This window comes from Methylobacterium sp. E-016, from assembly GCF_022829745.1.
In the GTDB taxonomy this organism is placed as follows: domain Bacteria; phylum Pseudomonadota; class Alphaproteobacteria; order Rhizobiales; family Beijerinckiaceae; genus Methylobacterium.
The window spans coordinates 1-57671 of the sequence record NZ_JAKSYF010000118.1 but is presented as its reverse complement, the minus strand read 5'-3'; the positions used below and the strand labels follow the sequence as shown (position 1 = coordinate 57671).

The window sequence follows — 57671 nt, the reverse complement described above, 5'->3', positions numbered from 1 at the left end:
CCGCGGCGATCCAGAATGCCCTCCTGCCCTTTCCGCTGCCGACCGACCCGCGCCTGCGCCTCGACGCCCGGATCAAGCCCGCGCGCCACGTCGGCGGCGACTTCTTCGACGCGCGCCTCGTTGCGCCCGATCGGCTGATCGTCACGATCGGCGACGTGTCGGGCAAGGGTGTCCCGGCCTCGCTGTTCGCGACCGTCTGCCAGATGGTGATGCGCCTCGTTCTCGACGACGGCGCGGACCTCGGAGCGTCCCTGACGCGGGCCAACGTGCTGATCACCTCGGCGAACCGGGAGGGCATGTTCGCGACTTTTCTCGTAGTGCAGCTCCATCTCGGGACCGGCGAGATGCGCTATTGCAATGCCGGCCATGTCTGGCCGACCATCCAGCACGCGGACGGGACCTGTACGGTGCTGAGCGGGAACGAGCTGCCGCTCGCGGTCATCGAGGATGCCGCCTACGTGGAGCGCCGCACGCACCTGGCGGAGGGCGACCGCCTCGTCCTGTGCACGGACGGCGTGATCGAGGCCAACGACGTCGGGGGCGAGGAGTTCGGCCAGGATCGGCTCGTCGAGACCCTCGGCCTGATCCGGGGGCAGGACGGGGATGCCGCCGAGGCGATCGTGGCGGCCGTCGAGGCCTTCGCCGGGGAGGCGGAGCAGTTCGATGACATCGCCTGCATCGTGGTGCGCCGGACCACCCCGGCGGACGCCGTATCGGCAAGCCCGAACGGCACCTGAGGCGCCGCCCTCAGGCGAGGGCGAGCATCGCGACCAGGAAGACGTTGGTGATCTGGTGCAGCAGCTGGTCGAAGCCCATCAGCCACCAGAAGCGCGCGTCGGTGACGGGCAGCTGGAGGTGCTGGCTGGCCAGTGCCTTGGCCCGGTCGATCGACCCGTGGACCACGAAGTCGACGAGCCCGAGCCACCAGAGGGCCGGCGCGACGAGGAGCGCGAGGCCGAGGGTGGCGAGCCCGTGCAGCCCGGCATGGGCGGCGAGCGGCTTATGCCAGCCGCCGATGCAATCCTTGCCCCGTGCCATCCAGTTCGTCTGGAGCACGAAATCGGCGGCGTAGTGCTTCAACTCCATCGCGAGCATCAGCAGCACGAATGTCCCGACCGGGACGGGCGTGAGCAGGGGCGGCATCGGGCCTCACCGGTTCGAGGGATTCGCCGCGATCGCGGCGGCCCCCGGCCTCGCGTCACATACGGTCGATGCGAGCGGGATCACCGGATGGCGCGGGTCAACGGCCACACAAGGCGGCGACGGCGCCCGGCGCCGCCACCGCGCCGCCATCGGCGAGCCGCGTCGGCGTGCACAGGGCCGGGCTCGCTGCGCACAGACCGGAAAAGCCGAGCTGAATCTGCGATCCGCCCGGCGTGGTGCCCGTGGTGATGCCGGACGTGGTCACGATGGCCACCGAGCCGGATTGGTTCAGCACCGCGCATTCCTTCCCGGACCGGGTACAGACGCGAACCTCGCCTTCGAGCAGCGTCACGACGCTGCGCACACCGGTCGTCGAGACGTCGAACGTCGTGCCGCGGACGCCGATCGTCGCGACCGGCGTGTTGATCTGGTAGGACTTCTTCTCAAGGTCGCCCGTGACGAAGCGGTAGGTGCCCTTCAGGAGGTTGAGGGCGACCTTGCCGGCTGGGCGATCCTCCGAATAGACGTACTGGTTGAGCGACACCCGCGCGTTGGGCCCGATCGAGAGATTGGTCTGGTCCAGGAAGACGATCTTGGCGACGCTGTCGGCGCCCGTCTGCACCGCCTCTTCCTTGAAGACGGATTCGCCCGTGGTCAGGGCGCTGCGCTGGTTCCCCTTCAGGCGGGAGACGTCGTTCTGCACGACGATCGTCTTGCCGATGCCCTGCGCGGCCACCGCACCGGGAACGGCGAGCATCGCCGCGGCCGCGAGCCCATGCGTGCAGGCCTGTTTGGCGAATCTCATCGCGGGGCGTTCCACAGTTCGGCCCACGATCTTAAGCGCACGGCCCCGGCGTTCAATGGCGACCCCTGCATTTCGTGCAGGTGTTGCAATTTGGGCGAAGCCGAGAAGACTCCCACCGGCGCCCTGGAAGAGTTGGTCCCGGCGGCGCAAGCCCTGCCCGGGTGATGCGAGCGGGGATCAGCCGCCCCGCGGGAAGAGGTCCCGGACGTCGACTCCGAGCTGCCCACGCAGGCTCTCGACGGCCTCGGGCGGGAGGGCCTCGACCCAGGCCCGGTGGGCGGCGTGGTCGGGCAGCGCCCGAGCGTCGGCGGGGGCACCTCGCCGAGGGCCGCGTAGGCGACGGCGTAGGCGGCGACGGCGTTTACGCTCGCGCACCGGGTCCGGCCGGTGACGAGGCCGCTCGCCCGGGCGCCGAGGAAGAAGAGGCGGTCGCCGACGGGGGCGAGAGCCGTCGGGATCAGGGCCCAGCGCCCGATCAAGCCGAACCCGGCGGGCAGGAAGAGGTAGCAGCTCGCATCGACGAACGCGGCCGGGTCCTCGTCCCGCAGCGGCATCGCCGACAGGTCGGGGCGCCGGAACCGGCGCGCGGCCGAAACGCCGCCGCAGCGGTCGAGCCCGACCGCGAGGGCCGCCGTGAGGCAGCGTTCCACGTGGTCGTCGTCGTACCAGCATTCGGCATCGAGGAAGCCGATCGCGGCGTAGCCCGCCGAGGCCGCCAGCAGCCCGCCGACGGCCCGCGCCGGCCCGGCGCCGCCCGCGCCCCCGGGGCCGAGCGCGAGGTGCCGGACGCCCGCAGGGTCGAGCCAGCCCTGCGGCGGGCCCTCGGGGACCAAGGATGTGATCCGCCGCGATGGTCTGGCGCCCGACGGAGCCGATGCAGCGCCGGAGCGTCTCCCGCGACTGCCCGCGATAGGGCGTCACCACGGCGACCCGGGGGGCGCCCCCCACCAGCCTGTCCAGCCAGGGCGACGCCTGCGCGCCGAGGCGCCGGAGGGCGAAGTCCCGGTTCGCGCTGACCCGCCGGCGCATGTCCGCCTCGAGATCCAGGCGTGCCAGCAGGAGTGCGCAGGCCACGAGGCAGTCGATGTCCCGGCCCGTCCAGTAGGCGTTGACCGCGTAGTCGTCGACGAGCCCAGTCTCGTAGACCCAGGGACGCAAGAACAGCCCCGCCTCCGGCCGGGGCAGGCCGAGGCCGCGCTCCGCCGCCGCGAGGCCGAGTGCGTGCGCGCCGCGCTCACGGCAGACGCGGGCGGCGGCGTGGAGGGCCTCGACGCGCTCCGGCACCGCCGCTGTCGCGCGCTCGAACAGCGCGAGCACCGCCTCCGTCGGTGCCCCCTGCCCCGCCATCAGCAGGCCGGCATTGAGCAGGCACTCGAACACCTCCTGGTCCCAGTGACCGAGGTCCGCGCGCCGGAGATAGGCGTCGATCGCGGGTCCGTCCTGGCCGCAATCCAGATAGCTCTGCGCGAGGTAGAACGTGTAGCGCGCGCAGGCCGGGATCGGCCTCCTCCACCAGCGCGGCCTCCAGCAGGGCTGCGTCGCGCGCGTACGTCTCCGGGTCGCGTGAGCGGGCGCCGTCCCCGCCGTAATGGACGGCGAGGCCCGCCGCGAAGGCGCGTGTCCGGGCCGAGTCGGGAACCGTGAGGTATTCGTGCAGCACCGACCGGTAGCGAAAATCCAGGCGGTTCGCGAAGAGCTGCAGGCGCCGGTAGACGGTCCCGCCGTGCCGGATCTCGACGTCGTCGACGTCCGCCGCCAGGGCCGCCTTGAAGGCGGCCGGGTCGAAGCCCGCATCGCGGACGAGGCGGTCGTCGGCATCGAGCACCAAGGTGTAGTCGATGCCGGGCCGCCGCCGCAGGGCCGCCAGGGCCGACGACCGGTTGTGCGCGAAGTCGCGCCAGGGCTCCGTGATCACGCAGCCCGGTATGCCGTGCCGCGCGAGCCAGGTCCGCACGAGGTCCGGCGTTCCGTCGCGTGATCCGGTGTCGACCACGACGGCGGCGTCGATCAGGTCGCTCGCGCTCTCGAGGCAGCGCAGCACGACGTGGGCCTCGTCCCGGACGATTATGCTCAGCCCGATGGTCGCCATTCGCCCGCCTTCCGGACCCGTCCACCGCGGGGACGGACTCACGGTCGCGAGGACGCCGCCTGCATATCCGAAACGGCGCCCGGACGTCGACGCAAGGCCGGATTCGGTGGTGGGTTCGGCCGTGCGTGCATCCGAATGTGGCGTGCTTCCCACAGCAACCGGCTTTCGGCGGAGATCCACGGGCAAATCCCGGACAGCGCAAGCGAATTCTGCTCTTATTCGGGATCATCGGGCGACCGGTCCGGCCGGGCCGTCCCCGGGGGCGGGGCTCGCCCGCCGATGCGCCCGGGCCGGGCCGTCGGGCTCGCCCGGCCGCTCGCGGCGATCGGGGCCGGGCGTGCAGGGATCGAGCGTGCATGAGTCACCGTAAGCGCAACTCGCTGCTCACGACGGTCTTCGTCTGCAGTGCTGTGCTCGCGTGCCTGGTGACCAACCGGGCAGCGTGGTCGGTCGGCGCGTCCGGCGCGCCGGGCCTGCCGGGCGGCGTCAGCGGCACGGGCGGCGCCGGCGGGACGGGCGGCGCCGGCGGGACGGGCGGGACGGGCGCCACGGGCCGGGACGTCCCGGGCGCGCCGGTCGCCAACAATCAGCCCGTCGCCGGTGAGGCGGGCGGCCTCGGCGGGACCGGCGGGATCGGCGGCGCGGGCATCGACGGCGGCGACGGGGCGTTCTCGTTCCCGGGTGGTCCCGGGGGGAGCGGCGGCGCCGGCGGCCTGGGTGGCACGGGCGGGACGGGCCTGCGGACCGTCGGCGGCGGCAACACCGATGCAATCCAGGGCGGCCTGGGCGGCACCGGCGGCACCGGCGGCCGGGGTGGACCGGGCGGACTGGGCTTCGACTGCACCAACACGGGCCCGGGCGGCACCGGCGGCACGGGCGGGGCCGGGGGCACGGGCGGCGACGGCGGCCTCGGCGGCGTCGGCGCGCAGCTGGACGCGGCGGGGACATTCACCAACACGGGCGCCGTCGCGGGCGGCACAGGCGGCGCCGGCGGTGCGCAGGGCCCCAGCGGGGCCGGCGGTTTGGGTGGGACCGGCGCGAGCGGCTCCACCGGGGGCGCGGCCGGCGCCGACGGCCCCCTCGGCGCGTTCGGCCTCGGCGGCACCGGCGGGACTGGTGCGGTCCTGGGCAGGGCCGGGACCTTCGCGAACAGCGCAGCGGGCAGCGTCGTCGGCGGCCAAGCCAGAGGAGGCAGCGGCCCCGGGGGAATTCGTGGCGGCGACGGCGGGGCCGGCGTCTCCGCGCTGGCGGGCAAGACCCTGACCAATGCCGGGGCGATCGCGGGTGGCGCGGGCCGGGACGGTCCGGCGGGCGACACCGGCACCGGCTATCCGGGCGGGCGGGGCGGAACCGGGGCCGACATCGCCGGCGCCGGCGCCGTCGCCAACAGCGGAACGATCACCGGCGGCCGGGGCGGTGCGGGCGGCACGGGCGGTACGGTAGCCACGAGCGACTTCGGTACCGAAGCGCCACCCGGCGAGCCCGGGGTCGCGGGCGTTGCGGGCGCGACGGGCGCGGACGCCGCCGCGGGCGGCGACGGGCTGCACATCACCGGCGGGACGGCCTTCGGCAACACCGGGACGATCGTGGGCGGCCTCGGTGGCGCGGGCGGCGCCGGCGGCACGGGCGGTTCGCCCCAGGGGAGCGCGAGCGCGGGCGGCACCGGCGGGACGGGCGGCCGGGGGGGCTTGGGCGGCACCGGCGGGATCGGCCTCCAGCTGATCGGCGGGGGCGCCTCCGGCAATGCCGGGACGATCCGGGGCGGGGACGGTGGAAACGGCGGCGCGGGCGGTGTGGGCGGCACGGGCGGCGACGGTCAGATCAGCGGTGGGGACGGCGGCCCCGGCGGAGCCGGCGGCGCGGGCGGCAGCGGTGGCGCGGGCGGGACCGGCCTGCAGCTCACCGGAGCGGGCGTGTTCACCAATGCAGGGATCATCGCGGGCGGCCAGGGCGCCGCTGGTGCGAGCGGCTTTGGCGGGGTGGGCGGCGTGGGCGCGAGCGGCGCCGTCGACAGCGCGGCCGGACCCTTCGGCGCGTCCGGCTTCGGCGGCGTGGGGGGCATCGGCCTCCTCCTGGCCGAACGGGGCAGCGTCACAAACGCCGCCACGGGCAGCATCCTCGGTGGTGCCGGGGGCGCCGGGAATGCGGGCGGCGACGGTGGGGTCGGCGTCTACGCGCCGTCCGGCGGGACACTCTTCAACGCGGGCGCGATCGCCGGTGGTACCGGCGCCTTCGGTGGCCGCGGCGGGACTGCCGTGGTTGGCGCCGACCTCGCCATCGTCACGTCCGGCAGCATCAGCGCGGGCACGGTCGCTCCCCCGCCCGCCCTGCGCGTGGTGGTGCCCGGCGGGACGGGGAATGCGATCACCTTCACCGGCGGCCTCAACAGCCCGACCCTGTACGCGACCTCCGTCATCAGCGGCAACGTCGTGGCCTTCAGCGCCGCCGACCGCCTCGGCCTCGGCGGGACGGCGAACGGCAGTTTCGACGTCTCCGGCATCGGTACCCAGTACCAGGGCTTCGGCGTCTTCCAGAAGACCGACGCGAGCACGTGGCAGCTGACGGGTACCACGGGTGCGGTCACGCCCTGGCAGGTGTTGGGCGGGACGCTCGCGATCGCGGCGGATGCCAGTCTCGGCGCGGCCGCCGGGGGCGTCCTCCTCGATGACGGCACGCTCCGGGCGACCCAGTCGTTCGCCACGGCGCGAACCATCACCCTGGGCGCCGCCGGCGGGTCCGTCCTGACGGATGCCGGCGTGACGGTGGCCGCCAGCGGACCATTGACCGGAAGCGGTGGCTTGACCAAGGCGGGCACGCTGACGCTGTCGGGGTCCGGCAGCTACACGGGTCCGACCCTGGTGCAGGCCGGCACCCTGGCCCTGGCCGGCACGGGCTCGCTGGCGGGGTCCGTCACCACGCTGGCGGGCGCCGCCTTCACGAATGCCGGGACCCTGTCGGGGGGCTCGCCAACGCGGGCACGGCCAGCAACGCCGGCACGATCGCGGGGGCGGTCGCCAACGGCGGCAGCTTCGTGAACACCGGCACGGTGGGCGGCCTCCTGACCAACGGCGCCGGCACGAGCACCAGCACGGGCACCCTGGCCGGGGGCGCGAGCGTCACCGGGGGCAGCCTCGTCCTGGGGGCGGGCAGCGTGGTGACCAGCCCGGTCTCCAACGCGGCGGTGGTGACGGCGCAGGGCCGCATCGACGGGGCGGTCACGAACGCGGCGGGGGCGCGCTTCACGCTGACGGGTCCGCTGGCGGGGGTGACGCAGCTGACCAACGCCGGCACGGTGAGCCTGGCGGGCAACGCGCTGAGCCTGGGCACGCTCGCGGCGGGCGCGGGCGGGGTGATCCAGAACGGCGCGGCCGCGGCGGCGACGCTGACGGTGACGGCGGGCGGCTACGGCGGAACCCTCCAGGACGGTCCGGGCGGGGGCGCGCTCGGCTTGACCAAGGCGGGTGCGGGCACGCTGACGCTGTCGGGGTCCGGCAGCTACACGGGTCCGACCCTGGTGCAGGCCGGCACCCTGGCCCTGGCCGGCACGGGCTCGCTGGCGGGGTCCAGCGGTCTGGCCCTTGCCGCAGGCTCCAGCTTCTCGATCGCCGGCCTAAGCAACGGCGGCGCCGCGATCACGTGCCTCGCCGACGGCGCGCCCGGGCAGGCCGGCAGCGTCCAGCTCGGCGCCAATACCCTCACGCTGACCAACGCGGCGGGCACGTTCGGCGGCACCATCATCGGCACGGGCGGCCTGACGCTGGCCGGCGGCACGCAGGTCCTGACGGGAACGAACGCCTATTCCGGCCCCACCTGGATCCTCGCCGGGACGCTCGTGGATGGAGCGGGCGGCGCCCTCTCGGCCGCCTCCGCCTTCACGCTGGCCAACGGCGCGACCCTCGACCTGGCCGGCTTCGACCATCGGATCGCCTCGCTGGCGGGGGCGGGCACCGTCACGAACAACGGCGCGGCGGCCGTGCGCCTCTCCGTCGGCGGCGAGGGCACGACGACGTTCGCGGGCGCCCTCGCGGACGGGGTCTCGCCCATCGGCTTGACCAAGGTCGGCACGGGCACGCTGACCCTGGCGGGGCTCGGCACCTATACGGGTGACACGCTGATCACCAAGGGCACGCTGGCGATCACCAACCCGAACGCCATCGGCACCGGGGTCCTGCTCATGGACGAGGCGACCCGCCTCGCGTTCATCGGCAGCGGCTACACGCTGGCGAACGCGATCCGCTTCACGGGGCGCGAGGACCCGACGATCGATTCCGGCCCGGGCACGGTCGCCATCAGCGGGCGGATCGCGGGGCCCGGCATTATCGAGAAGGCGGGCTCCGGCACCCTCGTGCTCCTCGCCGACAACAGCTACACAGGCCTCACGCGGATCGCGCAGGGCACGCTGCAGGTGGACGGCTCGATCGCCGCCTCGCCGCTCGTGACCGCCGCGCCGGGCGCGGTGCTGAGCGGGATCGGCCGCGTCGGCGGCATCCTCGCCCAGTCGGGCGCCATCGTGGCGCCGGGCAACCCGGCCGTCCCCTACGGTACCCTGACCGCGGAAGGCGCGGTGACGTTCGCCGCGGGCTCCGCCCTCGCGGTCAACACCTCGCCCACGGCCGCGAGCCACCTGGCGACGACGGCCACCGCGACGATCGCGCCGGGGGGTATCCTACAGATCTCGCCCGGTCCGATGGCCTATACGACGCCCCTGCGCCTGCCGATCCTGACCGCCTCCGGGGGCCTGACCGGGCAGTTCACCACCATCGTCTACACCGCTCCGGTGCAGGGCCAGCAGCCCTCGGTGCTCTATTCCGGGAACACGTCCTTCCTGCAGTTCGGCGACACCCAGATTAACCCGCGGAATCCCTCCCCGGACCTGACCAGCGCGATCGCCTCGGCGCGGGACCTCGCACGGGACCGGATCGGGGCGTTCGTGACCCAGCGGGTCATCGGCAGCGTGCTCACCGGCGCCACGCAGCAGGTGAGCTGCGGCGACTGCTTCAGCGGGTTCGGCATGGCCGGATCGTACAGCATCGGCGCGCAGGGCCGCCGCGCCATCACGGAGGACCTGATCGCCATCGGCGGCTTCTCGCTGACGGGCTACGACAGCGGCCGGGTCCAGGTCCCCGTCGCGCCGATCTTCGCGGGTCTCCTGCGCTACGACCCGGCCAATCTCGGTCCGGCTCGGCCCTTCGTCGACGTCGGCGGCCTCGTCTCGCCGGGGCAGCCGACGACCTACAGCCGGCCCTACACCTTCGGGAACCTGGCCGGGGTGGGCGTCGGCCGGACCTCGACGACGAGCGCCTCCCTCTTCGGGCGCGTGGGCTACGTCGCCCGCCTGTCGCCGCAGGACGAGATCGCGGCCTCGGCCGAGATCGCGCGGGGCTGGCAGTATGTCGGCGCCTACTCCGAGACGGTCTCGGCGCTCAACCCCTACCCGCTCGTCAGCCGCGGCGGGACCGACAGCATCAACATCGCCAAGGTCGGCGGCCAGTGGACCCACCTCTTCGGTGCGAAGATCGAGACCCAGTTCGGCCTCGGCGTCGCGCAGGGCTTCTGCACCGCGAGCGGCCTGAGGGCCGCATTCGGGGACCTGCCGGTCGCCACGCCGGTCGGCAACGCGACCTGGGCCGAGTACAGCGTCCGGGCGAGCTACCGGGTGAACCAGGAACTGGCGCTGGACGCGTTCGTCCTCGGAACCCTTGGGGCCCAGCCCATCGGCAACACCATTCACGGTGGCGTGTCCGCGCGCTACGCGTTCTGATGGCCGCGATGCCACCACGGCGTCTCCGCCCCCCCCGGGCGCCCGGGGGCGGCGGCGTCCTCCGGCGCCTGGGCCGGCGGATCGGCTCCGGGCGTGCCATCGCCACGGGCCTCCTGCTGCTGCTGCTCGCCCTGCGGGTGGCCGATCCGCCGCCCGTGGAGGCCCTGCGCCTGCGGGTGTTCGACGCCTTCCAGGCGCTCGCGCCCCTCCCCCCGCCCGCCGAGCGCCCGGTCGCCATCGTGGATATCGACGAGGCCAGCCTGAAGGCGCTTGGGCAATGGCCGTGGTCGCGCGAGCGGATGGCCGAACTCTGCCGAAGGCTCACCGAGGCCGGGGCGGCCGTGATCGCCTTCGACGTCATGTTCTCCGAGCCCGACCGACTGTCCCCGCCGATGCTCGCCGACACCCTGCCGAAGCTCAGCGACGCCGCCCGCGCGGACCTGCGGGCGCAACCCGGCAGCGACGCCACCTTCGCCGAGGCGATCCGGGCCGGACGCGTGGTGCTCGGGCAGACCGCTTCCGCCGAGCCGGTGGCCTGGGCCGGACAGGGGCCGCCGCCCCAGACCGGGATGGCCGTGGTCGGGAGCGATTTCGACCCCGCCGCCGCGCTGATGAGCTTTCCCGGGCTTATCCGGAACATCCCCGTGATTGAGGAGGCGGCAACGGGGCGGGGCGTCTTCACCATTAGCCCCGAACGCGACGGCGTGGTGCGGCGTGTGCCGATGGTGCTGCGCGCGGGCGGCACCGTGGTGCCCACCCTGAGCCTCGACGTGATGCGTGTGCTGACGCAGGCCGACAGCATCCTGATCCGCACCGACGCGACCGGCGTCGTCTCCCTGCGCCTGCCGGACGTCACCGTGCCCACGGACCCACGCGGTCAGATCTGGGTCCGCTTCGGCCGGCACGACCAAAGCCTGTACATTCCGGCCTACACGATCCTGGACGAGAGCTTCCCGCCCGAGCGGGTGCGCAACCGGGTCGTCCTCGTGGGCACCTCCGCGGTCGGCCTCCTCGACAACCGGACCACGCCCATTGACCCCTCGCTGCCCGGGGTCGAGGTCCATGCGCAACTCCTGGAGAACCTGCTCCAGGGCACCCTGCTCGTGGTCCCGAACGCCGCGATTATCATCGAGATCGCGGTCGCGGCGGTGGTCTCCCTCGGGATTATCGTGTTCGCGCCGATCCTCGGGGCGCTCAACCTGCTCGTGCTCGGGATCCTCGTGGCCGCCGGCCTCGCCTACGCCTCCTGGTTCGCCTTCTCGGCGCAGAGCCTGCTGCTCGACTCGACCTTCCCGCTGGCGACGACCTTCCTCGTCTACCTCACCGTCGTCTTCACCAACTACTTCCGCGAGCAGGCCGGCCGCGCCCAGATCCGGTCGGCCTTCGGGCGCTACCTATCGCCCGCCCTCGTGGAGCAACTCGCCCAGGCCCCGGAGAAGCTGCGCCTCGGCGGCGAAGAGCGGCGCCTCACGATCATGTTCTCGGACGTACGCGGATTCACGACCATCTCGGAATTCTACAAGACCGACCCGGCCGGGCTCACCGCCCTCATGAACCGCTTCCTGACGCCTCTCACGAACGCGATCCTCGACCGACGCGGCACCATCGACAAGTACATGGGCGACGCCATCATGGCGTTCTGGAACGCGCCGCTGACCGACGCGGAGCACGAGCGCAACGCGGCGGCCGCCGCCCTCGACATGCTCGCGCGCATGGACGCGCTGAACGTCCTACGCCGGGCGGAGGCGGAGGCCGGCGACCATCCGGTCCTGCCCATCGAGGTCGGCATCGGCATCAACACCGGCCTCTGCGTCGTGGGCAACATGGGGTCCGACCTGCGCTTCGACTATTCGCTGCTCGGCGACCCCGTGAACATCGCCTCGCGCCTCGAAGGCCAGTCGAAGTTCTACGGCGTCAAGATCGTACTCGGCGCCGCCACCGCGCAGGCCGTGTCCGCCCTCTACCCGGTGCTCGAGATCGACCTGATCCAGGTCAAGGGCAAGACCGAACCCGAGACGATCTCCACGCTGGTAGGGGACGAGGCCTTCCGGCGCTCCGCGCGCTTCGCCGCCCTCGCGGAGCGGCACGCGGGCATGATCGCAGCCTATCGCGACAAGCGCTGGGAGGAGACGCGCGCCGCGGCGGGCGCGTGCCGCGCCCTCGCCGAGGGGCTGCGGATCGACGGCCTCTATCAACTCTACCAAGACCGGGCCGACGCGTTCGCCGAGACGCCCCCTCCGCCGGACTGGGCGGGAGTCTACGCCGCGACGTCGAAGTAGCCGGCGCTCCGTCCGGCGCCGCGTCCGGGCGGGGGCTATCCGGCCCGGTCGTTGCGCTCGGCCGCCGCCCCTTCGGCGAAGCCCGCGAGCACCGTCGCGTAGGCCCCGAGGGCAGGGCGCCGCCCGGCCGCATCCGCCATCCCCGCCGCCACGAGGGGCGCGAGCGCGGCCGGGGCGCGGGCCCGCCAGCCGCGCTGGAAATCCGATCCGGGGCCTTCGCCCGCGCGCCGCCGCCGCAGGACCTCGTCCGCCGTACCGGCGTAGGGCGCCGCCCCGCCCAGGACGAACCCCAAGACGGCGGCGAAGGACCAGGAATCCGCGGACGGCGCCGGCGCCGCCCCGGCGATCTGCTCGGGCGCCATCCAGGCCGGCGAGCCGATCGTTTCTCCCGCGCCGAGCACGTCGCCCGGCACGCCGACGGCCCCGAGGTCGATCAGCACGAAGCGGCCATCCGGAGCGGACAGGACGTTGCCGGGCTTCACGTCCAGGTGGACGAGCCCCCGCGCATGCATGTGGGCGAGCCCCTCCGCGACGGTGGCGAGCCCCGCGAGGATGTCCGCCGGGCCGCCGCCCGCCGGGACGCGGTCCGCCAGCGAGGCGCAAGGCCTTCCGGATCCCCCCCGGAGGTCGTTGAGGAGAATCCACGCCGGCCCGGCCGCCAGGGTCGCGACGAGGCCGGGATGGCGGAGCCCGAGCCCGACCCGGCCCTCGCGCGCGAAGCGTGCCCGCCCGACGGGGTCGGCCATCGTCTCGGGGGTCGCGCACTTGAGCACGGCGGACCGGCCGTCGCGCGTCACGCCGTGGACGCAGGCGTGACGGGAGGCGGCCAGGCGTGCGGTGGGCCGGCAGCCGGCCTCGGCGAAGACCGGGTCCTCCCCGCTCATCGACGGGCCATCATCATCGATGGGACCTTCCGTGGCCCGCGTCCTAGAGCGCGCCGGCGCGGCGCCAGATCGGGACGGTCTTGGCCAGCAACTCGGCGATTTCGGCGTCGAGATCCAGCGTCCGGTCGGATTCCTTGGGACGCAGGATCAGGTTGTTGCGCCGGAGGCACTCCTCCACGCCCGCGACGAGGGCCGGAAGATCCATCGGCGCGTCGGGATCGGGCGAATCCGCGAGGACCTGATAGATCAGCATCGGCAGGAGTTCCAGCCGGATCACGATGCCCACGGTGCCGCCCGCAATCCAGCCAGTGTGCTGCGCGTCGACCAGGAACTGCTCTAGGCGCGCGAGGTTGTAGGATCGCAGCCGGGCCATCGCGGCCGGGTCGGGTCGCGCGCGGGCGACGTAGGCGAGGCGTCCACCCACGAGCATGCCCAGGATCTCCTCCGGAACTGGGGCGGTCCCCGGCTCCGCCGCCTCGGACAGCTCCGCCACGGTGCTGTCGCCCCGGGCCAGGGACTGGAGAGCCGGGGCGTAGAATTCCTCGTTCAGGGTGGCCTTGCCGACCGGCACGTCGATCTCGCGGCCGATCTCGCCGTCCCATCCCGCGAGCGTCAGCCGCTGCTCGCGCAGGCGCGCCCGCCGTGCCGGTTCGGCCAGGCGCCGCGGCCCGCGGATGAAGATGTCGCGCCGGAAGGTCCGTGGGCAGAAATAGTCCTGGACGGTCTGGCGCAGGTCGGGGGAGAGCGCCTCGACGAGATCCTTCTGCTCGGGCTTCATGCAGACCTGCGGGAAGTTCTCCAGCAGGTTGGCGGATGCCACGTAGTCGACCTTCGCCCCCGCCATCGCCGACGTGACCTCCGCAAAGAAGCTCGGGCGCCAGAACTCGTTCAGGTACTCGTGCGACAGGTAGGCGAATTTCTCTTTCTTGATCAGATCCTCGAGAATCTGAACGAGCTTCGGGTCTATGGCTGTTTCGCCGACGCCGGCGACCCGCCGCACCAGCTCCAAGGCTTCGCGGAATCGCTGGTCGCTGCTTCCGCCGGTCCGCCGGGCCCCCTCGTAGAGGAGGTGCTGGAGGGCGAGGGAGCCCGACCAGCCCGGCAGGGCGTTGTAGCTGACGCTGACGAGGCCGCCCGGCTTGAGATACCTGCGCAGGAAGGCGACGATGTGCCCCCGGTTGGCGGGGCTGACCCAGCTCCAGACCCCGTGCAGCGTCACGTAGTCGAAGCGCGGCAGATCGGCGACGGCCCCGTCGGCGAGTTCCTCGAACGCGCGCTCGTCCAGGGTGACGTTGGCGAGCCCGGTCCGCGCGACGACGCTCCGGCCGCGCGCAACGTGGGCGGGGTTGAAATCGAAGCCCCAGACCTGGGCTTGGCTGTTGGCGGCTCCCACCGCCATGGCCGTGTCCCCCAGCCCGCAGCCAAGTTCGCAGTAGGTGAACGGTTCGCCGGCCCGCACCGGCCTGTCGTATCCGGCCACGAGGCAGGCAACGTCGAGGTGGATCGGCATCTGCTCACGGTACACACCGCCTTCGTAGGCGATGTCCGACACGTATCCGTCGTTCCAGTTCATCATCGCGTCACCTTCACCATCGTCTGAACCATGTCGGGGCCGGGCCCGGGCTCGGGCGCGTCAATTTAGGGGCGACGCCGGCCGCAGGTCGACCTCGCCCGGCTGGGTCCGGCTTCCGTCCCAGCCCAGCCACGTGTTGAGCCCGAGGCGCCCGTCCGGCGTCGCCGCGGGGTCGTGGCCGATCCGCATGGGCGGAACCGCGTCGGGCCGCAGCACGACGCGGGTGTGGATCGCGACCTCGGGGCCGAGGGTGAAGGTCGCCAGATCGACGAGGTAGCGGGCCATCGGTCCGCCGGGCAGGAAGGCGAGGAAATCACGGTAGGCGAGCGGGCCGATCACCAGGCAGACGCTGGACTGGGCGTCCCAGACCCGCTCGCCGGCCACGGCCTCGCTGCCGAGGCGGCAGAAGCTTCCCTGCGGCCGCTCGACGGAGGGCATCCGGGTCTGGTCGGCCGCCGCGATCGGCAGCCAGACGCCATAAAACTGCTCGACGCGGATGGGATAGCCCAGCGCTCCGGACAGGATCTGGTCGACGGCGCGCGCCGAGCGGACCCGGTCGCCGAGGAGCCCGCCGAAATGCGTCGGCGTTGCATCCGGCACGGCCATCCGGCCGCGCAGGCCCGGTGAGCCGAGGCCGACGATCGCCCGGAGGATCTGGTCGATCGGGGTGCGGGTTCCGGAGAGGCCGCTGCGCTCGTGCTCGATCACCAGCCGGTGCTTGGCCCAGGCGTCGTAGAGCAGGCCGGCGGCCCGGGTGTTGAACAGGTCGAGAAAGGCGCGCAGGCCGAACTCGCGCTCGCGCAGGTTCGCCTGCACGATCTCGCTGAAGGCGTGCGGCAGCACGCCGGTGGCGCCTGTGAGTCCGATGACCGTTTGGGTGAGCTGCGGCGGTCCGCGCTCGCCGCGCGCCAGCACGGTGATCTCGGAGGCCGCGAAGGCCGGCGCCACGGTCGCGCGGACCTGGACGGCGGCCCGGCGGGGATCGGTGCCGCGACCGACCGGGTCGGGCGGCTCCCGGCCGTCTGCGCGCGCCGCCGTCACCTCCGCCCTCTCGATCAGGCGGATCGCCTGGAAGAGTGCGAAGGCGCGCGGGTGCGCGAACAGGTGCTCGATCAGAGCAGGACGCGATCGCCGGACCGGGCGGGCCATGTGCGCAGGGTTTCCGTGCGTCCCGACAGGGCCGCGGTGAGACGGGTGAAGGCGTTCACGGAGACGTACAGACCGAAGAAGCGTTCGAGCACGCTCGCCATCAGGAATGCGCCGTTGCCCGAGAATCGCGCGAGGTCGAGGGTGACGGTGATGTCGAGGCCGCGGCAGATCGCGCTGCCCCCGCGCCCGCGGATGCGGGCGGTGCCCGGAGCGGCGCTTAGGCCCACGATGCCGTCGATCAGCGCGCGCGTCTCGGCCGATTGCCGCAGGTCGTACAGCAGCAGGATCTCGCGCAACGCGGCGAGCCCGTCCGGGCCGCTGAGGGAGAGGTGGTTGAGGCCCAGATGCGAGACGAGCTGCCAGTGGCCGCCCCCCCGGAAGGCCGGCCGCAGGGTCGGCGTCGGCGCGGTCAGCGCGCGCACGCGCGCCACGCCGGGGCGGGGATCGAGGAAGGTGAGGTGCGGATGGCCCCCGCCGAAGGGGAGGCGGCTCGGCAGATCCCGGTTCAGGCAGGTCGCGTCAACCGCCAGGATCTCGTCAGCGGGGGCAGCGGGCGTCCGCACCAGGTCGACCAGGGACAGGAAGGTCTCGCTGCCGGGGTTGCTCGGCCCACCCGGCTCGCGCCGGGACAGCCACCAGGCGGTCGCCTCGCCGCCCCGGATCCCGACCGTGTCGAGGTCGGCGTGCCGGATCGCGTAAAAGGGCAGAGCTTCGCGCTGCTGGCCGTCGCTGCCGAGGATCCGGGCCTCATCGACGGCGTAGATCTCCAGGGCCCGCCCCCGCCGGCTGTCCGGCACCACCCGGCAATCGGTCGTGGTCTGGTTGAGGGCGATGGGCTCCGCCCGCTGGGGGAACAGGTTGACGACCGGCGTGCAGTGCAGGGCGAAGGCCTCGGCGCCGACGAGGCGCTCGAGTTCCGGCGTGGATTGGCGCAGGTAGACGAACACGTCGAGCCGCCGGCCCGCCGGCAGCCGCGCGGGCAGCCGCAGGTCGACGAACAGGAACTTCTCCGGGCAGACGAAGAACTCGGTGAGCAGTCGGTAGGCGATGTGCGCGGTGTCCGGATAGGGCAGCAGGCCCTCGTCCGGCTCGAAGCCCACCGCCGACAGGCAGTCCGGACCCGCCGCCTGGGCGACGGCATCGGGCCCGTCATCCGCGAACGCCACCGCCACCGCGTCGTTGAGCAGGGCCTCGTAGAGGCCGTAGCTGAGGGCCGGCTGGCCCCGCAGGAAGAAGCGCAGGACCGGGGGCGCCGCCTGCGCGATGCCGAGTTCCGGCATCGTCGATTCGAGGGTCAGGCGCAGGCAGGACAGCGCCTGGCCCGATCCCGGCACCGAGGGGGCCTTGAAGGGCCGCCGGACGAGCACCGCCTCGCGCAGGCGCACCGGGTGGACCACGACCGGGTAGGCCGTGCGGAACCGGCAGCGCTCGTCGTCGACCGCCTCGGTGTCGAGCAGAGTGCCGGCGGGCACGCTGTCGGGCTCGGGCAGGTCCTGCGGCGCCTCCATCTGAACGATCGCCATGGACGGGATCGGGCGCTGGTAGTGCGGGTAGAGGATGCCCAGGAGCGCGTCGGTCAGTTCCGGGAAGTCGTCGTCGAGCTTCTGCCGCACGCGGGCGGTGAGATAGGCAAAGCTCTCGATCAGACGCTCGACGAACGGATCCTCGATCGCGTCCTCGGAGATCCGCAGCCGTCCGGCGATGCGGGGGTGCTCGGCCGCGAACTCGGCCGCCGCTGCCCGGATGCTCGCCAGTTCGTCGTTGTAATGCGCCAGGAAGGCATCGTTCATTGGGCGCTCACGCCTCCTTGTCGCGCTCGGCCGCAGCGATGCGGATCTCCCGCGACGCGGGATCGATCTGCGTGTCGTAGACTACGGCTTCGCTGCCCGCTTCAAGGATCAGGCTGCCGTGGATGCGGAAGCGCAGGGAGCGGTCGAGGGGATTGGCGGCCGAGACGAATTCCGCGGTGGCCCCGCGCAGGCGCGGCTCGAAGCGGCGGATCACTGCCTCCACCTCCCGGCGCAGCTCGTCGCGCTGGGTGTCGGTGATGATCGTCCTGCTGTGCAGGTCGGGCAGGCCGTAGGCCAGGATCGAGAGATTCAGCTCGCGCAAGGTCCGGGACCATGACCGGCAGAGGGGGCGCGTGTTGAACAGCGCCTCGAGGTCGCGGCGCACGGCCTCGCGCAGGCGTTGCAGCTGGGCCGGGCGGCCCTGCGGCTCGACCGCGCTGCCCAGCAGGAGGCGGTCGAGAACGGAGCTCTGCGGCGTCCTGCTGCCGGGGCGCGACATCGGGCGAACCATGAGGCCGTGACAGTCTTGGCTTTGGCCGGCCGCCGACCGGAGGGTCGGGCGCGCCGGGCGTTTCCTGCGGATCCGGGGCTCGGGGAAGCCCGGGGCTTAATCTGGCGGCCGGCGCACCGCGCCGGCCGGTCGGGTTCAGGCCGCCCGGGTGGCCCGGATCTCGGTCTGGAAGCGAAAGGCCGCGACCATCTGATCGACCTGGAAGTGGGGCGTGATGTGGATCACGCTGGTGAAGCTGCCCGGGCGGCCCGGAATCTCGCTCACCGAGACCTGGCCGGCATTGAGGGGGTAGCGGGCCTTGGTCGAGAAGCTCGCCTCGGGATTGCCCGTGACGTAGCGGTCGAGCCAGGTCTGGAGCTCGTGCTCGAGGTCGTTGCTGGTGATCAGCGCGCCGACCCGGTCGCGGACGATCACTTTAATGTAATGGGCAAAGCGGCTCGCGCAGAGCACGTAGTGCAGCATGGCCGAGAGGCGCTCGTTGGCGTCCACGACCGGGTTGAGCGCGCCCTCGGGGACGCGCAGCGACGGCGCGCCAAGGAGGGCGAGGTACTCGGTCATCCGGCACGGGCTCAAGGCGATCAGGCCCGCATCCTCGAGGGCCCGCTGCTTCCGGTCGGTGAACTCGACCTCGATCGGGCGCCGGTACGCCTCGGATTCCCCCGTCGAGAAGGCGGGATTCGGCAGGCCGGTGATCAGTCCGGCCTCTTCGAGATCCATCCGGGTGCCCCGGATGTCGGCGAACCAGCCCCAGTCACGGAACGCCCGGATCGAGACCGCGCCGACCGCGTAGGCGCCGTTGCCCCAGAGCCAGGTCCCCGTGTCGTGGCCGTGCGCGCCCTCGTGGTAGCGGAACCCGTCCCGGCGGCCGCCGTCGTCGCCCCAGGCCGCGCGCAGGAGGACGCGCGGCAGCACCACGCCGAGGAAGCGGCTGTCATCGCGGTGCTGCAGGGTCTGCCAGCGCTGGTACTCCGCGGAGCGGAAGACGGAGGTCAGATCCTGTGCGATGGCGAGGTCGGCGTAGTTCTCGACGCCGAGGAGTTGGGGGGCGGCCCCCACGAGACAGGGCACGAACGCGGCGGCGGCGACCTGGGACAGCCCGGCGAGCACGCCGACGTCGTCGACGCGGTAGGCGGCATCCCGCTTGTGGCGCACCGCGTGGTCGCAGATGAGCAGTCCGAACGGCAAGCCGCCCGGCATGCCGAACTCCTCGTTGTAGACCTTGTCGAACAGCGTACTCTGGTCGAATTCAAGCACCTTGTCGAAATCGCGCGCGAGCTCGGTCCAGGTGATCGGGAGGATGCGCACCTTCACGCGCGGGTCGTCGTCGGCGGTCTCCAGCAGGTAGCTCACGCCGCGCCAAGCGGATTCGAGTCGTTGGAGATCGGGATGCGCGAGGATGAGGTCGAGCTGGGCGGTGATCAGTCCGTCGAGGTCCGCGATGTCCCGGTCGACGATGTGGCGCAGGCCCTGCCGGCCCTTTCGCAGGGCGGCGGTGAGCGGCGCGTCCCCGAACCAGGCCGCGAGCGCCTCGGCCGGCTCGGTGCCGGCGGTGAACCGCCGGAGGGCCTCGCCCGCCGCGCCGGAGACGGCGTCGCGCACCAGCGTCGCCCGCGCGGGCTCCGTCCCGTCCCCGGTCCGGGCGGACCCCGGACGGCCTTTGCCGTCCGGGGTCCGCGGTGGCGCGTCAAGATCCGGCACGTGAGGATCGCATCGCGGTTCGGATCATGTCGGCGGCTTACCCAACCTTCGGGATGCGTGCGACCATGCGCAGCGACGTGGTGAGTTCCTCCATCTGGAGCCACGGACGCATGTAGGCGACCGCGTTGTAGGAACCTGGTGCGCCCGGGACCTCCTTCACGACGACCTCGGCGGCAGCGAGGGGGAAGCGGGCCTTCATCTCCTGTCCGGCCGCCGAGTTGCCGTTGACGTAGTTGCCGATCCAGTCGTTCAGCCAGGCCGAACAGTCGGACGCCTCCATGAAGGAGCCGATCTTGTCGCGCGCCATCACCTTGAGGTAGTGGGCGAAGCGGGACGAGGCCATCATGTAGGGAAGTCGGGCCGAGATCGCGGCGTTGGCGGTCGCGTCGGGGTTGTCGTACTTCTTGGGCTTCTGCGTGGTCTGCGCACCGAAGAAGACCGCGTAGTCGGTGTTCTTGTAGTGGCACAGCGGCAGGAAGCCGAGCTTCGATAGTTCCGACTCACGCCGATCGGTGATGCCGATCTCGGTGGGGCATTGCTGGTCGGTGTCGCCGTCGTCGCTGGTGAAGGTGAAGCTCGGCAGGTTCTCGACCTTGCCGCCGCCCTCGGCGCCGCGGATCGCCGTGCACCAGCCGTACTGGGCGAAGGCGTCGGTCAGGCGCTGGCCGAGCGCGTAGGACGCGTTCATCCAGGTGAACTTGTCCGCCGTCATGCCCGAGACGACGCCGTCCGCGCTGATCGGCGCTTCCTCGAAGTTGAACTCCTCGATGGTCTTGCCCGTCGTGCCGTAGGGGACGCGCGCCAGGACGCGCGGCATCACCAGCGAGACGAAGCGGCTGTCCTCGCTGTCGCGGAAGCTGCGCCACTTGATGTATTCGGGGCTGGCGAAGATCTTTTCGAGGTCGCGGGGCTTTGACAGTTCGGTGAAGCTCTCGAGCCCGAACATCCGCGAGTTGGCCGCCGTGATGAACGGTGCGAACGAGGCCGCGGCCACGTTCGACATCCCCTGGAGGATCTCCATGTCCTCGGCGCCGGCGCCGAACTCGTAGTCGCCGATCATCGCCCCGATGGGCTCGCCGCCGGCCACGCCGAACTCGGCCTCGTAGATCTTCTTGAAGATCTGGCTCTGGTCGAACTCGACGGCCTTGGTCAGATCCTTGTGAAGATCCTTCTTGGAGAGGTTCATGACCCTGAGCTTCAGGGACGAACCCGTCTCGCTGTTCTTCACGAGATAGTTGAGCCCGCGCCAGCTGCCCTCGAGCTTCTGGAAGTCGGGGTGGTGGATCACCGCCGACAATTGCTGCGAGAGCTTGGCATCGATCGCCTCGATGGCCCTGGTGATCGTCAGCGTCAGGTTCTTGTCGAACGAGATCGTTCCGGCCATCGCCTCCTGCGTGAGGGTGCGGAGCAGGTCCTGGACCTCGGTCGGATCGGACGTCTTGGTGGCGCCGATGGCCTGGTCGAGGAGACTGAGGCCGCCCTCGGCTTCGGTGGTGCCCGCCTGCGCGGCGGTTTCGGTCTGGGTCCCGGCGCTCATCACTCAGCTCCCTTGTCGGTCGCCCCGTCTAGCTCGGTCGAGAGCGTCTGGAGCTTGGCGGTGTTCTGCAGAACGTCCTCGAGCAGCCGCTCGAGATCCTCGGAGCGGTCGACCTTCGACATCAGGTCGCGCAGCTTGTTGCGCGCCGCCAGCAGCTTGCGCAGCGGCTCGATCTGATCGACGACCGCGCCGGGCTCGAAATCGTCCAGGGACTTGAACTTGAGGTCGACCGCGAGCTGGGACCCGTCGCCCGTCAGCGTGTTGTCGACCTTGAACTGCGCGCCGGGTGTCATTCGGGCCAGCACATCGTCGAAGTTGTCGCGGTCGATCTGCGTGAACTTGCGGTCCTTCAGGGGTTTGAGCGGCTCGTAGGGCTTGCCGGAAAAGTCGCCCATCACGCCCACCACGAACGGAAGCTCGCGCTTGACCTCGGACCCTTCCGTCTCGACGTCGTAGGTGAGGTGGACGCGCGGCTTGCGCACCCTGTTGAGTTTATGCTGTACGCTTTCGGCCATGACCACTGCTCCACTTTCGATAATCAACCAATAGCATCTACGCAAAACGAAGATAGTATCAGGCGAATAGATTACTCTTCTTCGCTGATGACTCTAATGCCCGCCGCCATCATTATGTGTTGCATGTGTTCAGGGCTTTCCGCAAGTTCTTTCAACAATTCCGGAAGTGTCAGGCGGGCCCGGCGAACGGCATCCTCGATCGTATAAGACAGCGGGGAATGTGGCTCGGTACGACGGAAATACGCACCGATTTGCCCGAGCAGGGTTAGCGCTTCGTCTCGGCTGTCGAACTCGCCCGGCCGGCGGGCCGGTGCCGGGCCGGTGCCCGCGACGCCGGGGCCGCCGACCGCCGCCGGGGCGCCCGCCGCGACCGTCCCGACGGCCTGCTCGGCCAGGGCGATGCGATCGCCTGCGACGAAGCGCAGGCCGCCCGAGACCGCGGAAAGCAGTTCCTGGAGCGGCGTGAAGGACGGGGCGTCCATCCCGGCCTTCTCGTCGAGGGCGTCCGACAGGCGCGTCAGCGTCGCCTCGCATTCGCCCAGGGTCGCCAGGGTGTCCCGCAGCACCGCGGGCGGCGTTTCCTGAAGGCTCTTGCGGAAGGTCTCGAGCGTGATGGTCCCGGTCTCGAGGCGCGCGGCGCGCCGGTCCGGATCACTGATCTTCTCGAGATCGTTCGCCTGCTCGTAGTGCCAGAACGAGAAGGACCCAGTCGCGCCGTCGGTGAGCGGTGTGTTGCGGATGGGCCGGTCGAGGGTGCCGGTGGCGCCGGAACCCGCGAGACCCGCCACGGGCGAGATCCTGATCTCGAGGCCGTCCTCGTCGGGCTGCGGATACAGCTCGTCCCAGAAGGTCTCGACGAGGCTGAGGAGGACGGTCAGTCCGTCGCGCAGGCCGACGAAGCCTTCCACGCGGATGAGCGCCTCGGTCAGCCACGTCGCTGCCTCGAGGTCCTTCGCTTGGCTCGTCAGCATCGTAAGGCCGAGATCGATCACCAGGCCCCATTCGTCCGGCACGGGCGCGTCCGCGTCGATCGCGGACCGCTCCACCGCCCGGGCCGCGGCCCGGGCGTCCTTGAGACGGTAATAGGGCGAGGCGCTCGAGGGATTCTCGCGCGGGTCGATGCCGGCGGGGTTCTCCCCCGGGATCGGCTCAAGGATGGCCGCGACGTCGATGACCGGTTCCAGGCTCACGCCGCCCCCTCCCCCGCCCGCGTCCGCGGGCGGTCCCCCGCGAGACGGCCGTTGCCGCCGTTGGCGACGTCGATCCCGCGGACCAGGATGTCGCGGAAGGTGTCGTCCGCCCGGGCGGGATCCACGGCCGCCGCCGCGAGCAGCAGGCTCGCGCCGACCCCGATGGGGGCGAGTTGCGGGCTCGGCATGACATCGGGGCTCCCCTCGGGGCCGATGCTGCCGCCCGACCAGTAGGCCGCGAGGGCCGCGTAGGCGGCCGCCCCCTGGAAAGCCAGCGCCTCCGCCGCGGGCAGGCAGGCCCGGCGCAGCGGGTCGCTCGGCGCGTAGACCCAAGCCTCGGCCCGGTCGAGGCACTGCGCCTCCCCGTTCGAGAGGGACGGCGCGAGGCTCGCGACGACGCAGGCCCACCAGACCCCCTCGCGCGCCGGCAGGGCATGCGCCAGGAACCGGACCGCGTCGCCGAAATGGCCGCCCCTGATCAGCACTGACAGGAAGCCCTGGGGCGACCCGCCCGGCAGAAGCCCCGCCGATCCTTCCGGGGACAGATCGAACCCGGCACAGATCTCCGCGGCGGAACGAGTTTGCACCTTCGAGAAGGGGGCCGCCGGAACAGGATCAGTTGATCTTGACAAGGGTCCCCCCGAACGTCGCGATCCCGTCCGCCTTGATGTTGATCATCGGCGCCTTCTCGTCGAGCATCGCCGTCGCCTTGAGGGCGATCTGGATGCCGTTGAGCGTGATGCCGGCCGGCGTGAGTTCCAGGGTGTTCTGGCCGCAGGTGAGCTTGACGGACTGCGCCGCGGTCAGGGCGATCTTGCCGATGCTGCAGGTGAGGCTCGCGTTGCCCGTGTTCACCTTGACGTCGTGATTGCCGGTCTTGACCGTCACGGCCCGGTTGCCGGTGTTCACGTCCAGCGTGTCGTTGCCGGTCTTGATCGTGTGGGTGCGGTTGCCCGTCGTGACCTCGTGGGTCTGGTTGCCCGTCTTCACGGTCAGGGTGTCGTTGCCCTCCTTGACCGTGATCGTACGGTCGTTCTTCACCTGCGTGATCTGATCGTGATCGACGGTGATGGTCTCGTCGTTCTCGACCTCGCGGGTCAGGTCGCGCTGGGCGTGTATGAGGAGGATTTCCTTGCCCTTGTCGTCCTCGAACGAGATCTCGTTGGCATCCGCCACCGCACCGTTCTTGGTCGAGCGGGTCAGGATGCCGCTCTTCGTCATCTTGTCGGGCAGGGTCCATGGCGGCGTGTTGGTGCCGTTGTAGACCGTGCCGGTGACGAGGGGCCGGTCCGGGTCGCCGTCGAGGAACTGGACGACCACTTCCATGCCGACCCGGGGGATGAAGACGGTGCCCCAGCTCTTGCCCGCCCAGGCCTGCGCCACGCGGATGAAGCAGGAACTCTTGTCGTCCTTCTTGCCCAGCTTGTCCCAGTAGAACTGCACCCGGATGCGGCCGTGCTTGTCGGTGTGGATCTCGGACCCGCTCGGTCCGACCACGAGGCCGGTCATCGGCCCCCGGACGATCGGCTTCCGCGGCGGCACCGGCAGCGGGATCGCGATCTCGGCGGGCACGCAGGTGAAGGTGTTGCGGTAGGGCTTGCGCCGGGCGTCGTCCCCGGGCTGGGTGTGGGTGGGCGGCTCGATCGCGTCGTGCCGCACCTGCGTCACCACGAAGCTGCGTCCGGCCAGCGCCGGATCGGCGTGGGCGGCGACCTCGAAGATCATGCCGGGTACGAAGCTGGGATCGGCGCCCGCGCCATGTCCGGTCTCATAGCGCCCGTCGGCACTGTCGGCGTTGATTTTGGCGGCGCGCTCGACGCTCGTCGTCTCGATCTTGCTGTCCTCGCCGTTCGACTTGACCAGCCCGGCCCCGTGGATCTGGTGCTGCCAGGCGGACTTGATCGCGGTCGGCGGCTTGCTCGACTGCTGCGTACTCTCCACGAGCGTGTCGGCGGTCTTGAACTCGTAGTCGGTGGCGAGCCACTTGTGGTCGGTCAGTTCGGGTCCGTACTCGAACGCCGTGATCGTGTCCGAAAACTGCGTCGCGTCGGCGGCGTACTGCACCGGCTTCGCCTGCCCGGAGGACCACGTCTTGGCGTCGTACAGGATCAGCGTGTGCTTTCCGGACGCGTGCTCGAACACGTAGAAGATGCCCTCCTCGTGCATGAGGCGGGTCAGGAAGTCGAAATCGGTCTCGCCGTACTGAACGCAGTACTCGCGCGCGATATAGGTGAGCGTCAGCTTATCCTGATACGCGATGCCCGCTTCCTTGAGCATCTGCACGATGATGTCCTTAGCGCTGAGGGCCTGGAACACCTTATAGCGGGAGCTGCGCTGCAGGATCCACAGCTTGGGCGAGACCTCCAGGTGGAACTCCCGCAGGCCCTGCTGGAGGATGCGCCCCGCCTGCAGCCGCGTGACGATGCCGTTGAGGCGCCGCTTCGGCTCGCCGCCCGCGGACCCGCCGGCGGCGGCCGGCTCCCGAAGATCCCGGCGCTCGCGGGGATCGGTCGTATCGCGCGTGTCGGCCGCGCCACCCGGGGCGGAGCCGCCGTCGTCGCAATCCAGCGACAGGGTGACGGCCTTGCCGAGCAGGTCGTCGGGCGCGATCGACTGCCGCGCGGACAGGGCCGTGACGTCGAACCGGAACAGGCGGGAGACGCCCTCCTCCCCGACCAGGGTGGTCGCGGCGAGGACGTCCTTGCCGAGCGGCGTCTCGAGATCGAACCAGCGGCCGGATCCACCGACTGTCCCCCGCCGTGCGGAATCGTCGTCCACCATGCGATCGATCCGTTCCCAAGGCGCCTTGCGGCTCAGCCCATCTTCGCCGTGGCGAGATCGAAGGAGTTGGAGCCGCCGGTGGCCTTCTTGTTGTCGCCGGTGGCGCCGACGAACTTGAACATGAACTTCGTGAAGTTCAGGCTGATCGACTCGTTCGGCGAATCGCCGCCGCTGGAGACCGAGTAGCCGGAGATGAGCGCGTTGGTGAGCTCGTACTGCGCGAAGACCTCGAGCTTACCCTTGTCGCCGGTGCGCGTGAAGTCGACCTTGACGGTCTTGCCCTCGTTGCCGATCAGCGACGATTCCCAGAGCTTCAGGGACGCCTTGTCCATCCGCTTGGTGAAGACGATTTCCGAGATGCTGGGCTTGCTCGTCTCGCGGCGGGCCGCGTCGCCCACGGGGGTGGAGATGCCGCGTCCGACGCCCATCTGGAAGGAATCGATCGCGATCCACTCCTTGTGACCCTCCTCGGTCGCATCGCCATCGATACCGTCGAACTTCAGGAAGATAGACATCGCTCAACCCTCTGGTGCTGTTGTCGAACTATTGCGGCGTGTGGGCGCCGTCACGGTCGCGCCGCTACTCGGCGGCGAGAGTGTCCCCTGCGCCCGTCGGGGATGCGGCCTGTCCCGTGTCACTGAACCGGAACGCACCCGTCTCCGAGAGGCCGATCGTCAGGCTCGGGATCGTCTCGCCCTCGGCGAGGCGGTGCAGGATCTGCGCGGAGAGGTCCGGGAGCAGACTATGCGACAGGATGTATTCGATGTTGCGCGCGCCGCTCTCCACCTCTGTGCAGCGGGCCGCGATCGCCTCGACGAGGTCCGGACCCCAGCTCAGCTCGGCCTTGTAGTTGTCGCGAAAGCGGCCGCGGATACGGTTCAGCTGCAATTCGACGATCTGCCGGATGACGCCGTCGGAGAGCGGGAAGTACGGCACCACCGAGCAGCGCCCGAGGAAGGCCGGCTTGAAGGTCTTGAGCAGCTCCGGCCGCAGGGCCTCGGCCAGCGCCTCCGGACTCGGCCGCGCCGCTTCGTCCCGGCACAGGCGATGGATCAGGTCCGTGCCGGCGTTCGAGGTCAGGATGATGATCGTGTTCTTGAAGTCAATGTCGCGGCCTTCGCCGTCGCGCAGCATGCCCTTGTCGAAGACCTGGTAGAACACGTCCTGCACGCCGGGATGCGCCTTCTCGACCTCGTCGAGGAGTACGACCGAGTAGGGCCGGCGCCGGACTGCCTCCGTCAGCACGCCGCCCTCGCCGTATCCGACATAGCCGGGCGGGGAGCCCATGAGGGTGCTGACCTTATGCTCCTCTTTGAACTCCGACATGTTGATGACGGTCATGTTCTGCTCGCCGCCGTAGAGCAGCTCGGCCAGCGCCAGCGCCGTCTCCGTCTTGCCGACACCGGAGGTGCCGACCATCAGGAACACGCCGATCGGCTTTCGCGGGTCGGCGAGCTTCGCGCGGGAGGTCCGCACGGTTTCGGCCAGGGCCGCCAGGGCCTGGGGCTGGCCGATGACCCGCTTCTCGAGCCGGTCCTCAAGGGACATCATCGTCTTGATCTGGTCCGACATCATCCGGCCCACCGGGATTCCGGTCCAGTTCGCCACCACCTCGGCGATGGCCTGCCCGTCGACGGCGACCCGCATGAGGGGCCGGTCGCCCTGAAGCGCGGCGAGCTCACGGTCGAGGTCCGCGAACTCGGCGCGGATTGCGGCGGGGTCGCGCGGGGCGGGGTCGGCATCCGCCGCCGTGTCCTGCTCGGCCTCCGCGCGCAGGGCGCGCAGGCGCTCCACGAGGTCGCGCTCGGCCGCCCACTGCACTTCCAGCGCGGCGAGCTCCTCCGCGACCTGGTCGCGTTCGGCCCGCGTCTCCTCGATGCGGACCGTATGGTCTCCCCCGACCCGCTGCTCGCGGTCGAGCACTCCGAGGCGATGGTCCAGCGACTCGATGCGCCGCTGGCGGTCCTCCACCATCGCGGGCGTCGCCCCGTGCCCGACGGCGACGCGTCCCGCCGCGGTGTCGAGCAGGCTCACGGCCTTGTCGGGAAGCTGGCGGCTGGGGATGTAGCGCCGCGAGAGGCGGACCGCCTCCTCGGCCGCCTCGGCCAGGATGCGTACGCCGTGGTGCTTCTCGAGGGCCGGCACGATGCCGCGCATCATCGCGATGGCCGCCTCGTCGCTCGGCTCCTCGACCTTCACGACCTGGAAGCGGCGGGTGAGAGCCGGGTCCTTCTCAAAGTACTTCTTGTACTCGGCCCAGGTGGTCGCCGCGATGGTCCGCATCTCGCCCCGGGCCAGGGCCGGCTTGAGGAGGTTGGCCGCGTCGCCGGTGCCGGCCTGGCCGCCGGCCCCGATCAGGGTATGGGCCTCGTCGATGAAGGTGATGATGGGCTTGGGCGAGGCCTTCACGGCATCGATCACCGCCTTGAGCCGCCCCTCGAACTCGCCCTTCATGCTGGCGCCGGCCTGGAGCAGGCCGAGGTCGAGGCTGTGGATCTCGACGTCCCGCAGCACCGCCGGCACGTCGCCCTGCGCCACCTTCAGGGCAAAGCCCTCGACGACCGCGGTCTTGCCGACGCCCGCCTCGCCGGTGAGGATCGGGTTGTTCTGCCGGCGGCGCGTCAGCACGTCGACGATCTGCCGGATCTCGGTGTCGCGTCCCAGCACCGGGTCGATCTGCCCGTCGCGGGCGCGCTGCGTCAGGTTGGTGGTGAATTGGTCGAGCGCCGAGCGGCCCGCGGCGTTGCCGGCCCCCACCTCCGGATCGGCCTTCAGGGTCGGGGCAGCCTGCGCGGAGGCGCCGGACTCGTTGCTGGACGCGGTGATCTCGCTGAAGCGGGTGTTCAGCTCCTCGGACTTGATGTGGCCGAGCTGGCGCGAATCCTCGCGGGCGAGGGCTGCGAGCGCCTCCTCGCTCATCAGGGCTGCCAGCAGGTGGCCGCTGCGCACCGCGGTCTCGCCGCGCTGGAGCGAGGCGAAGAGCCAGGCTTCCCGCACGAGCTTCGTGACGCTCGGCGACAGGGCCGGGGTACGGCTGTTGCCGGTTTTGAACCGGTCCAGCACGCGCGTAAGGTCGGCCACGAGGCGGCCGGGATCGGCCGAGAAGTAGCCCAGGATCGCGCTGATGTCGTTGTTCGAGGCTTCCGCGAGCTTCAGGAGCCAGTGTTCAATTTCGACATTGTAGTGTTGCCGACTCAACGTCAGCGCTACCGCGCCCTCGAGCGCCTGTCGACAGGCGGGATTGAGGCGGCCGATCAAGGTTTGAAGCTCACCAGTCACGAAATCACGCCCCCTATTGCCGCGTCGCCGTCCTGTATGAACCTAGACGATTCGTTTCTTGGCTCGCTGCGGGAGCCGGGGTACTTCGCCGGGCAAAATTTATTAAAGTACGCCTGCAGGTAATTGAGATTCGTATAGTTGCGGCCGGCGCCGACTGTCAAGCCACCTCCGCTGGTGATTTCTCCGTTAGCAGGCGTCTTGGACAGTGAACAACCTCAAAAATCCGCTCATCTCAAAAACTAGCTTTACGCGTTCGTTCATCCCACAAATCGCAAGCTCGCCCTGCGCAGCTTTCATGCGCTTGGCAGCCCCGAGCAAGGCCGAGAGGCCCATGCTGCCGATGTATTCGAGTTTCGAAAAATCGAGTAAAATCCGTATATCGCCGCGCTGGATCGCCCCGGTCAAGACGCGATCAAGATTTCGTGCGGTGTTGGAGTCGAGCCTGCCGGTGGGCTCGATCACCAGGTGATTGTCCCGTCGGAGTTCTTGGATCTGCATGGGTAGACTCTTGCGAAGACGGTGGGAGGTTGTATAGCTCGGCTTTAGTCGGGCCGCCAGGGCGGATCATCGAAGAGCGATCGGGAGCAATCCATGGCGTCCGACGCGGGGGAGATCAGCCAGCTGCTCCTCGACGCGCACCGCAGCCTGATGCCGCCGTCGTTTCCGCCCCGGCGCGACCTCGACTTTGCGGCGCTCGCCACGGAGTGCGACGGCGGCGTCGTCCTGTTCCACGACGTCTTCTGGTCGCGTCAGGACCGGCTCGCCTGCTTCGTCGTGCGCATCGGCGGCGGCGAGGCCGGTAGCCTCATGGCGCACGCGCTGCGGGCGCTGCTGCGGGCGGGTCTGCGCAGCCACGCTCCCGACCGCGCGCTCGCCCTGAGCCTGGCCGCCCTGGACCGCGTCGGGGGCGTGCAGGTGGATGCGGCGGCGGCGACGCTCTCTACCACCACCGGCGAGGCCGGCTTCGCCCATCGCGGCGCCGGCACGGCCGCCTGGCTCACGGAGGGCGGCGGCGTCTGCTGGCTGGCCGTCGGGCCCGTGGCCCCCCTTCCCGCGCAGGGCGATCCGACCGAGGCGTCCGAACTCGTGCGGGCCGCCCTCGCCGGCACGCGCTCGACGGCTGCCCTGGCGGTCGCCCTGCGGCGCGGGCCGGCCGGGCACAGGCGCACCTTCTTGCTCGCCAACGAGGTCGCCGGGATCAGCCCGGTCCTCGGCGAGATCGAGCAGCACCTGCGCGGCCTCGGCGCCGATCAGGTGGCGCTGGCCGGGCTCGAAGTGGCGCTGGACGAACTTCTCACCAACATCGTCCTCTACGCCTATCGCGACGGGGAGGCGCACGAGATCATCGTCCACCTGGACACGCGGGACGAGTGCCTTCGCATCCAGGTCCACGACGACGGGACGCCCTTCGATCCGACCCTCGCCGAACCGCCGGACCTCGAGGCCGACCTCGACGACCGCCCCCTCGGGGGCCTCGGCCTCCACATCGTCCGCACGGTGTTCGAGACCATCACCTACCGGCGGGTCGAGGGCTGGAACGTGCTCGCGCTGACGAAGCCACTGCCCGTCGGGCGAACCGGGGAGCTACGGACATGAAGCCGGCCGCGCGCATCAGCGACCTCATCCTCCAGGACAACCCGCACTGCCACGCGCCGATCCACCCGGCCGCGCTCGTGCCGACCCCCGCCCCCCATCCGGCGATGCCGCTCGCCATCGTGAAGGGGCAGCCGAACGTGCTGATCGGCAACCTGCCCGCCGCCCGGGTGTCCGACCTGTCCCAGCCCTGCATCCTCGCGAGCTGCGTTCCCGGAGGCCCCGGGATGATCGCCATAGGTTCGTCCTCGGTGCTGATCGGCGGCCTGCCAGCGGCCCGCATGGGCGACATGACGAGCCATCCGACCTGCGTTGCTCCGATCCCCGCCCCGACGGGCAAGATCATTCCGCCCTGCTGCCCCACCGTCCTGATCGGGGGGTAGGCGCACGTCCGAGCGCAGGCTGGTCCTCCGCCAGTCCTTCCGGACCCGCAGGGTCATCTCACCATGCCGCGTCGCCCCGCCAAGGGGCGCCGGTCTCAGGCAACCGCATGCTGATCGAACGCTTCGAGCGCCTGGCCCCCATCTGCCCCGCCTGCCGCATGCGCGGCGCGGAGGAGCCCCTTCGGATCGCGGCCGTCGAGGTCGAGCGGTCCGATGACGTGGAGGCGGGCATCCTGGCCTGTGCCGCCTGCGGGACCGAATACCCGATCCTCGACGGTGTTCCGGTGATCGTGCCGGACCTGTCCCGCTACGTGCAGGACAACCTGTTCTACCTGCTGATCCGCGGCGAGCTGCCGGCCGGAGTGGCCGGCCTGATCGGGGACGTGGCGGGCCCCGGCAACGCCTACGACGTGATCCGCCAGCACCTGTCCTGCTACGTCTGGGACCATTGGGCCGACCAGGACCCCGCCGAGGCCACCGCCGGGGACCCCGGGGCGCCACGGCCCGGCGCCATCGTCCGGGCCGTCGCGTCGGGGCTGGACCTGCTCGGGTCCGGTCTGCCGGAGGGCCCGGTCCTCGACATCGGCTGCGGAACCGGCCGCTCGGTCGTCGAGCTCGCCGCCCGCACCGGACGGGAGGTCCTCGGCATCGACCTGTCGGTGCCGCTGGCGCGTTTCGCCCGGGACGCCATCGGACGGCGGAGGGTCGCCTACGACCGGCGCCGCCTCGGGCTCGCCTACGAGCGCCGCCGGTTCGACATCGGCCTCGCCTGGCCGGCGGGATCCGCCGAGATCTGGCAATGCGACCTCCTCGCCCTGCCGTTCCGGCACGACAGCTTCGCCCTCGCCGCCGGCTTCAACGTGCTGGACAACCTCGCCGATCCGCGCGCCGGGCTCGCCGCGATGGAGGCCGTGCTGCGGCCCGGGGGCGGTGCCGTCCTGTGCGCGCCCTTCGACTGGTCGGCCAACGTCACCCCGCCGGCCGCGTGGCTCGGGGGCCTCTCGCGCGGGGGCTCCGGCCCCGAGCCCGCGCTGGCCGGGCTGTTGGCCGAGGGCGGGGCGTTGCATGAAATCCGCACCCGGGACATCCCGTGGCACGTGCGTCTCCACGACCGTTCGCACGTCTGTTATCGCAGCCATCTCGCGACCGCGCGCCGCCGGGGCGCGCCCGAGGACACCCTCCCCTCAGGACGGGCGCAGGCATGAAACTCATCCTTCACCTCGTCGGCCCGCCGCGCCTGATGGGTGCGCGGCTCCGCTGCGAACTCGACGCGGGCAGCGTCTCGCTCGGCCGCTCGCCGGAAGCCGACTGGGTCATCCCGGACAGCGAGCGCCTGATCTCCCGGATCCACCTGCGCATTGATGCGAGCCACGGCGCGTTCGTGCTCACGGACACCTCCGTCAACGGCGTCTACGTGAACGGAAGCGCGGAGGCGGTTGGCTACGGGACCTCGGTGGAACTGCGCGACGGCGACGCCCTGCGCGTCGGGGAAGCCCAGATCGCCGTGGAGATCGCTGCGTCCGGGCCGCCCGCCGCGTCCGCCGGCCTGTTCCCCTTCCACGCACAGGCCTTCGTGGCGCAGATCCAGCACGCCGTCCCGACACCGGCGGCACCCCCGCCGCACGACCACCTCGGCGGGCCGTTCGGGCCGGCCCCCGCCGCCGAGCGCATCGCTCCGCGCACGGTCATCGACGCGAACTGGATGACCACGCCGATCGCCCGCCCCCCATCGCCCGCGCCGCCGCCGGTCCGACCGGAGGGCGCCGGGAGCGGGGCGCTCACCCTGCGACCCCTCCTCCGGTCCCCGCTCGACGGGGCGGGCGGCCACGCTTCCGCCCCACGCAGCGTGCAGGCCCTGGTCAAGGCGCGTCCGGACCTCACGCCCCAGCGCTTGGCCGCGGCCATCGACGCGGCGGGGCAAGACCTCGACGCGGAGGCTTGGCAGGCGTTGTACAGAAGATTTCAATCATTCCTCGATATCGAAAACTGAATTACTCCTCCGCCTAGGGCACAGCAACGGGAGCTAAATTGTGCGACCGAAGATAGTACGGGGCGTCCTGCTGGCTGGTTTCGCCGTACTCCTCTCTAGCTGCATGGAGAAGAAGGAGCCGCCGCCGCTCGAGATCGAGATCAAGCCATCTGCCGGACAGACCATGGATTTCCTGGTCGAGGCTTCGCCACTGATCAATCCCGACGCGGAGAACACGCCCTCCCCCGTCGTCGTCCGCATCTATCTCCTCGCCTCGCAGACCGCCTTCACCAACGCGAACTTCTTCCAGCTCTGGGAAAAGGACGAGGCGACCCTCGGCCCGGCCTCTCTCGTGCGCTACGATACCGTGCTGCCGCCGAGCGGCGTTCGCCAGATCGCGGCCAAGCTGCCCGAAGGAACCGCGCTGATCGGCGTAACTGTGGGATTTCGGGACTATCGGAACGCCAAGTGGCGTGCTCTTGTTCCGTTCACCGGTGACCGCACGCTCAAGGTGAAGGTCCAAATCACGACGAAGTCGGTTGCCGTCGTACCCCAGGAATGATCGGAAGCAGCCCGAGAGCCGCGCAGCTGGGTCCGCCAGCCGCTTCGGGAGGAGAGGACGCGGATGGCCTTTGACGATCGTGTCGTCTGGACGGAGGGGATGTTCATTCGTCCCCAGCACTTCCAGCAGGAGGCGCGCTACTTCGAGCAGACCCTGCGGCGGCGCATCGAATCCGTGCGCGGTTACGCCTGGGGCCTGAGCGAGCTGCGCCTGAACCGCGGATTGCTGGCGACCGGTCGCTTTGCCCTGGAACGGGCGGCGGGCGTCTTCGAGGACGGTACCCCCTTCGCGCTGCCGGAATCGGCCGACCATCCCCTGCCCCTGGACCTCCAGCAGGGCGTGCGCGACTGCGTGATCTACCTTGCGCTGCCGGTCTACCAGCCGGGCGACGACACCATCGGCGATCCGGGACCGGACGGGACCACCCGCTACGCCGGGGCCGCGTTCGACGTCCCGGACACCAATCTCGGGCAGACCAGCACGGCCACGATCGGCGTGGGGCGTCTGCGCCTGCGCTACGTGCTGGAGACAGCCGACCGGCGGGGTCTGCACTGCATCGGGCTCGCCCGGATCGTCGAGGTGAGGGCCGACAACAGCGTCGTCCTCGACGACAGCTACATCCCGCCGATCCTCGACGCCTCCGTCTCGACCTTCATCGCGAGCCTGCTCACCGAGGTGGTCGGTCTGCTCAACCACCGCGGGGCGGCGATCGCGACGCGGCTCTCGGCGGGCGACACCGGCACGGCGGCGGACCTCACGGACCTGATGATGCTGCAGGCGATCAACCGCGCCCAGCCGCTCTGCAGCCACCTGGCGGACGCCTCGCGGGTGCATCCCGAGGACCTCTACCGCGTCCTGATCACCCTGGCCAGCGAACTCGCGACCTTCACGGCGGCCGGCCGGCGGCCGCAGGCCTTCCCGATCTACGACCACGACAACCTGCAGCTTTGCTTCATACCCGTCGCCGCGGCCCTCCGGCAGGCGCTCAACGCCGTGCTCGACCGGGGCGCGATGGTGATCCCCCTCGTCGAGCACCAGTTCGGCATCCGCGTGGCCCAGGTCGCGGACCGCTCGATCTTCACCCGCTACGCCTTCTTCCTCGCGGCCCGCGCGTCCGTGCCGGCCGCAATACTCACACGCAGTCTGCCCGCACAGACCAAGGTGGGCACAGTCGAGCAGATCCACGAACTGATTAATTCGGCGCTCCCGGGAATTCCCGTCCGCAGTCTGCCGGTGGCGCCGCGCAAGATTCCCTATCACACGGGAAAAGCCTACTTCGAACTCGACCGGTCGGACGGACTGTGGAAGCATGTCGCCGCTTCGAGCGGGATGGCTATACAGATCGCCGGCGAATTCCCCGGCCTCGAGCTCGAACTTTGGGCAATCAAGGACTGAACAGGACGGAGGCCAGAGTCAGCGCGATGCAGAGGACGAATCCTCTCTTCGGTTTAGAAGAGGGCGCGAACGACACCATCCGCCGCCCGCTCCCGGCACCCGCCTCGCCGCGCGCGCAGGCGGCCGGCTACGGCCGGCAGCCGTTCGAGCGCCCCCTCCTCGCCGATCCGTTCCGGGGCTTGGGCGACGGCGATTCCGGCTTCGGGCAAGCCTTGGGCCAGGGGCAAGCCTTCGGCCAGAACGCGGCACTGAGCGCGGCGCCCAGCGGTGCCCTCGCCGACCTCAACGCGGTGCTGGGCCTAGAGGCCGGCCCGCGGGCGCGCGCCGATGCCATGAGTCCCGCCGCCCGCCGGGCCACGGCCTTCGTGGACGGCGCCTTCGAGACGGCGGCCCTCAATCCCCTGGTCAGCGTCGCCTCGCCGCTGCTCTGGCTCGCCGCCCGCCTCAACGAGAGCGCGGCGCCCGCCGACCTGCGGCAGTTCCGCGACTGCATCCTCGACGAGATCCGCCGCTTCGAGGCGGCCGCGATGGCCAGGGGCGTGCCGAACCGCTCCGTCCTGATCGCGCGCTACGCTCTCTGCGCGACCATCGACGACATCATCCTGAACACCGACTGGGCGGGTCAGGCGCAGTGGGCGACCCGCAGCCTCGTCAGCGTGCTCTACGGCGAGACCTGGGGCGGCGAGCGCGTCTTCGAATTGCTGCAGCAGCTCGTGCACGCGCCCGAGGAGAACATCGACGTCCTCGAGATGCTGGCGATCTGCCTCTCGATCGGTTTCGTGGGCAAGTACCGGGTCATGGAGGACGGCCAGAACCTCCTCAACCGGCTGCGGGCCGAGCTCTACCGCATCATCCGGCGTGTCCGGGGCTCTTACGAGCGCGACCTCGCGCCGGCTTGGCGCGGGGTTGCGATCCCCTACGCCGCGCCCCCCAGCGCCCTGCGCTTCTGGATTCCGATCCTGTGCGCCCTGGTGCTGCTGGCGGGCTTCTACGTCGTGCTGCGCCTCAGCCTCGCCAGCCGCGTGGACATCGCGCTCCAGCGGATCGTCGCCCTCGTGCCGACCATGCCCGTCACCCTGGCCAAGCCGGACCTGCCCGCCGTCCTGAAGAAGCCGGTTCCGCTGACCCAGGTGCAGCGCATCTCCGCGATCCTGCAACGCGACATCGCCGATCGCCGCGTGGAGGTGGTGGGCACGCCGACCATCGTGGCGGTCCGCCTGCCCGCAGCCTCCTTCCCGTCCGCGAGCGCGGCGCTGCCCGCGAGCGACGCACCCCTGATCGAGCGGATCGCCACGGCCCTGAACCGCGAACCCGGTCAGATCCTGGTGACGGGTTACACGGACAACATCCCCGCCGTGGCCACCAGCCTGATCCGGAGCAACCTCGAGCTCTCGAAGGCGCGGGCCACGTCGGTGGCGGCGATGCTCAAGCCCTACCTGTCGGACCCGAACCGCATCGGCGTCGCGGGCCGCGGCGAGGACGATCCGATCGCCCCGAACACGACCCCAGAGGGGCGAGCCCGCAACCGTCGCGTCGAGATGCAGATCCCGGCCGAGGAGAGCCTCGCGGAACGGAGCGCGCCGTCCGGTGCCGGTGGGGCCGAGCGTCCCCCGATCTCCGCGACGGGGCGGTGATGAGGTCCGCCTTCCTGATGGGGCGCCGCGCCGCGGACGAACCGGGCTGGCGCGACGAGGCCTCGCAGATCCTCAAAGCCTTCCGGGACCGGCGCCTTGGCGGCCGCCGCGCCGGGGCCAGGATCCCGGCCTACCTGGTCATCGGCCCGCCCGGAATGGGCAAGTCGGCCCTGATCGCGCGGTCCGGACTCCGCCTCGATCCGCCCCTCGAGGTCCCCTCCTCCCACTGGTGGATCGGCGAGGACGCCCTGTTCATCGAGGTCGCGGGCGAGGCGGAGCGGGACGGGCGGCACCCGGTCCTTCCGCTGCTGCGCGCCCTGCGCACTACGGTGCCGGTCAGCGGCATAATCCTGGTCCTCAGCCCGGCCGACCTCACCCTCGCGGACATGGCGGAGCGGGTCGAGATGAGCGGGGCGATCACCCGGTTCATGGTCGCCTTCGAGGCGCGGTTCCACTACGCGCCGCCGGTCTACGTGGCCGTGTCGAAGCTCGACCTGACGCCGGGCTTCTCCGAGTTCTTCGACCGGCTCGAGCCGTCCGAGCGCGAGCAGCCCTGGGGCTTCACCCTCCCGGTGGAACTCGGCGACCGCGCGCGCATCGCGCAGGGTCCCGCCGCCGGGGGCGAGCCGCGCAGCGAGGCCGCGCGCGCGGGCGAACCCGCCGCCGGGGCGGCACCGGCGGCGCGGCCGCCGGAATCCGCGGATGTCGTCACCGCCTACAGGGCCGGGTTCGGCCGCCTCCTCGACAGCATCCGGGCCCGGGTGACCCAGTGGATCTCGCCCGAGACGGACCCGCTCCAGTGCGCGCGCATCGTCGGGTTCGGCGCGCAGGTCGCGGCCTTGGAGGCGATCCTCAAGCCGATCGTCGAGCCGCTGATGCCCGCCGGGGACCGACGCTGGGCCGGCGCCTGGCTGCGCGGCGTCTACCTGAGCAGCACGCAGCAGGACGCGCTGGCGATCGACGTCCTGCTGCCCGACATGGCCAAGCGCTTCGCCCTGCCGCGCTCGGGCACCCGCCCGCCGGATCTCGGCCTCGACGACGAGGCGCTGGGCTACTTCGTCGAGGGCATCTTCCGGCGCGTGATCCTGCCGGAGGCCGGCCTCGCGATGCAGCGTCACCCGGGCCTGCGAACGGCGACGATCCGCGGCTGGCTCCTCACGGCCGCCGCGATCGTGGTCTGTGCGGGCCTCGGCGCCACGAGCCTGCTCTCCTATCAGGACGGCGTAGCACGGCTCGCGGGCATCAACGCGGCGGTCGGCCCACTCGAATCCGGCCTGGCGGTGCGCGACCCCGCGGCGCTTCCGGCCGTCCTGACCGCCCTCGATGGCCTCGCCGCCCTCGGGGGCGATGGCGGGGCCGGCCGGGCGGCGGAGGGGCTGCCGGTGCTGTCCCTCGACCACTACGCGGCGTGGCTGGTCGCCCAGGGGATCGAGCCGCTCTACGCCCGCGCCCTCGTCAACAGCCTCGGTCCGCATCTCGGCTATCGCCTCGCCCGCGACCTCGTCCGGCTCGATGCCCCGAGTGCGGACCTGCGCACGGCGCTCGCCGCCGCCGACCGGACCGATGCGGGCGGCTATCGCCGATGGCTCGATGCCGGTGGGGGCGTGCCTGCCCTCGCGCCCGGCGCGCGCGCCGCTCTGGGACGCCACGGCCTCGCGGCCCTGCGCGACGATGCGGTTCCGGCGGCCGACAAGGCCTATGCCGACGTCGCGCGCGGCATCCTGGACGTCCGGGGGGAGAAGCCGTGAGCCTCCTCGACTTCGGGCGCAGCGATCCCCGCTGGCTCGTGCTGGTCCTGGCCCTGACGTCGCTGGCGACGATCGGGGGGGCGATCCTCGCGTGGTTCCTCCTGCCGCTCGTCGCCGTCGGGGACTGGCGGCCCTTCGAGGGCGAGGCGTCGCGCCTCGTCGTGATCCTCGCCATCCTGCTCCTCTGGGGCGGCCTGAACGCCTTCCTGCGCGCCCGCCAGAGCAGCGCCGACCGGGCGCGGCTCGATGCCCTGGATCGACAGGAATTCGAGGCCCGCGCCCGCGTCGACACCGCGCGGCAGGCGAGCGAGGCGGCCTATGCCGAGATCCGGGCCGCCGCGCGCCGGGCCTTCCGCAGCCTGCGCGGGCGCCGGCCGCTCGACATCCTGCGCCGCCGCGGCAGCGCGCTGCCCTGCTATCTCGTGATCGGGCCGCCGGGCTCGGGCAAGACCAGCATCCTCCAGGGCGCCGACCTCCGGCTGCACGCGAGCGCGCAGGAGGACGGCCTCGCCGATCCTGAGGCGGCCTGCCGGTTCGTCGTCGGCGAGGATGCGGTCTACGTGGACGTATCGGGCGCCCTCGCGTTTCCCGGCGCCGACCCGGCCGCGACCGGCCTGTGGCTCCGGCTCCTCGATCTTCTGCGGACGGTCCGGTCCGCCCAGCCGATCAACGGCGTCCTCCTCGTCATCGGCGCGACCGATCTCGCGGCGCTGGCCGAGGAGGACCGGGTCGAGATCGCCCGGACCCTGCGCACGCGCCTCGACGACATCGCGGGCCGCCTGCGGATCCGGGTCCCGGTCTACGTCGTTCTATCCAAGCTCGACCGGTTGCCGGGATTTGCCGAGTTCTTCGAGCCGTTCGGGTCGGCCGAACGCGAGCAGGTCTGGGGCGTCCCCCTGACGCCGCTCGACGCGGCCTCCGCCCGGGAAGCAGTGCGGCTGCGGTTCGGGGCCGATTTCGACGATCTCGTGCGGCGTGCCTCGACGCGTCAGCTGAGCTTCTTCCACGCCGAGCCGGACGAGGCGCGCCGCATCCTGGCCTTCGAGTTTCCGATGCAGCTCGCGAGCCTGCGCGACCGGGTCATCGACTTCCTGGAGGAGGTGGCGCGGCCGAGCCGCTTCGACGTGCCGCCGGTCCTGCGCGGCGTCTTCCTCACCAGCGCCCTCCAAGACGGCAGCCGCACAGACACCGTCGGCGCCGCCCTGGCGCGCGGGTTCGGCTTCGACGGGACGCGCAGGACGGGGTCCGCGAGCCATCCGCGGCGGCGCCCCTACTTCCTCAAGCGCCTGTTCTCCGAGGTCATCCTGGGCGAGGCGGGAAGCGGCAGCCTCTCGGAGCGCGCCCGGCTCCGCCTGCGGTTGCGGACCTACGCGCTCCGGGGGGCCGCCGTGGCGATCTTCGGCCTCGGCGCGCTGCTGATCTGGTCCTCCTACCAGCGCTCCGGGCTTTACGTCACCGAGGTGACGGCCGCGGCCGACCTCGCGCGCACGAGCCTTTCGCGCCTCGAACCCGGTGGCGAGGCTCGCAGCTTCGGTCCGATCCTCGCGGCCCTGAACGATCTGGCGGCGCTCGATGCCGCGGCGGGAGCGCCGATGCCGGATGGCTTCGACGACGCGCGCACGATCCGGACGGCGGCCGACACGGCCTACCGGGCGGGCCTGACCAACCTGCTGCTGCCGCCGCTGATGCGCGCCCTCGAGGCACGCCTGGCCGCGCCGCAGAACCCGGCCGCCCTCCGCTTCCAGAGCCTCAAGCTCTACCTCCTCCTCGGCGACGCGAAGCGTCCGCCGACGGGGCTGATGGCCGATCTCGGTCCCGGGCTCGCGGCGGCCTGGCTCGGCCCCGGCGATGACCCGGTTTCGATCCAGCAGACGGTCGGCCACCTCATCGCCGCCACCCCCATGGCGGCCCAGCCCCTCGATGCCGACCTCGTCGCCCAGGCCCGCCGCAGGCTCGACGGGATTGCCGCCGCGCAGATCGGATACGAAGCGCTGCGCCAGCAGCCGGCCCTGCAGGCCCTGCGCCCGTGGCGGCCCCTCGATCACGCCGGCAGCCTCGGCCCGCGCGCCATCGCCCTGACCTCCGGCGTCTCGCTGGCCGAGGGCGTGCCGGGCGTGTTCACCGCCGCGGGCCTTGCCGCCGCCACCGCCGCGGCGGGCCAGATCGCCGAGGGTCTGGCCACGGATGCCTGGGTGTTCGGCCCGAACGCCGCCGACCGGCCGAACCTCAGCACCCGCGCCCTCCAGGCCGGGATCCTCGATCTCTACCGCGCCGACTACGTGCGGGCCTGGGAATCCCTGCTCTCGGATCTCACGGTGCCGCCGGTGCCGACCGCGGCGGCCGGGGCCGAGCTGATCGCGATCCTCAACGGACCGACCTCCCCCATCGTGCAGCTGCTCACCGCCGTGGTGGCGGAGACGAATTCCGACCGGGAGGTCACGGACGGCATCGCGCAGGGCCTCAAGACCCAGGCCCAGGCCCAGGCGACCGCCGTGGCCGGCGCGGCGATCACGGGCGCGGCGATGCAGCGGGCCTCCCTGGCCGCCCTGATCTCCGGGCCCCGTCAGCTCATCGCGCGCCAGTTCGCCGGCCTCCGGGACGCGGTAACGCGACCGAAGGAGGAACAGGATTCCAACGTCGACACCGTGCTCAAGGGGCTCGACCCCCTCTACCGCCAGCTCCTGCTCGTCGCGGCCGGCGCCCCGCAGCCGGACCTGCCGCCCACGGGAACCGGAGCCGCGCTCATGCAGGCGGCGATCAACAGGCTGCCGATTTCGATCCGCGCCTACTTCACCCGGCTGACGAACGAGAGCGCCGCCCTCGTGAAGTGGGACGTGCGGGGCCGGGCGGCGCAGAGCTGGGCGGCCACCGTACGGCCGGTCTGCGAGGCGACGACGGGCAACACCTTCCCGTTCGACCTGCGCGCGTCGCGAGAGGTGCCGCTCGGCGAGTTCACCCGCCTGTTCGCGCCCAACGGCCTCATCGCCAATTTCCGGCGCACCCAACTGGCGAACCTCGTCGACACCAGCAGCCAGCCCTGGCGCTGGCGCGACAGCCGCGCCCAGCCCTCCGACCCGCCGGACCCGACGCTCGCGATGTTCGAGCGCGCCGAGGCGATCACCGCGGCCTTCTTCGCCGAGGGCGACCGCCTCGGCGTCCGGTTCACCCTCGAGCCCGTCCGCCTCGACGCCAAGGCCGACCTGCTCCAGTTCGACATCGGTGGCCCGAGCTTCACTTACGCTCACGGACCCGAGACCACCTTCACGGGGCAGTGGCCGCCGGCGATCCCCAACGCGCCCGCGACGCTCTCCCTGCGCCCGGAGGTCGACGGGATGACGAACGCCCTGGTCGGCGAGGGCCAGTGGGGCCTGTTCCGCCTGGTCTCGCAGGGGAAGGTGGCGTGGACGCCGGATGCGATGCTGCTCACCTTCGCACTCGGCCGGCGCCAGGCCCGCCTGCGCCTCGCCACACCGACCCTGCGCAACCCGTTCGACCTGCGCCAGACGACCGGCTTCAAGTGCCCAGAGTTCTGAGGGGCCGTCCCGGCCGGCGCCGGACCGTTCTCCACCGGCGGCGGCGCGCGATGAGGGAATGAGGCGAGATGACGCAATGACGTGGCCCTGCCTGACATCCGGCGCCCGGCGGACGGGCCTGCTCCTCGCGCTGGCACTCGGCGCGGGGGCGCCGGCCGGGGCGGACGATTTCGTCGATGTGCTGGCGAGCAAGGTCTGGGTGCGCAAGGGCGGGCTCTCCTGCGGCAGCGCCGCCGACGCGATCACCGGTGCCACCGGCTTCTTCTCGAGTTGCGTCCGCCTGCCGATCGCGATGCAGGTCAAGCTGATCGACACCCCGGAGCCGATGACGCAGGTCTATCAGATGCGCGTGCTGGTCGCCGGCGAGCCGCCGAAGACGGCCTGGTTCAGCCGCGACAGTCTCACGAACCGTCCGAAGCCGTCGGAATTCGTACCTGATCCCTGACGTGCCCTGCGCGCCGCTCGCGAAAGTTGATCGGTGCGTTTCCGGTCTGCGCCGAGGCGATGGAGTGGGGTTCATGCCGGGGCGACGGGCCGGGTCGGCGATCGCTTCCTGGAGGAGCGAGGGGTGGGACGTCCCTTAGGCCAGGACCCGCTCGAGCGGGTGATGAAGGCTGCGCGCCACCGTCGAGCGGACCGTCGCGGGGTTATGGCCGGCCATCGGACGCCGCGTCGAAACCGTGACGCTACGATTGCGCTAGATGTTTGATCTCGTGGTTTGATGGTGCGATCTTCACGTCGGCCTGGAGGGACGCGCTATGGGCCAGGTTCTTCACGGCAGCGCCACGACGACTAAGGCGATCCGTCCAGCGATCCAGCATAGTCAAGCGAGCCTGAGGGCGCTGTCGAAACGCTACGGGATCAACCAGAAGACAGTTGCAAAGTGGAGGCAGCGGACCTCGGTCGCCGACCAGCGCACGGGGCCTAAGGATCCGCGTTCGACGGTGCTGTCACCCGAGGACGAGGCAGTCGTCGTCGCTTTTCGCCGGCACACCCTGCTGCCACTGGATGACTGCCTCTACGCGCTCCAGGCGACGATCCCGCACCTGACCCGCTCATCGCTGCATGGCTGCCTGCAGCGTCACGGCATCAGACGATTGCCGGAGGTCGACGGCGACAAGCTCAAGCGTTCGCGCTTCAAGGTTTACCCGCTCGGCTACTTCCACATCGATCTGGCTGAGGTGCACACAGCGGAAGGCCGGCTTTACCTTCTCGTCGCCATCGACCGCACGACCAAGTTCGCCTTCGTTGAGCTCCATGAGAGGGCGACACGGCGGGTGGCGGGCGACTTCCTCCGCCATCTCATTGAGGCCGTGCTTACAAGGTGCACACGGTGCTCACCGACAATGGCACCCACTTCACCACACCCGCCAACGTTGCCTCGGCCGCCTCCATCATTAAGGAGGCAATCGCCGCTGGCGAGACCTTCCGAGCTCACAACTTCGAGTTCGCCTGCGCCCGCAATGATATCGACCATCGGCTGACCAAGCCGTGGCACCCCTGGACGAATGGGCAGGTCGAGCGGATGAACCGCACGATCAAGGACTCGACGGTCAAACGCTATCACTATGACAGCCACGCGCAGCTTCGTGCCCATCTGGCAGACTTCGTCAGCCCCTACAACTTCGCACGCCGCCTCAAGACACTCCGGGGTCTCACCCCCTACGAAGCCATCTGCAAAGCATGGTCCGCCGAGCCCGGTCGCTTCCGGTCAAACCCGCTCCATCAAATGCCGGGACCAAACATCTAACGTGCTCGCCGCAGGATACGAACCCGATCAAACCGAAGATTCTTCCGGGCCGTTTTCAAGCCGTTTGAAAAGCAAGGAAATGCCTGCTGAGTCATTGACGTAGCGGGATAGAACCTCGGCAGTCGAGAAATTTGAACTCCCGACCCATCGACCGACGACGGCATACTGTTTCGTCGATAGTCTTACCGCAATGGCGTGAGCCGAATCTATCGTCTCTGTTGTAAAAAGGATGCCGGAGCGGCAGCGACATGATTGTCGTCTCCTCCGGGCCGATCCCGCGGGGTGCGATACAGATCGCGGAGATCGATCCCCAGGCGGGCGCGGTGCGACGCGAGGGCCTCCGGCGGCAGGGCTTCGATCCAGGCGCGATGGGCGCCGTGGTCGGGCAACGGCTCCGCCTTCGCGGGCGCGGTTTCCCCAAGGGCCTCGTAGAAGGCGGCGTAGGGCGCGATACAATTCACGGTGGGGCAGTGGGTGCGGGCCGTGGCCAAACCCATTAGGTCCGCCCCTGCCTTGGCGACCCGGAAGAATACCCGGTCCGCGATGGGGCCGAGGGCTGCGGGCATCAGGGCCCAGGCCGCGCAGAGCCCGAAGGCCGCGGGCAGGAACAGGTAGCCGCTCGTCGCGACGAACGTCTCCGGGTCCTCGTCAGCGAGGGGCATCGGGGTCAGGTCCGGACGGAGGAACCGGCGCGATGCGGCGGCGAACCCGCACGCGTCCAACCCCATCGAAAGGGCCGCGACTAGACACCGTTCCACATGGTCGTCGTCGTACCAGTCGGCGGGGTTGAGGAGGCAGACGGCGGCATAGTCCGATGAGGCCGCGAGGAGTCCGCCGATCGACAGGGCGGCCCCCTGCCCTCCGCTCCCCCTAGGCCCGAGGCCGACGTGCCGCGCGACCGCCCCGTCCAGCCACGCCTGGGGAGATCCGGTCGCGACGAGGATATGGTCGGTGTGGAGGGTTTGGCGCTTCACCGACTCGAGGCAGCGTTGGAGCGTGTCGGGCGGCTCCGCGCCGTAGGGCGTGATCACGGCGATCCGGGGGGACCGGGCGTCCAGGGTCGCCAGCCACGGGGAGGCCTGCGCTTCAAGGCGGCCGTAGGCATGGTCGCGGTTCGCCCGCACCCGCGCGCGGGTTTCGGGATCGAGGTCCCGTCGTGCAAGGAGGACCGCGCAGGCGACGAGGCAATCAATGTCGCGACCGGCCCAGTAGGCGTTGACCGCGTATTCGTCGAGCAACCCCACCGTATAGGCAGCCGGGCGGAGGAAGAGGCCGGCATCCGGTTGGGGCCGGCCGAGACCCGGCGCCGCTACGGCGAGCCCGGCGGCGTGCTCGCCCCGCTCTCGGCAGATGCGCGCCGCGGCATGACGGGACTCGACCCGGTGGGGGATCGTGTCCGTCGCCCGGCCGAGCACCGCCAGCACCTCCCCGGTCGGCGCCCCCTGCCCCGCCATCAGCTCGCCAGCATTGAGCAGGCTCAAATAGACTTCCTCGTTCCACTGCCCGAGCTCGGCCCGGTGCCGATAGGCGGCGATGGCCCGTTCAGGCTGCCCGTCGTCCCGATAGGTCTGCGCCAGATAGAACGCGTACCGCGTGCGCAGCAGCGGATCCGCCTCCTCCGCGAGGGCCGCTTCAAGTAAGGCGGCGTCGCGGGCGAACTTGCCCGGACTGCGTGAGCGCGCCCCGTCCGCGCCGTAGCGGATGCCGACGCCCGCGGCGACGGCGCACGACCGTGCCGAGGGCGGGATGACGAGGTACTCGTGGAGGACCGACCGGTAGGCGAACGGCAACCGGTTCGAGAACAGTTGTGGGCGCCGGTAGACGGTCCCCCCATGCCGGATCTCGATCTCGTAGACATCCGCCCAGAGGCCCGCCTTGAAGGCCGCGGGGTCGCAGCCCGCATCGAAGACGAGGCAATCGTCGGCGTCGAGGACCAGGGCATAGTCGATCTCGCGGTACGCCCTCAGTGCCGCGAGGGCGGAGGTGCGGTTGGCGGCGAAATCGCGCCAGGGCTCCTCAATCACCGATCCGGACAGGCCGTGGCGGGCGAGGTAGACCCGCACTAGATCCGGCGTCCCGTCCTGGGACCCGGTATCGATCACCACGGCGGCGTCGATCAGGCCGCGGATGCTGTCGAGGCACCGCAGGATCACGGGGGACTCGTCCTTGACGATCATACTCACCGCGATCGTCGGCATGCGGACCCGTTCCGGCCTATGCGCAGCCCCTGCCCCGGGGCGAAACGAAGCCAGTCGGAAGCCTACGCTCATTCCGCATTGCGAGAAACTTGGCCTGCGATCACAGTCCCGGGGGAAGTTCACAGCTGCGGCGACGCGCCGCGCCCGGCGATATACAGTCTGTGGCGATATTCACACACCCGGTTCGAATCTGAAGAAAACGAATAAACGCAGCCGGACATTCCAGACAGTTCTGTATTTAAGCGCGTAATTATCTGTCGCGGCTACTCGGCAGCTGGCCGGGTGGGAGACGGCACGGGCGATCCATCGTGGCCTGGAACGGCGCAGAGAACGCTGGGGGAAGGTGGCGTATGGCCCATCGCCGATCCACGTGGCTGCTGACGACGGTCTTCGTCGGCGGAGCCCTGTCCACGTTCCTATTCAACCAGCCCGCGGCGTGGTCGGCGGGCCAAGCCGGTGCTCAAGGCACCCCGGACGGGACGGGTGGACAGGGTGGCGACGGCGGCATGGGCGGCGTTGGCGCCGATGGGGCGCAGGGCGACACGGCGGCCACGGGCGGCGCGGGCGACACCGGCGGGCCGGGCGGCACCGGCGGCGCCGGAACACGCACCGACGCGGTCACCTACACCAATACGGGAACCGCCGCGGGCGGCGCGGGCGGGGTCGGGGGAGCCGGTGGCGCGGGCGGCCAGGGCGGCGGCGGATCGGACGGCGGCGACAGCGCCCCGCCGTCGGACGCCGGCATCGGCGGAATCGGAGGCGACGGCGGCAGCGGAGGAACCGGCGGAACCGGTCTCCAGGTCAGCGGCGCAGGCACCCACGGCAACACTGGCACAATCCAGGGTGGCCAGGGTGGCCAAGGGGGAAATGGTGGCCAGGGCGGCACCGGAGGCGACGGCTACCAGAGCTCCTTCGCAACGGGAGGCGCCGGGGGAACCGGCGGAGGCGGCGGCGCGGCCGGCAACGGCGGCTTCGGGGGCACGGGGCTTCAGGTCCTCGGCGGTGACGGCTTCACCAATTCCGGCGCCATCGCGGGCGGGACCGGCGGAGTGGCCGGTGCTGCTGGAGCGGGCGGCTTCGGCGGCGCGGGCGGCTCCGGTGCCTCCGGTTCGGGCCCGTTCGGGGCGACGGGACCGGATGGCGCTGCCGGCCTCGGCGGCACGGGCGGGACTGGCACTTTCCTAGCGGGGGCGGGTACCTTCACGAACACCGCGGGGGGAAGCGTCACCGGCGGGGCGGGTGGCGCAGGCGGAGGTGCCGGCGGCATCGGGTTCTACGCCCCGGCCGGCAGGGCGCTCATCAACGTCGGAACGATCACCGGCGGCGTCGGCGGAGACGGCTCGGCCGGGGCGGCGGCTCCCCCAGTCTACACCAACGCGACTTCCGGACTTGCCGGCGGTCAAGGCGGGAACGGAAGCGCGGGCGGGATCGGGGCTGCGCCTGTCAATGCGACGACCTTCGGCAACAGCGGCACGATCACGGGCGGCGCGGGCGGGGCCGGCGGCGCGGGTGGCGACGGCGGGCCGGTCTACTACGACGGCGAAGCCCTGTTCGGGACGCCCGGTAGCTCGGGCGGCAATGGCGGCAATGGCGGCAATGGCGGCAACGGCGCGGCGGGGCTCTCCGTCACGGGGGGCAGCGCGCTGCGCAACGACCAGACCATTCAGGGCGGCACGGGCGGCAACGGCGGCCAAGGTGGAGCCGGTGCCGACGGCGGGATTTCGTTCGGACCCGGTGGCGCGGGGGGAGCGGGCGGCAACGGCGGCCGTGGCGGCGCGGGCGGCGCCGGGCTTCTGCTGTCCGGCCCAGGCTTCACCAATACCAGCACCATCCTCGGCGGCCAGGGCGGTGCTGCCGGCGCCGGCGGGGCCGGGGGCTTCGGCGCCGCCGGCGCCAGCGGTTTCGAAGGCCCCAGCGGCGCGACGGGAGCCGACGGCAGTGCAGGCCTCGACGGGGTTGGGGGAACGGGCGGGACCGGTGTCGTCCTGTCCGGGGCGAGCGGCTTCACGAACTTGGCGACGGGCCGCATACAGGGCGGTGCCGGCGGGGACGGCGGCGGCGCGGGAGGCATCGGGATCTACGCGCCCGACGGCGGCACCCTCAGCAACCTGGGCACGATCGTCGGCGGGGCCGGCTCGACGGGCGCCGCCGGCTATGCCGGATCGGCGGTCGTGGGCGCGAACCTCGACGTCATCAACGGCGGAACGATCGGCATCGGCGCCGGCGGCACCGCGCCCGCCATCGCCTTCACCGGCGGCCTGAACAGCCTGACCCTGTATGCCGGCTCGGCGATCAACGGCACCGTGGTTGCCGCGAGCGCCGCGGACCGGTTCATCCTCGGCGGCTCCGCCGACGGGACGTTCTCCGTAGCGGCGATTGGCTCGCAGTATCAGAGCTTCGGCATCTTCCAGAAGACGGGCTCGAGCACCTGGACCCTGACGGACACGACGGCGGCGGTCACGCCGTGGCAGATCCTAGGGGGGACCCTCTCGATCTCCTCGGATGGAAACCTCGGCGCCGCGTCCGGCGGCGTCCTGCTGGATGGCGGCATCCTTCGGGCGACGGCGACCCTGGGAACGGCCCGGACCTTCACCCTCGGCACGTCGGGGGGGACGATCCAGACGAATCAGGACGTCACGCTTACGGCGGTCGGCGTCTTCGTCGGATCCGGTGGCCTGACGAAGGGCGGCCCGGGAACGCTGACCCTCTCGGGCGCCAACAGCTATACCGGGCCGACCCTCGTCCAGGCGGGGACCCTGGCGGGCGGGGCGGCGAATGCCTTCTCGGCGGCGTCTGCCTTCACCGTGGCCGGTGGGGCGGTCCTCGATCTCGGCGGCTTCGGCCAGACCATCGCCTCGCTGGCGGGAAGCGGGCGCGTCAGCAACAACGGCGCCCAGGCCGTGAGCCTGACCACGGGTGGCGGCAACAGCTCGACCACCTTTGCCGGCGTCTTTGCCGATGGCACCTCGGCGCTCGGCCTGACCAAGGCCGGCACCGGCACCTTCACCCTGGCGGGCGCCAACAGCTACGGCGGCGGCACCCTGGTCGCCGGCGGCACCCTCGTCCTGACCAATCCGCAGGCGGCCGGGACCGGCGCCATCGCGATGGACGAAGGCACCCGCCTCGCCTTTCTCGGCAGCGGCTACACCCTGCAGAACGCCATCCGCTTCACCGGGCAGACGGACCCCACGATCGATTCTGGTCCGGGGACGATCGGTCTGGCCGGAACGATCTCGGGGCCGGGCTCCCTCGAAAAGGCCGGTTCGGGGACGTTATCGATCCTCGGGAACGCGACCTATACCGGCTCCACGCTGGTCTCCGCCGGCATCCTGCAGGTCGATGGATCCATCGCCTCATCTCCCCTCACCACGGTCGCGCCCGACGCGGGGTTGAGCGGGACCGGTCGCCTCGGGGCCCTGTCCGTCCAGTCCGGCGGCTTCGTGGCGCCGGGCAACGCGGCCAACCCGACCGGCACGCTGACCGCCGAGGGGCCCGTCGCCTTCGGGGCGGGCTCGGCCCTGGCGACAACCGTCGCCCAGACGGCGGCGAGCCGCCTCGTGACTCCGCTCACGGCGAGCATCGCACCGGGAGGCATCCTCCAGATCACCCCCACCGCCGCCGTCTACACGACCCCGATCCGCCTACCGATCCTCGTGGCCAGCAGCGGGCTGACCGGCCAGTTCACGAGCGTGACCTACACCGCGCCCATCCGGGGCCTGCAACCGACGGTCGGCTACGATGCGAACGAAGCCTACATCCAATTCGGTGACACGACCCCGACGCCCGCGGCGCCGACCCAGGACCTGACCAGCGCGATCACCTCGGCCCAGGCCCTCGCCCGCGACCGGATCGGCGCCTTCGTGACGCAACGGATGCTCGGCAGCGTCCTGACCGGCTTTAACCAGCAAATCAGTTGCGGCAGCTGCTTCAGCGGTTTTGGACTGGCCGGATCCTACAGCGTCGGCGCGCAGGGGCGCCGCGCCCTCAACGACGAGCTCATTGCCATCGGCGGCTTCGCCTATTCGGGCTACGACAGCGGGAAAGTCCACGTGTCCGGCGCGCCGATCTTCGCTGGCCTCCTGCGCTACGATCCGGCCGGTCTCGGCTCGGCGCGGCCCTTCGTCGATGTCGGCGGTCTCTTCGCCCCGAGCCAAGTCACCACCTATGACCGGACGTACACGTTCGGGGACATGCTCGGTAGCGGTGTCGGCCGCACCTCGAACATCGGGGGGTCGGTTTTCGGGCGCGTCGGCTACGTCGCCCGCTTGACGCCACGCGACGAAATCGCGGGCGCCGTCGAATACAGCCGGGGCTGGCAGTATGTCGGCGCCTATACCGAATCCCAGCTGGTGCCCAACCCCTACCCGCTCGTGAACAACGGCGGGACCGACGTCATCAACATCGCCAAGATCGGCGGCCAGTACACGCACTTGTTCGGGACCTCGATCGAGGGACAGGTGAACCTCGGCGTCTCCCACGGCTTCGGCTTGACGAGCGGCCTGAACGGCACGGTGGCGGGCGTGGCCTTCCCGACGCCGCTCGGTTCCTACACCTGGGCGGAATACGGTGCCCGGGTCAGCTACCGGGTGAAGCAGGACTTGGCCCTCGATGCGTTCATCCTCGGAACGCTGGGGCCGCGGCCGATCGGCGATACGATCCACGGCGGCGCCTCGGTCCGTTACGCGTTTTGATGGGAGGGCGCGGATGCGGCCGACCATGAGGCTCCCCCGCGTAAGGAACTTCGGCCGCCGGATCGGGCCGGGCCGGGTGCTGGCGGCCTTGGTCCTCGCGGTGTTGATGGCGGTGCGGGTCTACGACCCGCCACCGGTCAAGGCGCTGCGGCTGCGCGTCTTCGATGCCTATCAGGTCCTCTCCCCTCGGGTTCCGCTGCCGGAGCGCCCGGTCGCCATCGTCGACATCGACGAGGCGAGCCTCGCCGCCTTCGGCCAGTGGCCGTGGTCGCGCACGCGGCTCGCCGCCCTGTGCGAGAAGCTCCGCGATGCCGGCACGGCGGTCGTCGCCTTCGATGTCGTCTTCAGCGAACCGGACCGGCTGTCGCCCCCGCTCCTTGCGACGACCTTGCCGAACCTGAACGAGGCGGCGCGGGCCGACTTGCGGGCGCAGCCCGACAGCGATGCCGTGTTCGCGCAGGCGATCAAGACCCTGCCTGCGGTTCTCGGCCAAACCGCATCGGGCTCGCCCTTCCCGTGGACCGGCGACACGCCGCCGCCCCAGACCGGGATCGCCGTGGTGGGGACGGATTCCGACCCGACCACGGCGCTGATCGGCTTCCCCGGCCTGATCCGCAACCTGCCGATCCTGGAGAACGCCGCTGCCGGGCGGGGTGTCTTCATGATCAGCCCGGAGCGGGACGGCGTCGTGCGGCGGGTGCCGATGGTTGTGCGGGCGGAAGGGGCGGTCGTGCCGACCCTGAGCCTCGATGTCCTGCGCGTCCTGACCCAGGCAGACAGCATCCTCGTCCGGACTGATTAGCAGGGCGTCGTCTCGATCCACCTGCCCGTTTTCGTGCTGCCGACCGATCCGCGCGGGCAGATCTGGGTGCGCTTTGGCCCCCACGATGCCGGCCTGTACGTGTCCGCCCGGGGCCTCCTGGCCGGGATCGTCCCGCCCGAGCGCCTTAAAGACAAGATCGTCCTAATCGGGACATCCGCCGTCGGCCTTCTGGATAACCGCACGACGCCAATCGACCGGTCCATGCCGAGCGTCGAGGTTCATGCTCAGCTTCTCGAAAATCTCATGACCGGCACCACCCTCACCCTGCCCATCGGCGCGATCCTCGTCGAACTCGCCGTCGCGGCGGCCGTGTCGGTGGGTATCATCGTGTTCGCCCCCATCCTGGGCGCCCTCACGCTGCTGATTCTCGACGGACTGGTGGCCGCCGGACTCACCTGCGTCTCGTGGTATCGCTTCACCGCCGAGGGCGCGCTGTTCGATGCCACCTTCCCCCTGGCCACGACCTTCCTGATCTATCTGGTCTTGGTCTTCAGCAACTATTTCCGGGAGCAGGCGGGCCGCAACCGCATTCGCGCCGCCTTCGGGCGCTACCTGTCCCCGGCCCTCGTCGAGCAACTCGCCCATTCGCCGGACAGGCTACGCCTCGGCGGCGAGGCGCGGCGGCTGACGATCATGTTCTCGGACGTGCGCGGCTTCACGACCATCTCGGAATTCTACAAGACCGATCCCACGGGTCTCACGGCCCTCATGAACCGCTTCCTACACCGCTCACGAACGCGATACTCGAGCGGAAGGGCACGATTGACAAGTATATGGGCGATGCAATCATGGCGCTCTGGAACGCCCCGCTCGACGACGCGGCGCGTGAGGCGAACGCCGCCGCCGCTGCCCTCGACATGCTCGCGCGGATGGATGCCCTGAACGAGGCCCGCCAAATTAAGGCGGAATCAGGCGGGTACCCGGTGCTTCCCCTCGATGTCGGCATCGGCATCAACACCGGCCCCTGCGTCGTCGGCAACATGGGCTCCGATCTGCGCTTCGAATATTCCGTCCTGGGCGATTCCGTGAACCTCGCCTCGCGGCTTGAAGGGCAATCCAAGTATTACGGCGTGAAGATCATCCTCGGGGCGCAGACCGCGCAGTCCATTCGGGCCCGCTACGCCGTCCTGGAGATCGACCTGATCCAGGTGAAGGGGAAGACGCAGCCCGAGCGCATCTCGACCCTGGTCGGTGACCAGGACTGCGCTGCGTCCCCCCGGTTCGCGGCCCTCTCGGCACACCATGAGATAATGGTGGAAGCGTATCGGGCCCGGCGCTGGGACGAGGCCCACGCCAAGGCGGAGGAATGCCGGACCCTCCGAGCAGGCTTGCGGATCGATGGTGTGTACCGGCTCTACCTGGAGCGGATTCGGGACTTCCGCCTGGAGCCGCCGCCGCCAGAGTGGACCGGCATCTATGTCGCCCTCAGCAAGTAGGCGCGAAAGCCCGCCCGGGGCGGCCGCGGGAGCCGTCGTCACCGGTCGGAGGGTGCGGGGACTTGATCCGGCCGCTATCGCGTTTCCCGAATATTAAGTTGCTGCATGAAATGCCCGGGATATTTCTCTAATTCGAACATGGACTATGACTTAAAAAGCACAGCTTCCATGATAGTCCGATCGACCACGCTCTTAGTGGTTTTCGCGTATTCCCGGCGGATGGCGCGCAAGCGGAAGTGAGTGCAATAAAGACCGGGATAGGACCGGCAGTCTGGGGCTGAATGCAGCATGGCGCGCACATTTCGTATCGCGGGCTTGACCGTCCTGCCCCTCGGCCTCCTCGGTCTGAGCACCTGGGCGGCGGACCAGCATCCGGAGCGGGCGTCGTTCGCGTTGGCGCCGAAGCCGGCCACCAGCATCGTCGCCCGCGGCCGGATCGAGCCCCGGACTGGCGTGATCGCGATTAGCGGCCCACCCGAGAGCATGAGCACGGTGGCCATCGTCGACAAGATCCTCGTGGAGCAGGGCAGCACTGTGGAGCCCGGGCAGGTCGTGGCGGTCATCAACGGCTACGAACTCGCCCAGGCCGATTACGAGGTCGCGAAGGCGAACCTGCGGGTCGCGCAGTTACAGCGGGACCAGTTGCTGGCGGGCGTCGGGAAGGTCGCCGAGATCGATGCGCAGAGAAACGCCCTTGCAGCTCGGCGCGCGCAGTTGCTGAAGGCCGAGAAGGACTTGAGCCGCGCGTCAATGCTGGTCGAGAAGAATGCCGTCTCGATTCAGCTGCTCGACGCACAGAAGGCGACCTTCGACCAGCTTACCCAGGAGGTCGCCCAAGGCCAGAACACCATCAAGGCGCTCTCGGAGGTGAGGCCGGTGGACGATGCCCTCGCCACGGGGCAGGTGGCGGTGGCCGAAGCGAACGTGACCCGCGCCAAGAAGGCGATGGAACGCCTCCGGATCCGGGCCCGCCAGTCGGGGACCGTTCTCTCCATCCAGACCCATAGCGGGGAGATGATCTCCGGCGACGGCATCATGCGGGTCGGTGATCTCGCACATCTCGTCGTGGTCGCGGAAGTTGACCAGGGCGGCATCGGCGGCATCCGCCCCGGGATGAGCGCGACGGTCAGCCTCTCGTCGCTGGCGGAGCCCGTCGCCGGCAAGGTGAGCCGCATCGCCCACGAGACCTACCGCCAGAGGCGCCCGTCTTCGGACATCCTCGTCGGACGCGATGCGAAGATCGTTGAGGTCGAGGTCACGCCGGATCGGCCCCTTCCCGAGGTCATCGGCGCGGAAGTCACGGTGCGGTTCGATGCATCGCCCGCCACATGACGACGCGCAAACGCGCAGGCGCCTTCGTCCAACGGGCGGCCGCACGCCTCGCCTACCGGCAACTCACGCACCGCGGCGCCAAGCTCCTCGGCGCCCTCCTCGGCGTAATGGTAGCCGTGGTGTTGATGTTCACTCAGCTCGGCTTCAAGGGCGCGCTCTACGACAGCGGCGTGGCCATTGCGCAGGCGTTCGACGGCCAGATCGTCCTTACCTCGCCCGGGTTCAAGACGATGTCGTTCAACCCGCCGTGGATGTCGCGCAGCCTGCTCTACGATGCGCGCACGGTGCCGGGCGTGCGCTCGGCCGCGCCCCTCTATGCGAGCACGGTGCAAGTGGCCAACCCGTCCGACGGCAACTTCCTCACGACGTGGCTCTACGCCTTCGCGCCCGATCAGCCCGTCTTCACCCTGCCGGAGGTCAATGAGGCGATCCCGAGGATCACCCTGCCGCAGACCGCGATCATCGATCGCCGCTCCCGCTACGAACTCGGCCGGGTCGCGGACCAGTTCATCAGGTCCGGCGACCTCGACCTAGTGCTGCCGGCTCCCGCAGCCGCGACGCAGTTCGTGTTCCACATCGCCGGCTCCTTCGCGGTCGGCCCGACAATCAGCGCCGACGGCAACATCATCACCTCGGACCTGAATTTCTTCCGGTACTTGCGCGTCCCCCTGGACCGGGTCTCGATGGGTATCGTCAAAGTAGAGGTGGGCGCCGATCCCGAGGTGGTCAAGGCAGCCCTCGCGCGGCGGCTAGGGCCGAATGCCCGGGTGTTCCTGAAGCCTGAATTCATCGAGAACGAGATCGGCTTCTACGCCTTCCGCACCCCCATCGGCTTCATCTTCAATATCGGTCTCGCGGTCGGAATCTTTGTCGGGATCGTGTTCATCTCGCAGGTGCTACACGGGATCATCAACGACAACATGCGGGAATACGCGGCGCTACGAGCCATCGGCTACGGGCAATCCTTTTTCGTCTACCTTGTCGCCTACATCGCGGTGGCCCTCGCCGTGGCCACCTACTTCCCATCGATCCTGATCACGCTGGTGATCTACAGCGTGGCCGCCTCGGTGACGAAGTTGCCCCTCGACCTGAAGACGCAGTACCTCGCGATGGTGCTTGCGATCGTGGTGGCGATGGGGCTGACGGCGGCCATGTTCAGCACCAAGAAGCTCAAGCGTGCCGACCCCGTAGATCTATTTTAGGAAGTTTCCGTAATCAGTGAGTTACGAAAAAAATTTCATTCCATTGTCCTTGCTGCACCTTATGACGCCAAACCGGTATCTACTTCGGCGGAAAAAGCTCCAGAGCCGCGAATGCACGCCGTAATTCCACCGGCCCTGCGCCGACCCGACGCCCCGGCCGCCGAGGATCTCGCGACGGCGATCGGCCTGTCGCACTGCTTCGGCACGGGCGATACGCGCACGCAGATCCTGACCGACATCACAATCAGCATCCCGCCGGGTCAGCTTGTGATCATGACCGGCCCGTCCGGATCGGGGAAGACGACGCTCCTCACCTTGCTCGGTGCCTTGCGCAGCGGTCAATCGGGCGTGCTGACGGTGCTCGGGCGGCACGTCACCGGCCTCGGGGACGCGGGCCTGATCGAGTTGAGACGCAGCATCGGCTTCATCTTCCAGCTGCACAACCTTCTGGACTCGCTCACCGCCATCGAGAACGTGATGATGGCCGCGCAGATCCAAGCGGGGCCGACACCAGAGGCCCAGGCCCGCGCGGCCTACCTCCTCGAACGGGTCGGCCTCGGCCAGCGTATGCGGAATAAGCCGAGCGCCCTCTCGGGGGGGCAGCGGCAGCGTGTGGCGGTGGCCCGCGCCCTCGTGAACGCCCCCCGCCTCGTCCTCGCGGACGAGCCCACGGCCGCCCTTGACGCGGCTTCCAGCCACGAGGTCGTATCCTTGCTTCAGGAGCACATCGCCGGCACCGGAGCCTCGTGCCTGATGGTGACGCACGACAACCGTGTGCTCGACAAGGCCGACCGCATCGTCTCCCTCGTCGATGGCCGGATCGTCTCCGATGTGATGGTCCGCGAACAGGTCATCGTTTGCGAGATGCTCGCGAAGATCGAGTTCTTCGGCGCCTTGAGCCCGGGTGAACTCAGCCAAGTCGCCGAGAAGATGGAGCGGCGGCGATACCGGACGGGCGACGTATTGATCCGGCAGGGCGAGATCGGCGAGCACTTCTACCTAATCCGCACGGGCGCCGTCGATATTCACGTGGCGGGGCCGGAGGGCGACGCGATCGTGGCGACGCTCGGCCCCGGCCGGTACTTCGGCGAACGCGCCCTCATCACCGGCGAGGTGCGCAACGCGACCATCGTCGGCGGAGACGAGGGCTATGTGCACGTTCTCGACAAGACGACCTTCGAGGTGGCTCTCGCCTCGGCCCCGACCCTCCAGCAGCAGATCAGGAATACGTATTTCTCCCGCCAGTGACCGAGGCCGCACCGGCCTATTCAGCCGAAATGAGGTCATCGCCGATCACGGCCGTGGACTCCGCGTCGGCATATTCTGCCAAGACGAAAGATCCCCCCATGAGACGAGGACGCAAGATATATCCCAATTTCAATCGGGCAGAGGCCTGATGGAAAACGTCGTGCGAGTTTGCTGTTCCGCCGCCGTGGCTAGAGGCTGTTATGGACCCGTGGTGTTGGGATTCCAGATTAAGAGGCATGACCACTTCGCGCAGATCCTACCCGTCCGACGTCTCCGATGATGAATGGGCGCTGGTCGCCCCTTACCTGACGCTGCTGCGCGAAGACGCAGGGCAGCGTGAGCATTCGCTCCGCGAGGTGTTCAACGGATTGCGCTACGTCGTGAAGACGGGCGCGCCGTGGCGGTGGATGCCCAACGACCTCCCGCCCTGGGAAGCCGTCTACCAGCAGACCCAGCGCTGGTTGGCAGCGGGCTGCTTCGAGCAACTCGCCGACGATCTGCGGGCACTGCTGCGTATGGCTTCTGGCCGCAGCCCGGAGCCGAGCTCCGCCATCCTCGACAGCCGAACCCTGCGCTCGACGCCCGAGAACGGCGAGCGGGCCGGCTACGATGGAGCCAAGCGCAAGAAAGGTTCGAAGGTCCACCTGGCCGTCGACACGCTGGGCCATCTCCTGGCCCTGCACGTCACGCCCTCCGATGCGCACGACCGCGCCCAGGTCGGACGTCTGGCCGAGGCCAAGCCGCCACCGGTGACACCGTCGATCTCGCCTACGTCGATCAGGGCTACACCGGCGAGAAACCGGCCACGTCCGCCCGCGAGCACGGCATCGAACTCGAGGTCGTCAGACTGCCCGAGGCCAAGCGCGGCTTCGTCCTGCTGCCGCGACGCTGGGTGGTGGAGCGCTCCTTCGCCCTGGGCGACCCGCTTCCGTCGTCTCGTCAAAAACTACCGAACGCTATCCCAGCACGCTCGCAGTTCTCCACATCGTCGCCTTCGTCTGCCTCATGCTCAAACAGGCCGCGCAACTCGCCGCAAGTTCATAACAGCCTCTAGCACTACCTGGGCACTTTACGGGGTCGTGCTGCGTTGTCTGCCCGAGGATGGCTCGGGGGCGGCGATGGATCGGGATCGCGATGGGACGGACGGGCTCGATACGTGGCTGGCGCCGTTTCTGGCGGTGATGGGCCGC

37 protein-coding genes and 3 pseudogenes (1 of these 40 running past the window's edge) are annotated in these 57671 nt (G+C 70.5%); 21 read left to right on the top strand and 19 right to left on the bottom strand.

Annotated features, from left to right (window positions below; all coding sequences use genetic code 11):
* Positions 1–737, top strand: partial view of a PP2C family protein-serine/threonine phosphatase gene (locus tag MKK68_RS15835; RefSeq protein WP_244031245.1) — the 3' portion only. 619 nt of this gene lie to the left of the window's left edge; the window shows 737 of its 1356 coding nt (coding positions 620–1356); the start codon falls outside the window, past its left edge; the stop codon is at positions 735–737.
* Positions 738–747: 10 nt separating this feature from the next.
* On the opposite strand, the gene MKK68_RS15830 is transcribed toward MKK68_RS15835, so the two are convergent.
* The 4 genes from MKK68_RS15830 to MKK68_RS15815 form a co-directional block, all read right to left on the bottom strand.
* The gene (locus MKK68_RS15830; RefSeq protein WP_244031243.1) at positions 748–1143 is read right to left on the bottom strand and encodes a DUF3307 domain-containing protein; all 396 of its coding nucleotides are present in this window, start codon (positions 1141–1143) and stop codon (positions 748–750) included.
* 97 nt (positions 1144–1240) lie between these two features.
* Positions 1241–1948, bottom strand: coding sequence for a FecR domain-containing protein (locus tag MKK68_RS15825; protein WP_244031226.1), 708 nt, complete (start codon positions 1946–1948; stop codon positions 1241–1243).
* Positions 1945–2781, bottom strand: coding sequence for a hypothetical protein (locus tag MKK68_RS15820; RefSeq protein WP_244031224.1), 837 nt, complete (start codon positions 2779–2781; stop codon positions 1945–1947). Before MKK68_RS15820 ends, MKK68_RS15825 begins: the two co-directional genes overlap by 4 nt.
* Positions 2782–3182: 401 nt before the next feature.
* Positions 3183–4037: a glycosyltransferase gene (locus MKK68_RS15815; RefSeq protein ID WP_244031216.1), complete on the bottom strand. Its 855-nt coding sequence runs from the start codon at positions 4035–4037 to the stop codon at positions 3183–3185.
* A 356-nt stretch (positions 4038–4393) separates the two neighbouring features.
* Between MKK68_RS15815 and MKK68_RS15810 the strand changes: the two genes are divergently transcribed.
* The 3 genes from MKK68_RS15810 to MKK68_RS15800 are packed head-to-tail and all read left to right on the top strand — an operon-like array spanning position 4394 to position 12077.
* Complete coding sequence (locus MKK68_RS15810; RefSeq protein ID WP_244031214.1) at positions 4394–7072, top strand: autotransporter-associated beta strand repeat-containing protein; 2679 nt, start codon at positions 4394–4396, stop codon at positions 7070–7072.
* The gene (locus MKK68_RS15805) at positions 7069–9798 is read left to right on the top strand and encodes an autotransporter-associated beta strand repeat-containing protein (RefSeq protein ID WP_244031212.1); all 2730 of its coding nucleotides are present in this window, start codon (positions 7069–7071) and stop codon (positions 9796–9798) included. The genes MKK68_RS15810 and MKK68_RS15805 overlap by 4 nt, the downstream gene beginning before the upstream one ends.
* Before the next feature lie 8 nt (positions 9799–9806).
* Positions 9807–12077: a CHASE2 domain-containing protein gene (locus MKK68_RS15800; RefSeq protein WP_244031202.1), complete on the top strand. Its 2271-nt coding sequence runs from the start codon at positions 9807–9809 to the stop codon at positions 12075–12077.
* A 35-nt stretch (positions 12078–12112) separates the two neighbouring features.
* Here the strand turns inward: MKK68_RS15800 and MKK68_RS15795 are convergent, their stop codons facing one another.
* From MKK68_RS15795 to MKK68_RS15730, 14 genes are all read right to left on the bottom strand, one after another.
* On the bottom strand, positions 12113–12961 hold the full coding sequence (locus MKK68_RS15795; RefSeq protein ID WP_244031193.1) for a protein kinase domain-containing protein: 849 nt from the start codon (positions 12959–12961) through the stop codon (positions 12113–12115).
* 43 nt (positions 12962–13004) lie between these two features.
* Complete coding sequence (locus MKK68_RS15790) at positions 13005–14537, bottom strand: class I SAM-dependent methyltransferase (protein WP_244031191.1); 1533 nt, start codon at positions 14535–14537, stop codon at positions 13005–13007.
* A 57-nt stretch (positions 14538–14594) separates the two neighbouring features.
* Positions 14595–15683, bottom strand: a complete 1089-nt coding sequence (gene tssG, locus MKK68_RS15785) for a type VI secretion system baseplate subunit TssG (protein ID WP_244031189.1) — start codon at positions 15681–15683, stop codon at positions 14595–14597.
* Positions 15647–17473 carry a type VI secretion system baseplate subunit TssF gene (gene tssF, locus MKK68_RS15780; protein ID WP_244031187.1) on the bottom strand — a complete coding sequence of 609 codons (1827 nt, stop codon included), beginning with the start codon at positions 17471–17473 and terminating at the stop codon, positions 15647–15649. Before tssF ends, tssG begins: the two co-directional genes overlap by 37 nt.
* 7 nt (positions 17474–17480) lie before the next feature.
* Positions 17481–17972 (bottom strand): type VI secretion system baseplate subunit TssE, encoded by a 492-nt coding sequence (tssE, locus tag MKK68_RS15775; protein ID WP_244031180.1) that lies wholly within the window; start codon positions 17970–17972, stop codon positions 17481–17483.
* A gap of 147 nt (positions 17973–18119) precedes the next feature.
* Positions 18120–19583: a type VI secretion system contractile sheath large subunit gene (tssC, locus tag MKK68_RS15770; RefSeq protein ID WP_244031171.1), complete on the bottom strand. Its 1464-nt coding sequence runs from the start codon at positions 19581–19583 to the stop codon at positions 18120–18122.
* A 136-nt stretch (positions 19584–19719) separates the two neighbouring features.
* Complete coding sequence (gene tssC / locus MKK68_RS15765) at positions 19720–21219, bottom strand: type VI secretion system contractile sheath large subunit (RefSeq protein WP_244031169.1); 1500 nt, start codon at positions 21217–21219, stop codon at positions 19720–19722.
* Positions 21219–21734: a type VI secretion system contractile sheath small subunit gene (gene tssB, locus MKK68_RS15760; RefSeq protein ID WP_244031167.1), complete on the bottom strand. Its 516-nt coding sequence runs from the start codon at positions 21732–21734 to the stop codon at positions 21219–21221. Before tssB ends, tssC (MKK68_RS15765) begins: the two co-directional genes overlap by 1 nt.
* A gap of 71 nt (positions 21735–21805) precedes the next feature.
* Entirely contained in the window at positions 21806–22924 is a 1119-nt protein-coding gene (tssA, locus tag MKK68_RS15755; protein ID WP_244031165.1) for a type VI secretion system protein TssA, read from the bottom strand.
* Positions 22921–23409, bottom strand: coding sequence for a DUF6931 family protein (locus tag MKK68_RS15750; protein ID WP_244031163.1), 489 nt, complete (start codon positions 23407–23409; stop codon positions 22921–22923). The genes tssA and MKK68_RS15750 overlap by 4 nt, the downstream gene beginning before the upstream one ends.
* 130 nt (positions 23410–23539) lie before the next feature.
* On the bottom strand, positions 23540–25705 hold the full coding sequence (locus MKK68_RS15745) for a type VI secretion system Vgr family protein (RefSeq protein WP_244031161.1): 2166 nt from the start codon (positions 25703–25705) through the stop codon (positions 23540–23542).
* A gap of 32 nt (positions 25706–25737) precedes the next feature.
* Positions 25738–26220, bottom strand: a complete 483-nt coding sequence (locus MKK68_RS15740; protein WP_244031159.1) for an Hcp family type VI secretion system effector — start codon at positions 26218–26220, stop codon at positions 25738–25740.
* Between the two features lie 64 nt (positions 26221–26284).
* Positions 26285–28903 carry a type VI secretion system ATPase TssH gene (gene tssH / locus MKK68_RS15735; protein ID WP_409567251.1) on the bottom strand — a complete coding sequence of 873 codons (2619 nt, stop codon included), beginning with the start codon at positions 28901–28903 and terminating at the stop codon, positions 26285–26287.
* 267 nt (positions 28904–29170) lie between these two features.
* Positions 29171–29482 (bottom strand): STAS domain-containing protein, encoded by a 312-nt coding sequence (locus MKK68_RS15730; protein WP_244031155.1) that lies wholly within the window; start codon positions 29480–29482, stop codon positions 29171–29173.
* Positions 29483–29575: 93 nt separating this feature from the next.
* Here MKK68_RS15730 and MKK68_RS15725 point away from each other — a divergent pair, with 93 nt between their 5' ends.
* From MKK68_RS15725 to MKK68_RS15675, 11 genes and pseudogenes are all read left to right on the top strand, one after another.
* Positions 29576–30580, top strand: coding sequence for an ATP-binding protein (locus MKK68_RS15725; RefSeq protein ID WP_244031153.1), 1005 nt, complete (start codon positions 29576–29578; stop codon positions 30578–30580).
* Positions 30577–30960, top strand: coding sequence for a PAAR domain-containing protein (locus MKK68_RS15720; RefSeq protein ID WP_244031151.1), 384 nt, complete (start codon positions 30577–30579; stop codon positions 30958–30960). The genes MKK68_RS15725 and MKK68_RS15720 overlap by 4 nt, the downstream gene beginning before the upstream one ends.
* A 107-nt stretch (positions 30961–31067) precedes the next feature.
* Entirely contained in the window at positions 31068–32165 is a 1098-nt protein-coding gene (locus MKK68_RS15715) for a methyltransferase domain-containing protein (protein ID WP_244031149.1), read from the top strand.
* Positions 32162–32950, top strand: coding sequence for an FHA domain-containing protein (locus MKK68_RS15710; protein ID WP_244031142.1), 789 nt, complete (start codon positions 32162–32164; stop codon positions 32948–32950). The genes MKK68_RS15715 and MKK68_RS15710 overlap by 4 nt, the downstream gene beginning before the upstream one ends.
* A gap of 40 nt (positions 32951–32990) precedes the next feature.
* A complete protein-coding gene (tssJ, locus tag MKK68_RS15705) occupies positions 32991–33491 on the top strand; it encodes a type VI secretion system lipoprotein TssJ (RefSeq protein ID WP_313899234.1) in 501 nt (166 codons plus the stop codon).
* Positions 33492–33554: 63 nt separating this feature from the next.
* The gene (gene tssK / locus MKK68_RS15700) at positions 33555–34886 is read left to right on the top strand and encodes a type VI secretion system baseplate subunit TssK (RefSeq protein ID WP_244031138.1); all 1332 of its coding nucleotides are present in this window, start codon (positions 33555–33557) and stop codon (positions 34884–34886) included.
* 26 nt (positions 34887–34912) lie between these two features.
* Positions 34913–36520, top strand: coding sequence for a type IVB secretion system protein IcmH/DotU (gene icmH / locus MKK68_RS15695; RefSeq protein WP_244031136.1), 1608 nt, complete (start codon positions 34913–34915; stop codon positions 36518–36520).
* On the top strand, positions 36520–38268 hold the full coding sequence (locus tag MKK68_RS15690; protein ID WP_244031134.1) for a type VI secretion protein IcmF/TssM N-terminal domain-containing protein: 1749 nt from the start codon (positions 36520–36522) through the stop codon (positions 38266–38268). The genes icmH and MKK68_RS15690 overlap by 1 nt, the downstream gene beginning before the upstream one ends.
* The gene (gene tssM, locus MKK68_RS15685; protein WP_244031132.1) at positions 38265–41801 is read left to right on the top strand and encodes a type VI secretion system membrane subunit TssM; all 3537 of its coding nucleotides are present in this window, start codon (positions 38265–38267) and stop codon (positions 41799–41801) included. The genes MKK68_RS15690 and tssM overlap by 4 nt, the downstream gene beginning before the upstream one ends.
* Before the next feature lie 76 nt (positions 41802–41877).
* The gene (locus MKK68_RS15680; protein WP_244031130.1) at positions 41878–42246 is read left to right on the top strand and encodes a hypothetical protein; all 369 of its coding nucleotides are present in this window, start codon (positions 41878–41880) and stop codon (positions 42244–42246) included.
* A 313-nt stretch (positions 42247–42559) separates the two neighbouring features.
* Positions 42560–43551: pseudogene (locus MKK68_RS15675) on the top strand (IS481 family transposase).
* 206 nt (positions 43552–43757) lie between these two features.
* Here the strand turns inward: MKK68_RS15675 and MKK68_RS15670 are convergent.
* Entirely contained in the window at positions 43758–45749 is a 1992-nt protein-coding gene (locus MKK68_RS15670; protein WP_244031129.1) for a glycosyltransferase family 2 protein, read from the bottom strand.
* A gap of 350 nt (positions 45750–46099) precedes the next feature.
* On the opposite strand from MKK68_RS15670, the gene MKK68_RS29510 reads away from it, so the two are divergent.
* The 6 genes and pseudogenes from MKK68_RS29510 (at position 46100) to MKK68_RS15635 (ending at position 57525) form a co-directional block, all read left to right on the top strand.
* Entirely contained in the window at positions 46100–50440 is a 4341-nt protein-coding gene (locus tag MKK68_RS29510; RefSeq protein WP_279605371.1) for a beta strand repeat-containing protein, read from the top strand.
* Positions 50441–50453: 13 nt separating this feature from the next.
* A pseudogene (locus tag MKK68_RS15655) lies at positions 50454–52699 on the top strand (CHASE2 domain-containing protein).
* 315 nt (positions 52700–53014) lie between these two features.
* Positions 53015–54031 carry an HlyD family secretion protein gene (locus MKK68_RS15650; RefSeq protein WP_244031127.1) on the top strand — a complete coding sequence of 339 codons (1017 nt, stop codon included), beginning with the start codon at positions 53015–53017 and terminating at the stop codon, positions 54029–54031.
* A complete protein-coding gene (locus MKK68_RS15645) occupies positions 54028–55233 on the top strand; it encodes an FtsX-like permease family protein (RefSeq protein WP_244031125.1) in 1206 nt (401 codons plus the stop codon). Before MKK68_RS15650 ends, MKK68_RS15645 begins: the two co-directional genes overlap by 4 nt.
* Positions 55234–55344: 111 nt before the next feature.
* Complete coding sequence (locus tag MKK68_RS15640) at positions 55345–56481, top strand: ATP-binding cassette domain-containing protein (protein ID WP_279605370.1); 1137 nt, start codon at positions 55345–55347, stop codon at positions 56479–56481.
* A 236-nt stretch (positions 56482–56717) separates the two neighbouring features.
* Positions 56718–57525, top strand: a pseudogene (locus MKK68_RS15635) (IS5 family transposase).
* Positions 57526–57671 lie beyond the last annotated feature (146 nt).

Excerpts from the sequence above, each read along its gene's own strand:
- MKK68_RS15810 (WP_244031214.1), top strand. The coding sequence starts at position 4,394 with ATGAGTCACCGTAAGCGCAACTCGCTGCTCACGACGGTCTTCGTCTGC.
- tssC (WP_244031169.1), bottom strand. The coding sequence starts at position 21,219 with ATGAGCGCCGGGACCCAGACCGAAACCGCCGCGCAGGCGGGCACCACC.
- MKK68_RS15740 (WP_244031159.1), bottom strand. The coding sequence starts at position 26,220 with ATGTCTATCTTCCTGAAGTTCGACGGTATCGATGGCGATGCGACCGAG.
- MKK68_RS15725 (WP_244031153.1), top strand. The coding sequence starts at position 29,576 with ATGGCGTCCGACGCGGGGGAGATCAGCCAGCTGCTCCTCGACGCGCAC.
- MKK68_RS15815 (WP_244031216.1), bottom strand. The coding sequence starts at position 4,037 with ATGGCGACCATCGGGCTGAGCATAATCGTCCGGGACGAGGCCCACGTC.
- tssG (WP_244031189.1), bottom strand. The coding sequence starts at position 15,683 with ATGGCCCGCCCGGTCCGGCGATCGCGTCCTGCTCTGATCGAGCACCTG.
- MKK68_RS15790 (WP_244031191.1), bottom strand. The coding sequence starts at position 14,537 with ATGATGAACTGGAACGACGGATACGTGTCGGACATCGCCTACGAAGGC.
- MKK68_RS15680 (WP_244031130.1), top strand. The coding sequence starts at position 41,878 with ATGACGTGGCCCTGCCTGACATCCGGCGCCCGGCGGACGGGCCTGCTC.
- MKK68_RS15715 (WP_244031149.1), top strand. The coding sequence starts at position 31,068 with ATGCTGATCGAACGCTTCGAGCGCCTGGCCCCCATCTGCCCCGCCTGC.
- MKK68_RS15710 (WP_244031142.1), top strand. The coding sequence starts at position 32,162 with ATGAAACTCATCCTTCACCTCGTCGGCCCGCCGCGCCTGATGGGTGCG.
- MKK68_RS15730 (WP_244031155.1), bottom strand. The coding sequence starts at position 29,482 with ATGCAGATCCAAGAACTCCGACGGGACAATCACCTGGTGATCGAGCCC.
- tssF (WP_244031187.1), bottom strand. The coding sequence starts at position 17,473 with ATGAACGATGCCTTCCTGGCGCATTACAACGACGAACTGGCGAGCATC.
- MKK68_RS29510 (WP_279605371.1), top strand. The coding sequence starts at position 46,100 with ATGGCCCATCGCCGATCCACGTGGCTGCTGACGACGGTCTTCGTCGGC.
- MKK68_RS15800 (WP_244031202.1), top strand. The coding sequence starts at position 9,807 with ATGCCACCACGGCGTCTCCGCCCCCCCCGGGCGCCCGGGGGCGGCGGC.
- tssK (WP_244031138.1), top strand. The coding sequence starts at position 33,555 with ATGGCCTTTGACGATCGTGTCGTCTGGACGGAGGGGATGTTCATTCGT.
- MKK68_RS15720 (WP_244031151.1), top strand. The coding sequence starts at position 30,577 with ATGAAGCCGGCCGCGCGCATCAGCGACCTCATCCTCCAGGACAACCCG.
- MKK68_RS15690 (WP_244031134.1), top strand. The coding sequence starts at position 36,520 with ATGAGGTCCGCCTTCCTGATGGGGCGCCGCGCCGCGGACGAACCGGGC.
- tssB (WP_244031167.1), bottom strand. The coding sequence starts at position 21,734 with ATGGCCGAAAGCGTACAGCATAAACTCAACAGGGTGCGCAAGCCGCGC.
- tssE (WP_244031180.1), bottom strand. The coding sequence starts at position 17,972 with ATGTCGCGCCCCGGCAGCAGGACGCCGCAGAGCTCCGTTCTCGACCGC.
- MKK68_RS15795 (WP_244031193.1), bottom strand. The coding sequence starts at position 12,961 with ATGAGCGGGGAGGACCCGGTCTTCGCCGAGGCCGGCTGCCGGCCCACC.
- MKK68_RS15830 (WP_244031243.1), bottom strand. The coding sequence starts at position 1,143 with ATGCCGCCCCTGCTCACGCCCGTCCCGGTCGGGACATTCGTGCTGCTG.
- MKK68_RS15670 (WP_244031129.1), bottom strand. The coding sequence starts at position 45,749 with ATGCCGACGATCGCGGTGAGTATGATCGTCAAGGACGAGTCCCCCGTG.
- icmH (WP_244031136.1), top strand. The coding sequence starts at position 34,913 with ATGCAGAGGACGAATCCTCTCTTCGGTTTAGAAGAGGGCGCGAACGAC.
- MKK68_RS15645 (WP_244031125.1), top strand. The coding sequence starts at position 54,028 with ATGACGACGCGCAAACGCGCAGGCGCCTTCGTCCAACGGGCGGCCGCA.
- MKK68_RS15825 (WP_244031226.1), bottom strand. The coding sequence starts at position 1,948 with ATGAGATTCGCCAAACAGGCCTGCACGCATGGGCTCGCGGCCGCGGCG.
- MKK68_RS15640 (WP_279605370.1), top strand. The coding sequence starts at position 55,345 with ATGCACGCCGTAATTCCACCGGCCCTGCGCCGACCCGACGCCCCGGCC.
- MKK68_RS15745 (WP_244031161.1), bottom strand. The coding sequence starts at position 25,705 with ATGGTGGACGACGATTCCGCACGGCGGGGGACAGTCGGTGGATCCGGC.